The organism is Vibrio sp. 1159 (genome assembly GCF_033340395.1).
GTDB lineage: Bacteria > Pseudomonadota > Gammaproteobacteria > Enterobacterales > Vibrionaceae > Vibrio > Vibrio alginolyticus.
On record NZ_JAWOWL010000009.1, the window covers coordinates 1 to 57,671 of the forward strand.

The 57,671-nt window shown below is 42.1% G+C and carries 46 protein-coding genes, 6 tRNA genes and 1 pseudogene (1 of these 53 running past the window's edge); 36 read left to right on the top strand and 17 right to left on the bottom strand.

All coding sequences use genetic code 11. The annotated features are described in order from the left end of the window. Positions 1-76 precede the first annotated feature (76 nt). The 22 genes and pseudogenes from tagH to R7127_RS09255 all read left to right on the top strand — a co-directional run. A pseudogene (gene tagH / locus R7127_RS09150) lies at positions 77-490 on the top strand (type VI secretion system-associated FHA domain protein TagH); the annotation flags it as partial. Positions 491-501: 11 nt separating this feature from the next. Further along, positions 502-957 carry a type VI secretion system lipoprotein TssJ gene (gene tssJ, locus R7127_RS09155; protein ID WP_033907006.1) on the top strand — a complete coding sequence of 152 codons (456 nt, stop codon included), beginning with the start codon at positions 502-504 and terminating at the stop codon, positions 955-957. Positions 958-978: 21 nt separating this feature from the next. Then, positions 979-2,304: a type VI secretion system baseplate subunit TssK gene (gene tssK / locus R7127_RS09160; protein WP_081107487.1), complete on the top strand. Its 1,326-nt coding sequence runs from the start codon at positions 979-981 to the stop codon at positions 2,302-2,304. An 11-nt stretch (positions 2,305-2,315) separates the two neighbouring features. Beyond that, positions 2,316-3,608, top strand: a complete 1,293-nt coding sequence (gene tssL / locus R7127_RS09165) for a type VI secretion system protein TssL, long form (RefSeq protein WP_172563846.1) — start codon at positions 2,316-2,318, stop codon at positions 3,606-3,608. Positions 3,609-3,624: 16 nt separating this feature from the next. Then, positions 3,625-7,143 (top strand): type VI secretion system membrane subunit TssM, encoded by a 3,519-nt coding sequence (gene tssM / locus R7127_RS09170; RefSeq protein ID WP_033907012.1) that lies wholly within the window; start codon positions 3,625-3,627, stop codon positions 7,141-7,143. Then, the gene (gene tagF, locus R7127_RS09175) at positions 7,125-7,820 is read left to right on the top strand and encodes a type VI secretion system-associated protein TagF (protein ID WP_033907013.1); all 696 of its coding nucleotides are present in this window, start codon (positions 7,125-7,127) and stop codon (positions 7,818-7,820) included. The genes tssM and tagF overlap by 19 nt, the downstream gene beginning before the upstream one ends. Before the next feature lie 9 nt (positions 7,821-7,829). After that, positions 7,830-8,624: a PP2C family protein-serine/threonine phosphatase gene (locus R7127_RS09180; RefSeq protein ID WP_318148382.1), complete on the top strand. Its 795-nt coding sequence runs from the start codon at positions 7,830-7,832 to the stop codon at positions 8,622-8,624. Next, on the top strand, positions 8,617-9,732 hold the full coding sequence (tssA, locus tag R7127_RS09185) for a type VI secretion system protein TssA (RefSeq protein WP_005387526.1): 1,116 nt from the start codon (positions 8,617-8,619) through the stop codon (positions 9,730-9,732). Before R7127_RS09180 ends, tssA begins: the two co-directional genes overlap by 8 nt. Before the next feature lie 15 nt (positions 9,733-9,747). Beyond that, positions 9,748-10,278: a type VI secretion system contractile sheath small subunit gene (tssB, locus tag R7127_RS09190; protein ID WP_005387524.1), complete on the top strand. Its 531-nt coding sequence runs from the start codon at positions 9,748-9,750 to the stop codon at positions 10,276-10,278. Continuing rightward, the gene (tssC, locus tag R7127_RS09195; protein WP_005375950.1) at positions 10,278-11,771 is read left to right on the top strand and encodes a type VI secretion system contractile sheath large subunit; all 1,494 of its coding nucleotides are present in this window, start codon (positions 10,278-10,280) and stop codon (positions 11,769-11,771) included. Before tssB ends, tssC (R7127_RS09195) begins: the two co-directional genes overlap by 1 nt. Before the next feature lie 52 nt (positions 11,772-11,823). Beyond that, entirely contained in the window at positions 11,824-13,335 is a 1,512-nt protein-coding gene (gene tssC, locus R7127_RS09200; RefSeq protein WP_033907015.1) for a type VI secretion system contractile sheath large subunit, read from the top strand. 10 nt (positions 13,336-13,345) lie between these two features. Beyond that, the gene (locus tag R7127_RS09205) at positions 13,346-14,140 is read left to right on the top strand and encodes a type VI secretion system accessory protein TagJ (RefSeq protein ID WP_005375952.1); all 795 of its coding nucleotides are present in this window, start codon (positions 13,346-13,348) and stop codon (positions 14,138-14,140) included. A 7-nt stretch (positions 14,141-14,147) separates the two neighbouring features. Beyond that, positions 14,148-14,612 (top strand): type VI secretion system baseplate subunit TssE, encoded by a 465-nt coding sequence (gene tssE, locus R7127_RS09210; RefSeq protein ID WP_017635621.1) that lies wholly within the window; start codon positions 14,148-14,150, stop codon positions 14,610-14,612. Next, positions 14,609-16,432: a type VI secretion system baseplate subunit TssF gene (gene tssF, locus R7127_RS09215; RefSeq protein WP_318141796.1), complete on the top strand. Its 1,824-nt coding sequence runs from the start codon at positions 14,609-14,611 to the stop codon at positions 16,430-16,432. Before tssE ends, tssF begins: the two co-directional genes overlap by 4 nt. Then, positions 16,429-17,394 carry a type VI secretion system baseplate subunit TssG gene (gene tssG / locus R7127_RS09220; RefSeq protein WP_005375963.1) on the top strand — a complete coding sequence of 322 codons (966 nt, stop codon included), beginning with the start codon at positions 16,429-16,431 and terminating at the stop codon, positions 17,392-17,394. Before tssF ends, tssG begins: the two co-directional genes overlap by 4 nt. A gap of 10 nt (positions 17,395-17,404) precedes the next feature. Further along, complete coding sequence (gene tssH, locus R7127_RS09225; protein WP_017820212.1) at positions 17,405-19,972, top strand: type VI secretion system ATPase TssH; 2,568 nt, start codon at positions 17,405-17,407, stop codon at positions 19,970-19,972. 208 nt (positions 19,973-20,180) lie between these two features. Beyond that, positions 20,181-20,660, top strand: coding sequence for an Hcp family type VI secretion system effector (locus R7127_RS09230; RefSeq protein WP_005375967.1), 480 nt, complete (start codon positions 20,181-20,183; stop codon positions 20,658-20,660). 49 nt (positions 20,661-20,709) lie between these two features. Continuing rightward, positions 20,710-22,545, top strand: coding sequence for a type VI secretion system tip protein TssI/VgrG (gene tssI / locus R7127_RS09235; protein ID WP_318148383.1), 1,836 nt, complete (start codon positions 20,710-20,712; stop codon positions 22,543-22,545). Between the two features lie 11 nt (positions 22,546-22,556). Then, on the top strand, positions 22,557-22,847 hold the full coding sequence (locus R7127_RS09240) for a PAAR domain-containing protein (protein WP_318148384.1): 291 nt from the start codon (positions 22,557-22,559) through the stop codon (positions 22,845-22,847). After that, the gene (locus R7127_RS09245; protein ID WP_025767716.1) at positions 22,848-23,687 is read left to right on the top strand and encodes a hypothetical protein; all 840 of its coding nucleotides are present in this window, start codon (positions 22,848-22,850) and stop codon (positions 23,685-23,687) included. It abuts the gene before it with no gap. A 361-nt stretch (positions 23,688-24,048) separates the two neighbouring features. Further along, the gene (locus R7127_RS09250) at positions 24,049-25,182 is read left to right on the top strand and encodes an exonuclease SbcCD subunit D (RefSeq protein ID WP_033907016.1); all 1,134 of its coding nucleotides are present in this window, start codon (positions 24,049-24,051) and stop codon (positions 25,180-25,182) included. 9 nt (positions 25,183-25,191) lie between these two features. Continuing rightward, complete coding sequence (locus tag R7127_RS09255) at positions 25,192-28,248, top strand: AAA family ATPase (protein ID WP_172563845.1); 3,057 nt, start codon at positions 25,192-25,194, stop codon at positions 28,246-28,248. A 59-nt stretch (positions 28,249-28,307) separates the two neighbouring features. Here R7127_RS09255 and R7127_RS09260 read toward each other — a convergent pair whose 3' ends face one another. Beyond that, complete coding sequence (locus R7127_RS09260; protein ID WP_172563844.1) at positions 28,308-28,688, bottom strand: cystatin family protein; 381 nt, start codon at positions 28,686-28,688, stop codon at positions 28,308-28,310. Positions 28,689-28,995: 307 nt separating this feature from the next. On the opposite strand from R7127_RS09260, the gene R7127_RS09265 reads away from it, so the two are divergent. Beyond that, a complete protein-coding gene (locus R7127_RS09265; RefSeq protein WP_172563843.1) occupies positions 28,996-29,529 on the top strand; it encodes a lipocalin family protein in 534 nt (177 codons plus the stop codon). 207 nt (positions 29,530-29,736) lie between these two features. Here the strand turns inward: R7127_RS09265 and R7127_RS09270 are convergent, their stop codons facing one another. From R7127_RS09270 to R7127_RS09290, 5 genes are all read right to left on the bottom strand, one after another. Next, positions 29,737-30,732, bottom strand: a complete 996-nt coding sequence (locus R7127_RS09270; RefSeq protein ID WP_017633642.1) for a succinylglutamate desuccinylase/aspartoacylase family protein — start codon at positions 30,730-30,732, stop codon at positions 29,737-29,739. Positions 30,733-30,842: 110 nt separating this feature from the next. Further along, on the bottom strand, positions 30,843-32,375 hold the full coding sequence (gene yfcC / locus R7127_RS09275) for a putative basic amino acid antiporter YfcC (RefSeq protein ID WP_005387492.1): 1,533 nt from the start codon (positions 32,373-32,375) through the stop codon (positions 30,843-30,845). 212 nt (positions 32,376-32,587) lie between these two features. Then, on the bottom strand, positions 32,588-32,908 hold the full coding sequence (locus R7127_RS09280) for a c-type cytochrome (protein WP_054574302.1): 321 nt from the start codon (positions 32,906-32,908) through the stop codon (positions 32,588-32,590). 78 nt (positions 32,909-32,986) lie between these two features. Beyond that, entirely contained in the window at positions 32,987-33,991 is a 1,005-nt protein-coding gene (gene ltaE / locus R7127_RS09285) for a low-specificity L-threonine aldolase (protein ID WP_054574301.1), read from the bottom strand. Positions 33,992-34,013: 22 nt separating this feature from the next. After that, positions 34,014-34,529, bottom strand: a complete 516-nt coding sequence (locus tag R7127_RS09290; RefSeq protein WP_005375979.1) for an NUDIX hydrolase — start codon at positions 34,527-34,529, stop codon at positions 34,014-34,016. Positions 34,530-34,798: 269 nt separating this feature from the next. On the opposite strand from R7127_RS09290, the gene R7127_RS09295 reads away from it, so the two are divergent. From R7127_RS09295 to dld, 6 genes are all read left to right on the top strand, one after another. Next, the gene (locus R7127_RS09295; RefSeq protein WP_172563842.1) at positions 34,799-36,460 is read left to right on the top strand and encodes an ATPase RavA domain-containing protein; all 1,662 of its coding nucleotides are present in this window, start codon (positions 34,799-34,801) and stop codon (positions 36,458-36,460) included. 9 nt (positions 36,461-36,469) lie between these two features. Continuing rightward, entirely contained in the window at positions 36,470-37,924 is a 1,455-nt protein-coding gene (gene viaA / locus R7127_RS09300; protein ID WP_033907023.1) for an ATPase RavA stimulator ViaA, read from the top strand. Positions 37,925-38,128: 204 nt separating this feature from the next. Further along, a tRNA-Cys gene (locus R7127_RS09305) sits at positions 38,129-38,202 on the top strand. Positions 38,203-38,239: 37 nt separating this feature from the next. Further along, a tRNA-Gly gene (locus R7127_RS09310) sits at positions 38,240-38,315 on the top strand. 239 nt (positions 38,316-38,554) lie between these two features. Further along, positions 38,555-39,457 carry a LysR family transcriptional regulator gene (locus tag R7127_RS09315; RefSeq protein ID WP_017633645.1) on the top strand — a complete coding sequence of 301 codons (903 nt, stop codon included), beginning with the start codon at positions 38,555-38,557 and terminating at the stop codon, positions 39,455-39,457. Positions 39,458-39,839: 382 nt separating this feature from the next. Continuing rightward, the gene (gene dld, locus R7127_RS09320; RefSeq protein WP_172563841.1) at positions 39,840-41,546 is read left to right on the top strand and encodes a D-lactate dehydrogenase; all 1,707 of its coding nucleotides are present in this window, start codon (positions 39,840-39,842) and stop codon (positions 41,544-41,546) included. Positions 41,547-41,686: 140 nt separating this feature from the next. On the opposite strand, the gene R7127_RS09325 is transcribed toward dld, so the two are convergent. From R7127_RS09325 to R7127_RS09340, 4 genes are all read right to left on the bottom strand, one after another. Next, a complete protein-coding gene (locus tag R7127_RS09325; protein ID WP_017820198.1) occupies positions 41,687-41,995 on the bottom strand; it encodes an AzlD family protein in 309 nt (102 codons plus the stop codon). Further along, positions 41,992-42,723: an AzlC family ABC transporter permease gene (locus tag R7127_RS09330; RefSeq protein ID WP_054865294.1), complete on the bottom strand. Its 732-nt coding sequence runs from the start codon at positions 42,721-42,723 to the stop codon at positions 41,992-41,994. Before R7127_RS09330 ends, R7127_RS09325 begins: the two co-directional genes overlap by 4 nt. A gap of 311 nt (positions 42,724-43,034) precedes the next feature. Continuing rightward, a complete protein-coding gene (gene alr / locus R7127_RS09335) occupies positions 43,035-44,264 on the bottom strand; it encodes an alanine racemase (RefSeq protein ID WP_172563840.1) in 1,230 nt (409 codons plus the stop codon). Positions 44,265-44,465: 201 nt separating this feature from the next. Beyond that, positions 44,466-46,097: a methyl-accepting chemotaxis protein gene (locus R7127_RS09340; protein WP_005375988.1), complete on the bottom strand. Its 1,632-nt coding sequence runs from the start codon at positions 46,095-46,097 to the stop codon at positions 44,466-44,468. 551 nt (positions 46,098-46,648) lie between these two features. On the opposite strand from R7127_RS09340, the gene R7127_RS09345 reads away from it, so the two are divergent. The 4 genes from R7127_RS09345 (at position 46,649) to R7127_RS09360 (ending at position 49,060) form a co-directional block, all read left to right on the top strand. Further along, a tRNA-Leu gene (locus tag R7127_RS09345) sits at positions 46,649-46,735 on the top strand. Between the two features lie 36 nt (positions 46,736-46,771). Next, positions 46,772-46,845: transfer RNA gene (locus R7127_RS09350), tRNA-Cys, on the top strand. Positions 46,846-47,151: 306 nt separating this feature from the next. Beyond that, a complete protein-coding gene (gene amyS, locus R7127_RS09355) occupies positions 47,152-48,675 on the top strand; it encodes an alpha-amylase (RefSeq protein WP_115386660.1) in 1,524 nt (507 codons plus the stop codon). Positions 48,676-48,805: 130 nt separating this feature from the next. After that, positions 48,806-49,060, top strand: coding sequence for a hypothetical protein (locus tag R7127_RS09360; RefSeq protein ID WP_005375990.1), 255 nt, complete (start codon positions 48,806-48,808; stop codon positions 49,058-49,060). Positions 49,061-49,134: 74 nt separating this feature from the next. Here the strand turns inward: R7127_RS09360 and R7127_RS09365 are convergent, their stop codons facing one another. Both R7127_RS09365 and R7127_RS09370 read right to left on the bottom strand, forming a co-directional pair. Beyond that, positions 49,135-49,923: a lipase family protein gene (locus tag R7127_RS09365; protein WP_005375991.1), complete on the bottom strand. Its 789-nt coding sequence runs from the start codon at positions 49,921-49,923 to the stop codon at positions 49,135-49,137. 69 nt (positions 49,924-49,992) lie between these two features. Next, complete coding sequence (locus R7127_RS09370; protein ID WP_064376958.1) at positions 49,993-50,922, bottom strand: CHAD domain-containing protein; 930 nt, start codon at positions 50,920-50,922, stop codon at positions 49,993-49,995. A gap of 301 nt (positions 50,923-51,223) precedes the next feature. On the opposite strand from R7127_RS09370, the gene R7127_RS09375 reads away from it, so the two are divergent. After that, a tRNA-Leu gene (locus R7127_RS09375) sits at positions 51,224-51,310 on the top strand. Positions 51,311-51,346: 36 nt separating this feature from the next. After that, positions 51,347-51,420: transfer RNA gene (locus tag R7127_RS09380), tRNA-Cys, on the top strand. Positions 51,421-51,425: 5 nt separating this feature from the next. Here R7127_RS09380 and R7127_RS09385 read toward each other — a convergent pair. The 5 genes from R7127_RS09385 to rnk form a co-directional block, all read right to left on the bottom strand. Next, on the bottom strand, positions 51,426-52,418 hold the full coding sequence (locus R7127_RS09385) for an LLM class flavin-dependent oxidoreductase (protein WP_005376038.1): 993 nt from the start codon (positions 52,416-52,418) through the stop codon (positions 51,426-51,428). A gap of 235 nt (positions 52,419-52,653) precedes the next feature. Beyond that, a complete protein-coding gene (locus R7127_RS09390; RefSeq protein ID WP_262635857.1) occupies positions 52,654-53,694 on the bottom strand; it encodes a diguanylate cyclase domain-containing protein in 1,041 nt (346 codons plus the stop codon). Between the two features lie 298 nt (positions 53,695-53,992). Continuing rightward, positions 53,993-54,979: an ABC transporter substrate-binding protein gene (locus R7127_RS09395; RefSeq protein WP_005376042.1), complete on the bottom strand. Its 987-nt coding sequence runs from the start codon at positions 54,977-54,979 to the stop codon at positions 53,993-53,995. Between the two features lie 227 nt (positions 54,980-55,206). Then, entirely contained in the window at positions 55,207-56,166 is a 960-nt protein-coding gene (locus R7127_RS09400; protein ID WP_064376974.1) for a GGDEF domain-containing protein, read from the bottom strand. Positions 56,167-56,404: 238 nt separating this feature from the next. Beyond that, the gene (gene rnk, locus R7127_RS09405) at positions 56,405-56,812 is read right to left on the bottom strand and encodes a nucleoside diphosphate kinase regulator (protein ID WP_005390213.1); all 408 of its coding nucleotides are present in this window, start codon (positions 56,810-56,812) and stop codon (positions 56,405-56,407) included. Between the two features lie 527 nt (positions 56,813-57,339). Here rnk and nirB point away from each other — a divergent pair. Beyond that, positions 57,340-57,671: the 5' end (the start) of a nitrite reductase large subunit NirB gene (gene nirB, locus R7127_RS09410; protein ID WP_064376961.1), read on the top strand. It continues 2,233 nt past the right edge of the window; the window shows 332 of its 2,565 coding nt (coding positions 1-332); it begins with the start codon at positions 57,340-57,342; its stop codon lies off the right edge, out of view.

Sequence of the window (57,671 nt, forward strand, 5' to 3'; positions counted from 1 at the left end):
GAAACTCAGTATATTGTTTAAGAACTGAACAACATGGGGCTACCATGTCTTCTCATCGAATTAAGCAACAAAGCCTAGTCATACCGCATTTCGTAAGTCAGAAAATAACCCTTTAAAGTTTTCTGCAAACTTAGAAGATGCGATTCATAACTTATATAACCGTCAAACCGCTAGCTTCTTAAAGCCAAATGCAGCCATTAAAGAAGCATTTAATGACATCGAAAGTCATGAGCAAGCCTTAATGAAAGGTGTTGAAGGTACGGTTTCGAGTGTTATGTCACTTGTTGAACCTACTTCTATATACTCAGATGCTTTAGCGAAAGACACGGTTATTAATAAGGTTATTCCAGCTAGAAAATATGCTCAAAGTTGGAAGAGGTTTGAGGATATTCATGAAAAGTTATCCGATGATATTATCAATAAAGAGTCTCCGTTCTATTTAGAAGACTTCGCTAAGCACTATGAATTAGCATTAAAAAACAAAGGCTAGGAATTAGGGTGATGAAAAAGTTTTACCAATATATTTTGTTATTAATTTCAATGGCTTTATTTGGGTGCTCAGCAGCGAACCTAGTTGTTGATCCATACTCAGATTTAGAAATAGCAGCAAGTCATAACATTAATCCTGATTCAAACGGCAGGCCTTCTCCTGTAGTGGTGTATGTATTTGAATTAACGTCAAATACCATTTTCGAAAGCCAGGACTTTTTTTCTATTTATGAAGAAAGTGAAAAAGTCTTAGGACCTGATTTAGTGAATAAATATGAAATTTCATTAACTCCAGGTCAGAAAGAAACATATCAAGCAAGTATGTCTCCAAAGACAGAATATTTAGGCATTGTCGTAGCGTTTCGAGATATTGAAAACTCAAATTGGCGACAAGTCATTAAAGTGGATAAGACCGGTTACAACACATATCAAGTATTGTTAGAAGATCTGTCTTTGGTCGTTAAATAACGTTTAGTTGGCTAATTATAAATGACGCAATACTCCAAGACGGCTTGGTGCGAAGGAATGTTTTTACGTCCCCAGCACTTCCAACAACAAGAACGCGCAACCTCTCAAGAATTCAAGGGCTTACATCAGTTAGGTGGGGCTTACAATTGGGGAGTTTGGAAATGTCGAGTAAAAAAACACGCGCTAAAAGATGGTCTTATTGAACTTGAGCATCTTGAAGCTGTTTTGCCAGATATGACGTTGGTTAATACGTTAATATCCAACGATTCAGTTTCGCCTCTACTTATTGATAAAAACACTGAAAATACGTTAGTAAAAATAACTCTCCCTCTTTCAAGTGTTACAGGTAAAAACGTTTCGGATGTAAGCGAATCGATCGTCTCTCGTTATGTACTTCAAGATATCGCCGTGATAGATAACCTTACAGGACAAGATGAGGAAACCATCCAAGTTGCAGCCCTTAATCTAGAGTTGAAAGCGAGTAATGACAAATTAGCGGGTTATGTGGAGTTACCTATCTTAAGGATCAAAGAGGTAACTCCTGAAGGGGAAGTTATACTAGACGATGAGTACGTTCCTCCGCTTATCAATCTCCTTAGCGACAAAGTTATGTCAGCTTATCTACGTAACGTTATCGCGATGACAAAGATGCGTGCTGACGTTATTGCACAGCGCTTGATTAAGGGTAAATCTGCATCGGCTTCTGCTGTTGATTTCATCATGCTCCAAATGCTGAACCGATATGAGGCGAAGTTAAAGCATTTCAGTGAGTTAGATAGGTTACATCCACTGGAATTAGCGACGACACTTAAAGGTTACATTGGTGAGTTAGCCACTTTTTCTAATAAAACTAAAAGAGTCCCAAGTTTGCTTGCGTATGATCACTTAGATGTATCAAGTGTCTATAGCGAGTTGAATCAGATACTCAGTCAGTACCTCAGTGTTGTTCTTGACCAAACTGCGACCAAACTTCCGTTGGAGCCTCGCCAGTACGGTATTCAAGTGACGCCACTTCCAGATAAACGCTTGCTTGAGTCATGCCAATTTGTGCTAGCAATTAAAGCAGATACCACAACAGATGAAATAAGACGCCTGGTCCCAGCGCAACTCAAGTTTGGCCCCGCAGAACAGATTCGCGATCTAATTAATAATCAGATCAACGGTATAAACGTAGTGCCGCTGAGTGTCGTCCCGAGACAGATTCCTTACCAAACGGGTTATGTCTATTTCGAAGTTGTCAAGAAAGGGCCATTTTGGATGAGGCTAAAAGATAGTGGCGGTATTGCGCTTCACCTATCAGGGCATTTTCCGAATGCTGAACTTGAGCTTTGGAGTATTAATAAATAGGCGCGCTCTGTATGGAACAAACGATAGTAAAACCAACACCGGGTGGAAGAGCTCCCGCATCGAAACCACAATCAGAAAAGTCTGTGGATAATACCGTAGTTATCTCAAAAATCCCTGAATTGGTGAACAATGATTCAGTGGTCGCTTATGGGAATAACTCTCTACTAGCAGAGGCGAATGGCCTGTTATCTATTATCGGTCAAATTCGGTCGACAGCGACTCATTCCGATCCGTTGTTTCTAAAAGAGACATTGGCACAAAAGCTTAGAGATTATGAGAACCGATTACGTCAGCATGACGTTGATTTGGATACCATTGATACAGCTCGTTATTGTTTATGCTGTTCACTAGATGAAGTTGTCCTTAACACCAATTGGGGTGGGCATTCATTCTGGAGTCACGATTCATTACTTAGCTCCTTCTATGCTAGCAGTCAAGGTGGGGAAGCGTTTTTTAAGCATCTTGATAAGTGCATGGCGAAACCAGATGCGAACTTAGATTTGCTTGAACTAATGTATGTGTGCTTATCTCTCGGGTTTCTGGGTCAATACCGTTTAGAAAAAAATGGACTGGAATCGCACCGGAAATTGAGAAGACAGGTTATTGCTACTCTTAAGTCTTATGGGAGAGGAGTCCCTCAGGAGCTAAGTAATAGTATCGACCAACACATTTTGAATGGCTCAAAGGCTTCTGATAGAGCCCCTCTTTGGGTTGTATGTTCTGTAACGGCGGCATTATTGGTCTGCATATATATGTATTTTAGCTATGAGCTAAATAAGGCATCCAATCGCACCTTTTCTCAATTAGTCAATTTGATTCAACCGCAACAACTTAACCAAGATGCAACGTCAGAATCAAAATCAGCGCCAATTGCAGAAAAGATTTCAATGTATCTAGCAACTGAGATCGGTAAGGGGCTAATCAATGTTGAGCCGCTGCAAGACAGGGTAAGAATTTCGTTAAAGTCTCAAGATCTATTTGAATCAGGTAGTGCTGATGTTGTCGCTTACATCCAACCCGTTATTTCTAAGCTTGCGAGAACATTGGAGTCGACCCAAGGCAAGATCATTGTTACTGGTCACACCGACGATAGGCCTATTTTCACGAGTAAATATCCCTCGAACTGGCACCTATCATTAGCTCGAGCCACTGCTATGTCTGAACAACTGATCTCGAATAGTGCATTAGAAGGGCGAGTGATACCCGAGGGATTGGGGGATGCAAGACCATTAGTTGAAAACAGTAGTGATGAAAACCGAGCTATTAACCGCCGGATTGAAATCGACCTTCTTGTCGCGAATTAATAATAGGTAGATAGAGATGCGTATTAAAGAAATTGGCAGAATATTTACTCAAAGATGGTTTCTCGGTCTTATCGGTGTCGCTGCTTGTTCTATTTTCATTTGGGTTGTTGGTCCACTTATTGCGATAGCGGGATATGAGCCCCTAAAGAGTGACTTTCAACGGCTAGTCACTATTCTAGTGTTGGTGTTGCTTTGGGCGATATTTAACGTTACCAAGCAGCATAAGCAAAAGGTGAAAGAAGACGAAAGTATTCAAACGTTGCTTGAGGTTGATAGCCAATCAGATAAAGAAGCAGCAAGTGAAATTGACTTAATGCGCGAGCGTATTGAGCAAGCTGTCAAAGTAGTGACGAAAACACACAAAGGCAAGAGAAGCTTGTATGACTTACCGTGGTATGTGTTGATTGGCCCTCCTGGAACGGGGAAAACAACCGTATTAAAGCAGTCGGGGTTAGAGTTTCCATTAGGAGACAGCCTTGGCTCTGACTCTATTGCCGGTGTAGGTGGCACTCGCCACTGTGATTGGTGGTTTGCAAATAAAGCAGTTCTTATAGATACGGCTGGCCGGTATACGACACAAGACAGTCAAGAAAAGGTCGACTCTAAAGCGTGGCATGGTTTCTTAGGATTGTTGAAAAAGTATAGAACGCAAAGACCAATTAATGGTGCGATTGTTACGATAAGTTTAGCCAGCGTGATGTCTCAGACTCGAACCGAGCGAAGTCTTCATGCTCGAGCAATTAAGTCGAGACTTCAAGAACTGAAAAACCAGTTAGGCATGCAGTTTCCGATTTACGTATTGCTCACCAAAATGGATTTAGTTGCCGGTTTCAATGAATTCTTTGCCGATTTAAGTAAGGAAGAACGAGATGATTTATTTGGTTTCATGTTCCCTCGTGAAGTGGATGATGAAAGAGGCGTTATTTCTCTATTCAACAAAGAATTTCATGGCATGTTGGAGCGCCTTGATGCCCGTATGCTTAGAATACTTGAAACTGAGGACGATTTAGATAAACGCGCGCTTATCTTTGAATTTCCAAAGCAATTAAGAGTGCTACAAGCTAATCTTGACGAGTTTTTAGCTGAAATTTTTGCACAAAACAGTTTTGAAGAGCCTGCCTTGATTCGTGGTGTGTTTATGTTGAGTTCGGTTCAAGAAGGCTTACCAGTCGATAAGCTGATGAATGAATCAACCAATGGACTTGGGTTAAATCGTTTAGCTCTAGCAAAGAGTCAGACTGGTTCTCATAGTTATTTCGTAAAGAATCTTTTTGACAAGGTTATTTTCAAAGAGCAACTGTTAGGAACAGTTAATCGTCACTATCAAAAGCAGTCAGGTTGGATGCGTCGAGGTGTTTACATTGGATGTACAACGCTACTGCTAGGAGCTTCTGCGCTTTGGTTTATGAGTTATAAGTGGAACTCACAGTTAATTGTCGATACCAATGAACAAGCTAGCCATATTGATGCACTGATTGGCGCTCAAAGTTTAGATTTTGAAGCGGATATTGTTTCAGCTGTAGAAACATTAGATAGGTTGATGACGCTTCCTCTCGGAAAGCAAAGCAACTACGGTGATGCCGACTCTGTAAAGAGGTTTGGTCTCTATCAAGGAGACAAAGTATCTCAGGCGGCAAACAATGCATATTCTGATGCTTTGACCCAATATTTCGCCCCTTTGCTTCTTGATAGCCTGGTGTCAGAAATGGAGAGCAATCAACAGCATCGTGAGTATTTGTACGAAACGTTAAAAACGTATTTGATGTTATTCAATCCAGACAAATATCAACAAGATGAAGTGTTGGCTTGGTTTAACTTTTATTTCGAACGTCAATATCCGGGTGAGCTAAACGCAGACTTAAGAAGACGCTTGCTACAGCACACTCAATATTTATTAGGCAACGATGGACAAGGCTTTACTTACAACACTGCTGCCGTGACGAGTGCTCGAGAAGTGTTGACTCAAATGTCTCTACCTGAACGTGCTTATCAGCGAATGAAAATACAATTTTCTAAGAGTCATGTACCTTCATTTCGCTTGACTGATGTATTGGGACCTAAAGGGCTTGAGCAGTTCGAGCGAGCTAGTGGAAAACCGCTATCACAAGGCATTTCGGGTTTCTACACGTACAATGGTTTTCATAGCATTTTTCAGATTCAGATCAACCGTACAGTAAAAAGCCTAATGGAAGAGAACTGGGTTTATGGTGACGATCTTAAGGCTCATGAAATTGATCAAGATAGTGCCATCCAAGGCGTTCAGTCTCGATACTATCAAGATTATGTTAATGAATGGAAAACGTTGATCGAAGATATTCAATTGAAGCAGGCTCCGAGCCTAGAACTTGCGACAGAGCAAGCGAGGGTTTTATCTGGAGTTGAAAGACCAATCGAATCTTTGTTGAGAGCAATCCAAAAAGAGGTTGCTCTATCAAAAGTATCATTGTCAGAAAATCAAAAAGCCGCTTCTGAAGTTGCTGGTAAAGTTGCCAAAGTTAAGTTTTCAAATACGGCAGATAGACTAGACATGTATTTACCTGAAGAAAACGGTTTCAATGTTGCTCTGCCAGGTAAAGAAGTCGAATCACATTTCTCAGAGATTTTACGCCTTGGTGAGCAAGACTTTGATGATATTCAACAAGCAATGATTAACTTGCGTTCGTATTTAAGTGACTTATCAAGCTCTGGTAACAATCAGAAAATTGCCTACAAAAGTATTTTAGATGGAACCGTTACACAAGATGTCGCAGCTTCCTTTGCTCGTGCTAAAGAACTTTTGCCGAGACCATTTAATCAATGGCTAGGTGAGCTTTCTCAAGAGTCGGTCAAGTTTGCGGAGAGCGGTTCGAAGGATCATCTAAATCAACTTTGGGTAACACAAGTGGTGCGCCCTTATCAGCGGACTATTGCTGGCAGATATCCATTCGAGCCCAATGCGAGCAGAGAAGTCAGATTGAAAGACTTTAAGCGATTCTTTGGTTATGGGGGCACGCTTGACGCATTCTTCCAAGAATACCTCGAACCGTTTGTGGATACTTCGAAAAGTCGTTGGCGATTAGAAAAGGAAATTGGAGTTCGTCCAGAAACACTAATGGTCTTTCAAAGAGCGCAACGTATCAGGCAGTCTTTCTTTGAATCTGATAATTCATTACGCGTAGAGTTTGGTATGAAGCCTGTTTATCTAGACCAGCACATTACTCGATTTGTCTTAGAGTTGGGTGGACAAGATTTGGTTTATAAGCATGGACCAGCAAGAGCTAAATCGTTGAGTTGGCCTGCCGGTCAAGATCAGACTCGAATTGTGTTCACACCACCTGAATCTAAACGCGAAATTGCGCATACCTATGAAGGTGAGTGGGGCATATTCAAGCTTTTGGATCAATCACTTAAAGCAAGGCCAGAATCGCGTAAAGACAATATAGTTATGATTGATTTAAAGGGAAACAAGGTGCAACTAGAGCTTATTCCTTCTAGTGCCATTAATCCGTTTTGGTCAAATGAAATGGAGAGGTTCAGATGTCCACGAACCTTATAACATCAGGCTGGGGCTATATCGGTAAAATGCCTGCAAAAGGGGACTTTGTGAAAGATGGTTTATCACAAGATTTCTCGGAGCGTTGGCATGATTGGCAACAGGCGGTTATTGCAGTCAGCAGGGAACAACTGGGCGAAAGCTGGAATGAGCACTTTTTAACGGCTCCTGTGTGGCACTTTGCTTTGGATATTAGCTATTTAGAAGACTCAACCTACATTGGTAGCATGATTCCTAGTGTTGATGCATGCGGTAGATACTTTTTCTTTACTATAGCTCGTGCCGTAAAAGGTGAAGCTGCGCAATATTGGGGTGACAGAGCTTGGACCGAGGACAGTGCCGCTCTTGCTCTTTCAGTACTTGAGGACGACTTTGTCTTTGATGTTTGGCATAAGAGTACTCAAGAAAAAAATGACCTCGTTGCGAATGTGACAAGTGAAGTGAGGCCTCTGGAGTTTCTTTATCAAAGCCAAATATCTACAGTTTTTCATGATCACGGCAATACTGATCAAAACACGCTTTTGAATTTCCTCATTAAAGAGAAATTGAGTAAACCATGTTTTTGGTGGACTGAAGGTTCAACGAAGGTTGAACCATGCATGTTCATTACGAGTGGATTTCCTTCAATTGGTCAGTTTTCAGCCATGCTTGATGGCGGCTGGAAAAAGTGGAATTGGTAGGATAGAAGAATGAATTGGAACTATTTTACCTTTGCTAAATCGCACGCAGGAAAAGTACGCCCTTATAACGAGGATGCTCTGTTGGATATGACAGAGCAGCATATTTGGGTGGTTGCTGATGGAATGGGTGGACACAGTGCTGGCGATATAGCAAGCCAGATGCTAGTGGATAGAGTCGCGCGCCACATGCAGGATGTCTCCAATACTAATATCGATGATATCCGAAGAGTGGTTCAAGAAGCGAACTTAGAAATTTACCAATACGCACAAAATCACTTAGACGGTAAAACGATGGGAACAACACTTGTTTTGTTGTTTATTCAGGATGGGTATTACCACTGTCTTTGGGTGGGTGATAGCCGAATTTACCAGCTTAGAAGTGGTAATTTTGTCCAAAAAACACGTGATCATAGTCAAGTCATGGACTTAGTGGAGCAGGGCTTATTGGCATTTGAAGATGCCGAATCTCACCCTCTTGCAAATGTTATTACCAGAGCTGTTGGGGTCGACGAAAGTGTCACTATTGATCAAGTTTCAGGGCAGTTGGCTGACGGCGATCAGTTTCTACTCTGTAGCGATGGACTCTCTAAGGAACTTACGAGTGAGGAAATTCATCGGACATTGTATGCAGACTCAGTCAACCAAGCTGGATTAGCGCTCATGCATTCGGCTTTGGTTCGGGGCGCAAGTGATAACGTAACTTGTGCTTTGATCAAAGTTCGCCAAGCGCAAACGGAGTGCGAAACAGTAACTAGAGAAGACGCGACAATACCTGTCTTTCTAAGAGGGAGAGCTTATGAGTAATGAAATGTTTGATTGGTATGAACAAGCGTTGGCCCCTATATCTCAAGAAAATCCTACAGGTGTTGATCCTAGAGAGGATGTATCACCACAGTCTGCTTACTATCGGTTGAAAGATCAGCGTATGGCCGCCCGCAACGCTGAACGTAATGCTCTTATAGAAGAAGAAAGTATCTATACCCACAGTAATTTATGGCGAGTATTTATTGAAGATGTCCCAGAAATACTCACGAATCAGTCTAAAGATTTGGAATTTGTTGCCTGGCTTATAGAAGCCCTAACTCGATTGTATGGTTTTCGTGGTATGGGCGTTGGCTACAAACTCGCAACCAGTTTAATTGAGAACTTTTGGGATGATCTGTACCCAATGCCTGATGAAGATGGTATTGAGACAAGAATATCGGCGATTATTGGCCTCAATGGTATCGATAGTGAAGGAACACTTATTTTTCCAATTGCTTGTATACCATTGACTGACTTAGGCGTGGAGCAAGCTTATGCCTATTGGGAATATCAGCAAGCTATAGAGCTTGAGCGCTTAGACGAAGATAAGCGCCGAAATCGAGTCGAGCTTGGGGCTGTTGAGCTATCTGAAATTACAACTACGGTTAAGTCGACTTCTGATACGTTTTATCGAGAATTAATCACGGATTTGGAGTTCGCTAAGGAATCATTTAATGAATTCAGTCAGCGATTAGATGAAGCGGTCGGTGATGTGACTCCTAGTTCTTATATATCAAAAAGACTTGAATCAATACACTCGGCATTAAAGCACCTTCTTGGAGATCGTTTTAATCAACCACAAGCGGTGTTTGAAGAGCTAGAGGATCTTGATGAATCTTCTTCTGAACAACCGTTAAGTTCACAAAGTTGTGATGCATTATTAGCGACAAACATGAAATCACGAGAGCAGGCAATTAGACAATTGCAGCAAGTAGCTGATTTCTTCCGAGAGAGTGAACCTCACTCACCAGTTTCTTACTCCATCGAACAGATCATTCGTTGGTGTGGGATGCCTCTGCCGGAGTTACTGGCGGAACTTATCTCCGACGGGGATGCAAAGAAAAGCTACTTCCGTTTGGTTGGCATAGCAGAACAAAATGAAAATTAATAAAGGGAGAATGGTATGACGAGTATCCACTCGAAACTATCACGAGTACGGAAGCCTCGTGTCCACATTACCTATGATGTTGAAACTGAAGGTACAACTCTTAAGAAAGAACTGCCTTTTGTTGTAGGTGTAATGGGTGATTTCGCTGGTCAAAACACAGAAGCGTTGAAGCCATTAAAAGACCGCCGTTTTATTCAGATCGATCGAGATAACTTTGACGATGTACTCAAAAAAATGAATCCATCGGTGAAGTTTAAAGTTGCGAATAAGCTTGCGAATGACGATTCACAGTTTGAGGTCGATTTAAACTTTAAATCAATGCAAGACTTTGAGCCTGCTGCGATCGTAAATCAAGTTGATCCACTACGCCAATTGATGGAAACGCGTAATAAACTGCGTGATTTGATGACAAAAGTTGACCGCTCAGAAGAGCTTGAAAATATCCTAGAGGATGTTTTGAACAATACGGACAATCTGGCAAGACTTGCAGGCGAGTTAGATCTTGACAAGAAAGCGAAGTCAGACAGTACTGAAGGAGCGGAATAATGACGACTGAAGCTGAAAAACAGTTAGATCCAACAGTTAATGAACAGACAACTTCATTCTTAGATCAAGCTATTGGTGCGACTAAGCAGACCGAAGCTTCTCGTGCTGAGGAGCTGATTAAAACGCTCGCTGAAGAAGCAATGAAAGGGACAGTTACTTGGAACAAAAACCTAACAGTAACTTTTCGTGAAGCGATTAATTTGCTCGATAGGCAGATTTCTGATCAGTTGTCTGAAGTAATGCATCACCCAGAATTACAGAAACTCGAAGGTTCTTGGCGCGGCTTAAATTATCTAGTGATGAATTCAGAGACCAGCTCTACTTTGAAAGTTCGCATGATGAGCATGACCAAGAAAGAGCTACATAAAGACTTGAGCAAAGCTGTTGAGTTTGATCAAAGCCAGATCTTTAAAAAGGTTTACGAGTCTGAGTTTGGTAGTGCTGGTGGTGAACCGTATGGTGCATTGATTGGAGACTATGAGTTTACCAACCACCCAGAAGATATTGAGTCGTTACGCCTAATGTCAAATGTAGCGGCTTCTGGCTTCTCTCCATTCTTGTCCGCAGCTTCACCAGCACTATTCGGCTTTGATGAGTGGACTGAGTTGTCAAAACCACGCGACCTAGATAAGGTATTTGAATCACTAGAATACGCCCAATGGCGTTCGTTCCGCGAGAGTGCCGATTCGCGCTTCGTTAGTCTGACGATGCCAAAAGTCCTTGCTCGTTTGCCATACGGACAAGCTACCGCTCCAGTCGAAGAGTTTGGGTTTGAAGAGTTCGAAGTAGATCCTGTTTCAGGTATTGCTGTTAACGCTGAACATAACGACTACTGTTGGATGAACTCTTCGTATGTTCTTGGTGTTAAGTTAACCGACGCATTTTCAAAATATGGATTTTGTACTGCCATCCGTGGTGCAGAAGGCGGCGGTCGAGTGGATAACTTGCCAACGCATTTCTTCATGAGTGATGATGGCGACCCTGATATGAAGTGCCCAACAGAGATTGGTATTACCGACAGACGTGAGGCGGAGCTTGGTAAGCTTGGTTTCTTACCACTTTGTCACTACAAAAACACCAACTATGCAGTGTTCTTTGGTGCGCAAACCTGTCAAAAACCAGCGAACCATGAATCCCCTGAAGCAACGGCCAATGCGGCCATTTCTGCCCGCCTACCTTATATGATGGCAACATCTCGTTTTGCGCATTATTTGAAAGTAATGGCTCGAGATAAAATTGGTAGCTTTATGGAAGCAGAAGACGTTGAGTCTTGGCTGAACCGCTGGATCCTAGGTTACGTCAATGCTTCTGAAGGCGGTGGTCAAGAGATCAGAGCGAAATACCCTCTAGCAGACGCTCGTGTTCAGGTTAAGGAAATTCCTGGCGCACCTGGTTCTTACAATGCCGTAGCATGGCTGAAGCCTTGGTTACAAATGGAAGAACTGACCACATCTTTGCGACTTGTGGCAAAGATCCCTCAGTCAGGTGGATAAGAAATGAATTGGCTGGTCGAAAGGCCAGCCATGACCAATCTTTATGTTCTAGATGGAATTAGCAGTGTCACTTAACTTTCGCGACCCTAGCAAGCTAAAACATGAGTTCAGTACCGGAGGCTATGCTGAACTTGATAGCCCGTGGTTGACTCGATTCAATGAATCTTCTGATCTTGTAGCGTCAGCGCGAATTTGGATAGAAGGTACACGTTCAAGAGATTTGGACAGCTTTCGTCATAGTGTGATGAACACAATTAACCGCATTGATGAGCTATTAGAATCTCAACTAAATGAAATATTACATCATCCTGAGTTTCAACAGCTCGAAAGGGGGTGGGTTGGAGTTAGGTATTTATGTGAACAGGTTGATTCTCGTTCATCGGATTCTGTAAAAGTTAAGGTTTTAACGGCGACATGGAATGAAATCAGTAAAGATGCTTTAAAAGCCATCGAGTTTGACCAATCAGCACTATTTAAGTTGCTCTATCAAAATGAATATGGCATGGCAGGGGGAGAACCCTTTGGTGTGGTGGTTGGAGATTATCAGCTTCGCTGTGATCCTAGTAAAAATTATTTTGATAGAGATCTGTCTGTGTTGAGTAAGATCTCTCAGTCTGCAGCTGCAGCATTCAGCCCATTTATCATGTCTGCATCGCCAGAGATGTTTGGTGTTGATAGTTTCGCTCAACTCTCTGCGATAAGAGATATAGCGGCCCAATTTGAACAGGAAGATTATGCAAAGTGGCGTAGTTTGAGAGACAACGATGACGCTAAATTTATTGGTTTGACTGCACCTAACGTCTTGTTCCGTCAGCCATACAAAAGTGATGGCTCGCGGAATGATAAATTCAATTTTCAAGAACACATCTACGACTCCAACCGAGATTTGCTATGGGGGAGTAGTGCGTACTGTTTTGCTGCCGTATCAATTAGAGCATTTCAGGAACATGGTTGGTTCACGCATATGCGAGGGATTAAACAAGGCGATTACAGTCAGGGCATTATCGTCGCTCCTACAAGGAGCAAGATGCGTGTTAACGGCAAGAATGATCGTGAAAGATGTCCGTTAAACTTGAAAATCTCTGAGAGAAAAGAACAAGAATTGTCTGAGTGCGGTTTTATTTCTATTTCTCCAATACCTGAGACTGATATGGTAGGGATGACCTCGAATGTATCTCTCTACAAGCCCAAACAATACGCAGAAAAGCATATTTCAACGAATGCAAAACTGACATCGATGTTGCAATACACATTGTGTGTATCGCGAGTCGCACATTATCTCAAGGTTATGGGGCGTGACAAAATTGGTGGGTATCAAGACGCAGAAAGCCTAGAGCGTGACTTTCAACGCTGGTTACATCAGTACACTACCGCATCAGATGAAGCGTCTGATGAGCTTCGAGCTAAATACCCCCTAAATGAAGCAAAAATTACAGTTCGAGAGAAAAGAGAAACTCCTGGACATTATTACTCAGTTATCCATTTGCGACCGCATTTTCAACTCGATCAAATGGTATCTAGCATTAAATTAATTACCGAATTATCACCAGAGCACATGGTGTAAGGAAATAACAATGACTCAATGGAAAAATGCTTTGTCCCAAGGCCTATTGCAACACGCTCTAGAGCAGTTAACTGATGAAATTAAAGCAACACCTAAAGATGCGAGCTTGAGAAGTTCCTTCATTGAGCTTCTTTGCATTGATGGGGACTTCGAGCGTGCGGACGCTCAGCTCATGCAATCGATTAAATTGTTTCCTGAGTATCTGCCTGGTGCAAGTCAGCTACGACATTTAGTGAAAGCAGCTCAAGCTAGAAAGGATTTTATCAATGGTGCGGCTAGTGCCAAAGTAATAGGTGATGAGGAATTAACTAAAGAGCTTGTTCGATTTAATCTTGCTCTCGGAAATCAAGAGTACGAAGAAGCGTCACGTCTATCGCATCGCATTGAAGAGCATCGTACTATTAAAGGGTTTAACGTAAACGGCACAAACTACGAAGATGCTAGAGATATTGATGATCGTTTAGGTGGTTACATTGAACTGTTTTCTACAGCAGGTAACTATTTTCTTGTACCCATATCGAGCATCCATACGCTAGAAGTTAAAGCACCTACTTCTTTGTTAGAGAGTATTTGGCGACCTGTCGAGTTTGATATCGATGGACTTGGTGAAGGCGAAGGCCATATGCCGTTGACATATGTTGACTCAGAGACCGATGCGCAAAAGTTAGGTCGAGAAACGGATTGGAAGCAGATTGGTGAGCAAGAATCTTTTGTTGGCTTGGGTCAAAAATGTTGGTTAGTCGGTGACTCAGCGCTTCCAATCTGTGATTTGACTACATTATTAGAACAGAAACAAATAGCGTAGAAATATCATGTCGTTAACCGTTTCTCTGCTCGACAAATTGATAGATAGTGATCCTCTCACTCGAGATGAGAAAGACTTCCCTGCAAGCCAGCAACAGATGTTGAGCAGCTTACTTAGAGATCTAGAGTCGATGCTGAATAGTCGTATTGGATGGAAAAATATTCCTGATGATCTTCTAGAGGTTCGTTATTCAATATTGAACTATGGGCTGCCAGATTTTTCCTCAATGCCCTATAGCAGCCAAGAAGGGCAGAATCAGCTTTGCGACATCGTTCATGATGCAATTAAAGAGTTTGAGCCGAGGTTAAGGAACCCTCATGTCCAGATTTCGGACGAGAAAAACGCTATTGATAGGGTATTGAGGTTACAGATAAATGCCACTTGCTTAATTGATAACAGTATTCATGAAGTGCGATTCAATTCTGAAGTAGAGCCGGTAAATTTAGGTATGAAACTGAGTAGAGCAAAATGAGTGAAGAGTTTCTCAAGTACTATAATCGCGAGTTAGCTTATTTGCGTCACAAAGGGCAAGAGTTTGGTGAGCAGTATCCCAAGATTGCCGCGAGACTTCGTATTAGTGAGGAACAGGTTGACGATCCACACGTAGAAAGATTGTTAGAAGGCTGCGCATTTCTAACAACAAGGATTAGACAAAGCTTAGACAATAGTTACCCTCAGTTTACAGAGTCTTTGATGGGACAGTTATATCCGGATTTTCACGCCCCAATCCCGTCAATGTCAGTCATTAAAATGAGCTGTTCTAACTCCACTTCCTCTTATTTTGATGTAGAAGAAGGCGAGCGAGTTGTTATCGGTGCTACTGGATATCATGAATGCGAGTTTAGAACTTGTTATCCGGTCAGAATGTATCCTGTTGATGTGACCTCTGGCGTTTTTAAAAATGCGCCTTTCAAGCCAGTTGGCTCACGATGGGAAAGCAATGCTCATTCAGTTTTGAAAGTACAGCTCACGGCTCAAGATGAAGAGACTCCTCTTGGTGAAATGGGGATAGAACGGCTGCGCTTCTATTTAAACGGTCAATCTCAATTGACTTTTAAGCTCTACCAAATGCTGTTTCAAAACCTAATTGGTTTATCTGTTGTTGTGGATGGCAAAGAAGTTCGTCCTTTAACCAAAAGACATCTTTCTGAAGTAGGATTTTCAGAAGATGAGAAAGTTGTGCCATACAGTAAAAGAAGCTTTTCAGGAGCAAGATTACTTGTTGAGTATTTGCACTTTCCTGAGAAGTTTATGTTCTTTGATATCACCGAACTTGGATTATCTGAGCTAGATCTTGGAGAGCAAGTCGAACTGTATTTTTACTTTGATACCAACGATGACTGGCTTCCAAAGCAAGTGGACGAAGAAAGCTTAATGGTAGGTTGTGTGCCTGTAATCAACTTATTTAAAAGTATTATGGAGCCTAAGCGTATTCTACCAACTGAATACGATTACCACTTGTCTCCGCAATACCAAGAATCTGAAAGTAATGAGGTTGTCTCAATTTCTGACGTAACGTTGAGAAACTGGAACAAAACGTACCACAATTTGCCATGTTATCACGCTGGTGAGCACACGCATTATACAAACACTAGTGAGATTTATTGGTTGATGAGACGTGAGGATAAGAACTGGGCTGGTGGGTATGATGAGCCAGGTAGAGAAACTTACATTTCTTTTGTTGATAAAAAACATCAATTGTTCAGCCCGGATAGCCGGGAAAACTGGTTAATGTACGTGGAAGCTGAGTGCTGTAACCGCAACTTAGCGCAGAAACTTCCATTTGGAGGTGGGCTGCCGCAAGTATCTTTACCGGAGGTAAATGACAATTTCGAATCTGTTCGTTGTTTAGTTTCTTTATCAGAAACTATTCGGCCAGAAATGGATGAAAGCACACGATGGCAGTTAACTAAGCTTTTAACTTTAAACCATTTTACCGAGGAAGATGGTTTAGCAACTTTGAAGCAGACCCTTAATCTCTATGCATTTTCTGGGACAGCAGAAACGAAAGCGGTAATCGATGCTTTAACTAAGTTAGAGTTTGAGCCTACTACAGGAAGAATTAGTCAGAAAGGCAAAGTTGGATTTGCGCACGGTATAAAAATTATTTTGACGGTTTCTGATCAAATTTTACCTAAAGAGCAGATCTTTCTCTTAGGTAGTGTTTTATCTGTTTACTTCTCGCAATATGCTGAAATTAACATTTTTACGCAGTTAGAAATAAGAATTAAGTCCACGGGAAAGTCTTTCCACCTATGGCCCGCATTAACTGGCGATAAGGTGTTGCTATGAGCGCGGAACAATTTTATCGAGAATTAAAGCAACATCCATTGTTTGAAGCGATTCATCTTATTGAACACGAAGTTCTGCAAGCAGAGGCGCAAATAGGAACAGATGCGTTACCGAAGCATGAAAAGCTAAACTTAAAGGTTAATCCATCATTAGGTTTTGAAAATGCTCAGCTTTGTGAACTGAAAAATATAGATGACAGCAAGTTAGAGATTGAGACCAATTTAATAGGCCTAACGGGTGAGCAAGGTGTGCTTCCCCAGCACTATAGTGAATTAGCTTTACATCGCCAAAAAGAAGGCGATACGGCTATGGTGGACTTCTACGATATTTTCAATCATCGCTTATTATCTCTTTATTATCGATGTTGGCAACTGAGTCAGCTGACTGTTCAGTCTCGTGCGCATGCGCAGGGCGCGCGTTCGCCGTTAGAAAGCTGTAAATCGGCATTAACTGGGAAAGGGAGTTCACTGTCCCGGCACTATGGTGGTGTGTTTGCTTCACCAGTAAGAAGTAAAGGTGGACTGAAAAGTATTCTTGAATGTTTATCTGGATGCCAAGTAAAAGTTCATGAATTTCAAGGACAATGGTTACACCTTACGAAAGAAGAGCAAACACGCCTTGCATCCCGAACTATGCCTGAAGGGCAGTTTGCTCAACTTGGTTTAGGAGCGTCTTTGGGTTCGAAAGCATGGAACATCAACGCGGGGACAACAATAGAATTTCTGCCAAAAGATAAACAGCTAGTTAGTAAATTGCTTCCTAACCAACCCAATATAGCAATCATTAAGAACGCTGCTTATGAGTTGATTGGAAAACATAAACAACTGAAGTGGCAGCTCACCACCAAACATAGTTTGCTACCACAAGCTTGTTTATCGAAACAGCAGGGGCAGTTAGGTATTGGTTCTGTGCTTAAAAAACACGAACGTACAAAAGATCGAACTATAACAATTACTATTTAAAGGAAATGTAATGGCTTCACTCTCACTTTCAGCGTTGGTCGAAAGATTGTCTCCTCAGGCTAAGGAAACACTTGAACAGGCAGCTGCGATGGCAAGCTCCCGAACTCATCACAGTATTGAAATGTCTCACTGGTTAATGATGATTATCCGCCATCCTGACGATATTTACTCTGAAGTTTTTGACGAATTTGATGTCGATAAAATCAAGGTTGAAACCGATATTCAAAAGGCATTAGAAAAATACAAAACAGGATGCCAGTCGGTGCCTGGGCTATCAGCTCATACGGTGACTGTTATGCAAAATGCCTTGTTGTCTGCAACCATTGAATTCAATCAAGAACAGTTGGGGTGCATCCATCTTTTATTTGCCTACTTGTCTGATGATACGTTAGTCAACATGGCTGGTTCGATTAGTCCTGAACTAAACAAGATAGAACCATCTCGCTTATTGAACTTTAAAGAAAGTAATGCGCCTCAATCAAGATCGAATGACTTAGCGCAGTCAAACGCGAATTCCGCCTTGAATCAATTTACAACAGACCTTACTGAGCAAGCTAGGGAAGGTAAAATAGATCCGGTGATTGGTAGAGATAATGAAATTCGCCTAATGATCGATATTTTATTAAGACGCCGACAAAACAACCCGATTCTTACGGGAGAAGCCGGTGTTGGAAAAACAGCCGTTGTTGAAGGTTTGGCGCAAAAGATCATTGATGGCGATGTACCTCCCGCTCTGCAAAATGTGGCAATTAAGTCTCTGGATTTGGCGTTACTGCAAGCCGGCGCAGGCATGAAAGGTGAGTTTGAAAACAGGCTTAAGAACCTTGTTAAGGAAGTAAACGACGCTCCACAGCCTATTATATTGTTCATTGATGAAGCTCATGGCCTAATTGGCGGTGGTGGGCAAGCGGGCCAAGGTGATGCGGCGAATATTCTGAAGCCAGCATTAGCGAGAGGTGAACTCAGAACGATCGCAGCAACAACGTGGGCAGAGTATAAAAAGTATTTTGAAAAAGATGCAGCTTTAACTAGGCGTTTTCAAGTCGTAAAGGTTGATGAGCCAGCCCCTGAACTCGCGATCGAAATGTTACGAGGCTTACTTGATGTAATGGCACAACACCACGATGTTCATATCACTAACCAAGCTCTCAATGCAGCGGTCCAACTGTCAGCTCGATACATTAATGGTCGTCAACTGCCAGATAAAGCGGTTTCTGTTTTGGATACGGCCTGTTCTCGAGTTGCGTTAAGTCAGTCATCTACACCGGGAGGCCTAGATGCGAAAAGAAACAAACTTAAAGCAAAGCAAGCTGAGTATGAGCATCTTAGCCAAGAGAGTCGGCTAGGAGCATCTCTTGATGTGCAGCTGCAAGGTGTCCGAAAAGAGATTGATGCGCTATCTAATGACATTATTGAATTAGAAGTACTTTGGGAAAAAGAAAAAGAATGGGTAAATGAAGCTAAGTCACTTAGAACCCAAATAATCCAGGAGGGTTCTGAAACTGCTAGAGACAAGTTACAAGAGCTTGAAAATAACCTTTCCGCTAACTCACAGCCCTTAGTTTTTTCGCATGTAAATGAAGCGCTAATCGCAGAAGTTATTTCGGATTGGACCGGTATACCGCTAGGTAAACTTCAGGATGATGAAATCCAAGCAGTATTGGGTTTGAAAGAAAGTTTGTGTAAGCGAGTTGTCGGGCAGGATCACGCTTTAGAGCTCATGTCTGAAGTGATAAAAACCGCGAGTGCGCAGCTCACGGATGAGACACGACCAAATGGTGTATTTCTCCTAACCGGACCAAGCGGAGTGGGTAAAACCGAATCGGCTTTGGCGATTGCAGAGAAAGTCTATGGTAGTGAAGAAAATGTCACGACTATCAATATGTCGGAATTTAAGGAAGAGCATAAAGTCTCATTGCTATTAGGTTCTCCTCCTGGTTATGTCGGTTATGGAGAAGGAGGTGTACTGACTGAAGCTGTTAGACGTAAACCTTATAGTGTAATTCTCCTCGATGAAATGGAAAAAGCGCACCCTGGTGTTCAAGATATTTTTTATCAGGTGTTTGATAAAGGCTCAATTAAAGACGGTGAAGGTCGAGATATAGACTTTAAAAACACTATTATTATTATGACCGCGAACACAGGGACCGAAACGACGATGTCTTTGTATTCTGATCCTGATTTATCTCCTGAGCCGTCAGCACTAAAAGATGCTTTACGCGATGATTTGTTGGTCGACTTTAAACCTGCATTTTTAGGGCGTGTGAACGTATTACCTTATTTGCCTCTATCAAGAAAAGTATTGATAGAAATAACAAAATTAAAGTTGGATAAAATTACGACTCGTATTCGTAAGCACTATAACGCTGACCTGTTTTTTGATGAGGAACTAATTAATGATATTGTAGACAATAGCAATGAGTCTGGCAGTGGTGCGCGTGTGGTACAAACAACCATAGAAAATACATTGCTTCCGAAGATTTCTCATGAAATATTGCATGCAATTCTTAATGATAAGACGTTTGATGAAATTATTGTTAAAGGTACAACTAGTGGACTTGATGTCTCAATAGTTTAACATCCTTTACACTCTCAATAATAATTGGGAGTTGGTTCATATTAACTATTATTTTTTATAAAAAACGCTTAAATTAAATCTTATTTAAAGATATAACAGGGCGTATTTAAAATGAAGTTTTTGATACATTAATCACTAATTATCACCAAACGTCAGATAATTAAATTACTACGATATATGTCAATTAATAATGCTATAGGAGATTAGCATGCAGTCTAATACGTATCTTAAATACGCAGATATTAAGGGTGAGGCAACAGCCGAGCAATACAAAGATTTGATTACACTACTATCTGTAGATTGGAGTGTAGGTCGTGAGATCTCATCATACACTGGTACAGCGATGGACCGTGAAGCGAGCGCTACTCGTCTATATGATTTGACTATCACTAAACTTCAAGACCGTTCTTCTCCTGACTTATTTAAAGAAGCGACGATTGGTAAAGGTAAACCAGCGGTTTTCCATATTACTAAGCAGGGTGAGAAGGTTGAAGAGATCATGAAGATCGAACTGACTGATGCGATGATTTCTAACTACTCAGTTTCTATCCAAGACGATCGTCCAGTTGAAACTATCACAATTTCTTACACAGAAATGATGATGACAGTGACTCCTACTGACGATAAGAACAACACTTCTGCTCCATTGGTATACGGCTACAGCGGTGTTAAAGGTCAACAAATGTAATTTTCATGCGGGGGAGTATTCCTCCGCATTTTTTTGAAAGAAGTATTTAATGAAAAGAGCAACTCAAGATAACAATTTCATCCGAATTTCTTCCCCATTCGGTAAAGATGCCATCATACTAAACTCGTTTGAGTATAAAGAAGAGATCTCAGAACTTTTTTCATTGCGTGCTAAAGCTTACTTTAATGATCAACGAAGTGAGTTAAACGAAATTATTGGTAAGGAAGTTACCATTACCCTTGAAAATAATGAGGATGTTTCTTCAAATCCTCGTTATATGCATGGTTACGTTTCTGCTGCAAGATTAGAAGGGAAAAGGGTTTCTAATACACATAAAGGCGAAAATTATAAAAACATAGAATTATTAATAGAGCCTAAATTACGTTTCGCTGAATATCGAAAAAATTGCAGAATATTTCAGCATAAAGATATAAAGGAAATTATCTCTGAAGTACTATCGGAGCATAGTGTTGCCTTTAGTTTTGAGCTAACCAAGTCCTATCCTAAATACACGTACAAAGTACAATATGAAGAATCAGATCTTGAATTTGTTCGACGTCTGTTATCGGAAGAGGGGCTATCATTTTGTTTTACACATACTAAGTCTGCCCATACGCTCAATATTTTTGATGACATCAGTTTTTATAAGCCGGGTACTGAGTTTTTAGTCGATTTTGATACAGGTACGGCGAAATCTAGCCACATTTCTTCTTGGCATGAAACGCAAATTCTGACTACTAAAGCGAGTCAAAAGTCAGGCTATAACATGCTCAAGCCTTCTTCGAATCCTAAAAATACTGCAAAGGGTGAAAGTGATTTTTTTACAGTGCCTGAAAGCGAGTATTTTGAATACATGGGTGAAATGGAGAGCAATGATCAATACGCACTGAGAAACACGCATGCAATAGAAGCACTACAGCAAAATGCATATTTGTGTCGTGGCGAGGCTACGTGCAGAACATTCAGCGTAGGCAAGTGCTTCAAGTTTAAAAAACATGAAGATAAATCTCGAGTTGGCAAAGAATATGTACTGTCTTCTGTTTTTTTGTCTGCTGCTGTTTATAACCAGACTGGTCAAGGTGGCACCGGTGCGCAAGGTGTCAAAGTCTCGTTTAGTTGTGTTGACTCAAAGACAATCCTTCGTCCTTCAGTTAACTATCCGAAACCTCCGATGAAAGGTTTGCAAACTGCAATAGTTACGGGGAACAAAGATGGTGAAATTTACATAGACAAACATGGCCGTATCAAAGTTCAGTTTCACTGGGACCGTGTTGGTAAATACGATGTAAATAGTTCATGTTGGATTCGTGTTGCGCAAAATATCGCAGGTAACGGATGGGGGTCGGTGTTTCACCCTAGAGTCGGACAAGAGGTCATCGTCGAGTTTGTCAACGGAGACCCTGATCAACCAATCGTTACGGGATCACTATATAACGGTAGTCAACTCCCTCCTTACGCTTTACCAGAGCAAAGTTCTCAGAGTGGTTATAAATCACGCTCTGTACAAAAAGGTACATCCAATTTTAATGAGTTGCGCTTCGATGATAAGCCTGGTGAAGAGCACATTTATCTTCATGCTGAAAAACTGTTCCAAATGCTAGTTGAAGACTGTGTTGATATCGCCGTTGAAAACAGTAAAACCGAAAAAGTGACCAATGATGTTAATCAAGAGGTTGGTCAGAACGCGAGCTTGAAAGTAGGTAAAAACTTTTCGAATGAAACGGGTGAAGTGCTGTCTTTTAATGCAGGAAAGAGCGTCGAGATCAAAGTAGGTGGTGCTTCTATTCAGATGTCTAGCTCTGGAGAAATCAATATCAAAGGTAATAAAATATCCATTAACGGCTCAGCTATTGCTCTTAAAGCTGGGCAAATTTCATTGAACTAAGGTGATTTAAAGTGGGTAAACCAGCCGCAATTTTGGGCAGCTTTCATCTTTGCCCTAAAAAAACAGGAAAGATACCGCATGTCGGTGGTCCCGTCGTTGTTGGCTCACGAAACGTAACGATTGGCGGGATACCTGCGGCAAGACAAGGCGACAAGCTTATTTGTATCGGTCCTCCGGATAGTATCTCAGCAGGTTCTTCTAGCGTAACAATCAACGGTAAACCAGCCGCGAGAGTCGGCGATTCAACGTCTCATGGTGGCAAAATTCTATCTGGTATGCCTACGGTTTTAATCGGAGGCTAGATGCCACTCGCATTTCAAACGCATCTTCTATCTTTTAATGGCCGTTCACACACCGTTCGCGAGATAGCTGATGATTCTTTTAGATTGTCCGAGGAAATCCGACCCCCTGACTTTGCTCAATCAATAGATGAGCATATATTAAGCCTCGTGCGCTCTGAGCGCGAGAGTCTTGAGCAAGCTGATATCAAGGGGAATCTCTGTGTTCTTTTACCATCTTCGGTGGACAAAAGTTTGCTTAAAGCATTGATAAGCGAGCTTTCTATTTTCGTTGACCAAACTGTCAATACTGAAATTTACTTTTATCCTTATGGCCAAGCTGCATTTTTGATGGCACTAAATCGGATAAATCGTGAAGTTAATGAAACGCAAGCGACTTGGATACTGGCTATAGAGGTTACGAGTGATGTAGAAGGGCATGTCAAACCTCAAAGCTCTATCATTTTAACCAAGTGTTTTTTTCGACATTCAGGTCTTGTGCCTGATGTTGTTCGAATTGATTTAGATGCCAAACAACAACGCATCGCCGTGGACAAGGTGTTTAAGCAATTAGGAGTAAGTTGTGAACATCCACTCAGTCAATTGTATTTATCCGTTAATAAGGAAGAACCGCAATGGTTAAACTCAATGCAATTCTTGTCTCCGTGGGTGACCGATCAAACTCAGTATCAATTTGTTGATATCAAACTTGGCGGATTGGGTGCATGTGGCGGCGTTTTAAAAGCGTTAGTGATTGATGAGCTTCAAAGAAGCAGCCCCTGCCCAGACTTTCACGTGTTGCAAGCGGACATCGAGTCAGATGGCTATGCGGTAGGAGTAATATACAATTGGCGTAGTGAATAGGTCTGGCTATTGCTTTTCCTTCTAGTAGTAGCTGAGGTTTTAGTGATGCAAATGTTATGGGGGATTGACTCGAAACTGGCCCTTTAATGATGTTTGGACAATGACTAGGCGCAGCTTGCTTTTCAAAATAGCTTTGCTCACCGCGTTTTTACAGTGTTCTTCTCGCTTTCTGATTAAATAGCCAGCCATAGAACACAAACCACATGAAAAGCTGTTCGACTCAAGATATCCTTACCGAAATAAAATAACTTGAGTTTTGGCTTGTTCGAGATCCCACCCGTGACGCATTCCTTTTTATAAACGGTACATGGACTCTGACAGAAGCAAGCCTACTCATAGAATTGGCGGAAAGTGAATTCGAATGAAGTTTATCCACACCTCAGATTGGCATCTTGGTCGACAATTCCACAACGTATCACTACTCGAAGATCAACAAGCAGTACTCGAACAACTGATTAACTATATTGAACGCAACCCCGTCGATGCAGTTGTAGTGGCGGGAGATATCTATGACCGTTCGGTGCCACCAACGGTTGCAATAGAACTGTTAAATCGAGTCGTGAAACGCATTTGTACCGAGTTAGAAACACCAATGATATTGATATCTGGCAACCATGATGGTGCAGAAAGGTTAGGTTTCGGCTCAGAGCAAATGAAAAATGCAGGTCTCCATATTGTTAGCAACTTTGAAGAGATGCTCACTCCCATCATCATAAAAACGGACTCTGCGGACGAGGTCGCGTTTTATGGTATGCCTTATAACGACCCTGAACAGGTCAGGTTTGCCTACAAAGCCTCGGTATCCACTCATGATGAGGCTCATCAATTGCTTGTTGAGCAAATTAAAGAGCGCTTTATCTCTAAGCAAAAGCGCGTGCTCGTGAGTCACTGTTTTGTTGATGGGGCTATCGAGTCAGACTCTGAACGACCATTATCTATTGGTGGTTCTGATCGCGTGAGTCATGAACACTTCTTAGATTTTGACTACGTCGCACTTGGTCATTTGCATCAGCCTCAAAAGAAAGGCGCAGAGCATATCCGTTACTCTGGCTCTCTCATGAAGTATAGCTTTGGTGAACAGAACCAGAGAAAAGGTTTCACGTTAGTTGAACTGGACAAGAAAGGATTTGTTTCTGCAGAGCATATTGATCTTACGGCTCCTCATGAAATGCGCATTGTAGAGGGCGAGCTGGATAAAGTTATTGAGCAAGGCAAAACAGACCCTAAGAATGAAGATTATTTGTTAGTTCGCTTGATGGATAAACATGCGATTTTAAACCCAATGGAAAAACTTCGTTCAGTGTATCCAAACGTTTTACACCTTGAGAAACCTGGCATGTTAATTGGGGTAGAGCAGGAAATGGCGCAAGCAAAGTTGGCGCGAAGCGAAATTGATATGTTCCGAGATTTTTTTATTGAGGCGCAAGATAGCCAGTTGTCTAAAGAGCAAGAGCAAGCTGTTACTGACATTATTAAGCAATTATCACAGCAATAGGGACCAAAGATGAAACCAATTAAACTAACCATGCAAGCCTTTGGTCCGTTTGCAAAAACTGAAATCATTGATTTTGAGAAGCTTGGCAGTAACCCTCTATTTTTGATTAATGGTCCTACAGGTTCCGGTAAAACGTCGATCTTAGATGCCATTTGCTTCGCCCTTTATGGTGAAACCACAGGTAATGAGCGACAAGGTATTCAGATGCGGTGTGACTTATCCGCGCAAGATTTACCAACCGAAGTAGTTCTCGAATTTTCGTTACACGGCAAACAATACCGAGTTGTTCGATCCCCTGAGCAGGAAGCGCCCAAGGCCCGTGGTGAAGGGATGACGATTAAAAAGCACACTGCGGCTCTTTATGAACTCGGTGAGACTGAAACGCTTATCACCAGCAAGACGACTCAGGTTAAAACTGAAGTTAGCAATATTATTGGCTTGAATGAAACTCAATTTCGTCAAGTTATGGTGTTGCCTCAAGGAAAATTCCGAGAACTGTTGCTTGCTAGCTCTAAAGAGCGTGAAGAAATTTTTGGCCAGCTCTTTCAAACTGACATATATAAAAAAATTGAGTACGCGCTCAAAGATAAAGCGAGTGCAATTAGTAAAGCGAAAGGCGAATTTGATAATCAAATTCGAGGTGCTTTACAAGTTGCAGAAGCGAGTTCTGAACAAGAGCTATTACAACAACTGGAACAAGTAACTAAGCAATTAGAGTCTGATAAAAAGAATGAGCAAGCAGCGTTAGATAAGCTCAATACTGCTAAATCTGAATTGCAAAAAGCGGAAACCTTGAATGGAGAGTTTTCGAAACGAGAGCAAGCAGAAAGCGCACTCAAGCTGCATCTAGAACACTCAGATTCGATAAAAGCTCGTCAACAGCAATTAGAAAACGCTAAAAATGCCAATAAGATAGAGTTGCCCTACATCTCATTACAAAATGCAAAAGCTCAAACGCAAGAGCTTAGGCAAAAAATCGTAGCTTTGAAAGAGAGTCTCGAAAAAGCTAATGTCGTTGCGAGAGAACAAGAAAACTTGCAGCAAAGTGCAAAAAAGGCAGCGGCAAAGGTCCCGCAGTTAACGCAACTGCAGTATCAACTTGAAAGTATGAAAAACAAGTTGGTCGAGAAAGACAATTTGGAAAGTAAAATAACGGCGGGTTATCAACAAAAACAACAATTTGAAGCAACGTTAAAACAGTACATAGAACTAAAAGATAAGTTAACGTTACAGGCCCAGCAGGGACAGAAGGAGCTAGAGAAAGCACGAGTTGATGTTGCGCTTATTGGCAGCATCGATGCGGAAATAAAACAAAAACAACGGCTGTTACAGGATCTACAAAAGCTGCATGATCTTACTTTAGAGCTCTCTAAACTCAATGCGCTAACTGTAGGCAAGCAGCAGTCACTACACGAAGCCAGTCAGCGCTATATGCAGCGTCAACAAGCCGCTGATACGATAGAGCTTAAGTGGCACAACGCTCAAGCGGCAGTATTAGCGCAGCGACTAAAAGCAGGTGAAGCATGCCCGGTGTGTGGTAGCGAAACGCATCCTAACCCCGCAACGTTTGTTGAAGAAGCCGTTACAAAAGAGCAAGTTCAGGCGGCTAGAGCGAAAGAGCGAGAAGCTCAAACCTTGTTGAACCAACTAAGCAATCAGCTAGAACAACATAACGTTGTCATTAGTCAGTATCAGAATCAGTGTAACCAGTTGAAAGAGGAGTTGGGTGAGTATGCTACATCTGATATCTCGACGGTTCAAAATGATTTGCAAGCGATCAATGCTCAACTCCTACGTCTACAAGCTATTGATATTGAAAAGCTAGAAAAGAACGTTGAACAGCTTAATCAACGCTGCGTCGTGGGTGAAAATAAAATTCATGAGCTGCAGAATCAAATGGCGGCAAATGAATCAACCGTTAAAGCGAACCAAGAACAATTGGCTCAATTACAAGCTTCTATTGACCCAAAATACAGTTCCTCTGACTTGCTTGAACGTGAAATTTTGCTGACAAACGAGCAAATTCTGAGTTTGAACAAAGGCTTAGAAAAGGCGCAAAACGCTTTGCAGCAAGCGATATTGGAGAAATCAAATGCGGAAAGTCACTTAGCGACGAACAAGCAGTGGTTATCTGAGTCAGAGCAAAAACTTAGCCAAGCAGAATTAGCGTGGAATGAGGCGCTACAGGCGAGTAAATTTGAGGATGAAAGCCATTATCTAAGTAGTCGAGTGGGAGATGATGAACTTCAAGCCTGGCAGCAAGAAATAGACAGCTTCAAACAGGCACAAACCAAGCTTGAGCAAACACTACATGATTTAAATCATGCATTGAAAGATCTTGAAAGGCCTAATTTAGAGTCGTTTAACGATAGGTTAACCACTCTGCAGGCGCAATATATTGAAGTAAGGGATCAACTTGATACCACACGCTCAATATTTGAACGTCTTGAAAAGGTTCGTAAAGATATTGCCGTGTTGCATGAGAAAAATAGTAAGTTAGAAGAAGAATACAAAGTCTTTGGTACGTTGTACGACGTTGCTAGCGGTAAAACAGGCAGCAGGGTTAGCCTACATCGCTTTGTTCTTGGTGTACTGTTGGATGATGTGCTGATTCAGGCCTCTCAACGCTTAAGCCTTATGAGTAAAGGGCGCTATATTCTTGCTCGAAAAACAGAGGGCTTCAAAGGCGCTGCGGGTCGCGGCTTAGATTTAATGGTTGAAGATGGCTACACAGGAAAAACGCGTGATGTTGCGACACTTTCCGGCGGTGAATCATTTATGGCAGCGCTTGCTCTGGCACTTGGTTTGTCGGATGTTGTGCAATCCTATAGTGGCGGTATCCGTTTAGACACTTTATTTATTGATGAGGGCTTCGGTAGTTTAGACCCAGAGTCTTTAGATCTTGCTATTCAAACACTAGTGGACCTGCAACAGACTGGGCGCATGATCGGTGTTATTTCTCACGTTTCTGAGCTGAAAGAGCAAATGGCGCAGAGGATTGATGTTGAACCATCAAGACTTGGTTCAACGGTGTCGATTAAATCTCAATGTCGCTTCGCTGTCTAATTCAGTGACTACTGTTAGATCAAAAAGCCCCTATTGTTAGGGGCTTTCTGACTAAGTCGCTACTGTTCGCAAAAGTAGCCTTCTTTTGGCGATTGGGTAATCGCATATTCGCCATCGAGGTTGCGATAAACAATCGTGTTCCAAACAGAGCCATCATCCAATTCAAACTCAATAGCATAGTTGACGCCGCTAACGATTTGCGCGTGAACATTCAGTATTTGTTTAAACGACGCTATTGTGTCCATTTTCTCTAAAACAAAGGCCATTGCCTTTTGTGCATCAGGGGTCGCGTTAAACTCATTCCACCCACCTGGCATGTTTCCTTGTGCATTACATACATCTGCCGAGGTCGTTAATTGTGTCGTTTCGCTCGGCTTTTCCTGCTGACAACCTGCAAGTAACACCAAAAGTGCACAAACTGACACTGTTTTTAATTTCATAACAATAACCTCTGTCTATAACGCAACGTATTATAGGAGGGTGATATGCCTACGAATGTCTATGTTGTGCAAAGTTTCTATATGCATAGGGTTAAATGCTGACAAAATATACAAGCATGGTCAGCTTGTAAGTCAAAAATAGAGCAATCTTGTTAACGATTTGCTGAGATGACGAGGTTTCGGTGTTCAGCGCGCTATTGATGATGAAGAATTGTGATGTGTCCCTATTAGGGCGATGGTGCGGCTTAGTGATCGATTTGTTATCTTCTAGAGTAAAATCAATCACTAATTAAAATTTAGGTGTTGTATGAAATCGATAAAAATATTTTTACTTTTGTCACTTGCAACTTTATTTGGTTGTACCTCGAAGCCGGATGGGGTGGAACCCGTGAATAATTTCGATTTAGAGCCATATCTAGGTAAGTGGTACGAAATTGCACGCCTAGACCATTCATTTGAGCGAGGCTTATCCAACGTTACCGCTGAGTATCAGGTTCGCGAGGATGGTGGGGTTAAGGTGATAAACCGTGGATATTCCGAAGAAGAGCGACAGTGGTCAGAAGCTGAAGGCAAAGCTTATTTTGTTGAAGATAAAACGGTTGGACACTTAAAGGTTTCCTTTTTTGGGCCAATATACTCTTCTTACATTGTTTTTGAGCTAGGTGAAAACTATGACTATGCGTTTGTTTCCGGTTACAACCACGACTATTTGTGGCTACTGTCTAGAACGCCTAACGTTGATGAGAAATTAGTGGAGCGCTTTAAGTACGTAGCTAAAGAGAAAGGTTTCGCTATAGACGAGCTCATTTTTGTTGAACAAGAGAAACAAAGACAGCTTTAAGTTCATCAGCGTGGCTGAAAAAGCGGACAGAGGGGAAGCTTCCTAATTAAGAGCTCAGTTTGTCATTTCGCTTAACAGTAATTTGTTACCGCGTAACTTAATGTGGTCAAAATGGATATAGCCCCATCATTTGTGATTACTCGTGATGGGGCTTATATAAATTTGAGTGAGCGTCGAAAGGTTGATCTATCAACAAACGGTTATGGTTTACTTAATCAAACGAACGATCAGGGAACCTGGTGCTCGAATAGATTCAACATTGTGGCTAAGTACTGTGCCGCTTGTTGGGGCGGTGTAGCGTTTAATCTCAGCGCCAAAGCTGTCGTATTGAATCGCAAGAAGTTGGCCTTGCTCGACAAAATTCATCAAACTGACATGAGGCAGTACAAAGCCGCCGTGTGTCGCTTTCACACTGACGATTTCGTTTCCTTCCAAGCATGACGTAATAGGGTCCATATCACCTTCAACAATGTTATGCTTTTTCAGCACATTAAAAATGCCTGTTACAGTTCGACTGATAAGTTCTTGCTCGGTGTATCGCCCCATACCTACTTCAACAGTAATGCTTGGGACACCATGGTTATTCCAGACCGTTTCAAGGACGCCAGCATCTCCAGGATCATTTAAAATCGCATCAGGATTAATGAGGCGAGCCATTTCTAATGATTGCTCGATTCGGAAATCTGCAAACACGTAAAGTGGATAGGCAGCACCACTGGTTTGAGTGTGAACGTCAATGGCTAAATCAGCATTTGGCTTGAGCAAATCATTCCACAATGCATATAAGTAACGTTGGGCCTCATTGCCGTTTTGGTCACCAGGAAAAAAGCGGTTTAAGTTTGCAGGAGACGCATCAGGGTCTGCGGAATAGAAATCGCGGCTGTGGTTTAGCATACCAGGCATGTTAATGGTTGGAACAATAGTGACAGTACCAGCGACTTCAGTGCCGATGAGCTCTCGAGCAGTTTTCTGCGCTGCTAACACACCATTGTACTCATCACCATGAACCCCTGCGGTAATCATGATCTTCTTGCCAGGTTTTTCACCTTTGAACACTAGCACAGGTAGGTGTTGCCACTGAGAGAGAGCATTCGTTGCGATGCGAAACCAAAACTTATGCTCGCCCGAATTTAGGTCTGCTACATTGAGAGATTGAATCACTTGATGACCTTGAATCACGTCATCGAGAAATTGTGTTGCCATTAAAGTTACCACTCCAAAACCATAAGCTAATCTAAAACCTTAGCGTCGTCATACCATGAATATTAATAAGGCGAGAACATGTCTCGCCTTAATTACCAATTGGCTTCGTTTTACGCAAAACCCATAATATGAGCTGCGATAACGACGATACTTGATAGGGTAAAGAGTAATAGAATAAATCGCCAGCAGAATTTTGCCCAGTCACCCCAGTCGATACGGCAGACACCAAGCGTTGCCATGAGAGATGCCGAAGTAGGGACGATAACGTTAGTAAAGCCATCGCCAAGTTGGAATGACAAAACTGCCACTTGGCGCGTAACTCCTGCAATGTCTGCCAGAGGGGCCAGTAGAGGCATCGTTAGTGCCGCTTGTCCAGAGCCCGAAGTGACGAAGAAGTTGAAGATAGATTGGAATACATACATTAACCATGCCGCAGCCACGTCAGGAAGCCCGCTAATCACGCCGCCAGCACTGTTTAGAATTGAGTTCAGTACACTCGCTTCATCAGTTGTACCACCACCTAGGATCAACAATACACCTTTTGCACAACCCACTAACAGGGCAGGTGCAAGCATAATAGCTGCACCTTCTTTAAATGCATCAGCTGCGCAGTTTAGCGTCATACCGTTCAGGCGGAAAATCGTACCGATGATCGCGACAACAAAGCCCATAGTGAAAAATTGAGACGCGATTTCTGGGATGTACCATGCGTTAGCGACTACGCCCCAAACGACCCACACCGTGGTCGCAATAACCGTAAGGATAACGAGTGTGTCACCTAGGTTCCAACGAGAATCTTGATTGCCAAGCTCTTGCTGACGGAAATACTGGTCTGTGCGATGGCTGTAAGAAAGTTTAGGATTTGACTTCACACGAGCGGCGTAGATCATTGTGAAAGCGATACCGATTAACGTAAAGCCAGCCCATAACCCCATGCGTACTGTCATGCCGGATAAAACAGGTACACCCGCAATGCCTTGCGCAATAGCTACGGAAAAAGGGTTCATCCAAGAAGTAGCGAAGCCAATTTGAGTCGCAACATAGGTAACCATTACCGTAGTGATACCATCATAACCAAGGCGAACCATAAGCGGCGCGATAATAATCGCAAACGCTACGGCTTCTTCACCCATACCAAATACTGCACCGCCTAGCGAGAACAGCAAAAATAGCACTGGAATGAATAGCGCTTCGTTACCTTTGGTCTTATCGATAAGGCGCAGGATACCGTTATCGATTGTGCCTGTGCGCATTACAACGCCGAAAGCACCGCCGATAACCAACATGAACATAATCACGCCGATCGCGCTGCCCCATTTAGAGCCAGAAACTAGCCCTTCGAAAGGGAAGTTCATCAAACCAATGCCACCACCAGAAGCAAACAGGCCAACCTTGTTGTAAACCAATTCACCGTTTTCGTCGGTTGCATAAGAGAAAGAAGAAGGATCGATAACTGTGCGAGTTTTTTCTGCACCGTCGACCATGTAGGTCACCTGTTGGCTATCAAAATGACCAGCAGGAATTAAGTAGGTAAGAATCGCAGCAAGAATACCAACAATGAAGATCAAAATGAGGGTATCTGGCATCTGCCACGACTTAGGGGTAGCAACCGAGTCTGCTGGTTGCGCATGTGTGTGAGACATAACTTACTTCACGTCAAATTCAATAAAGCATGAAATATCGATAAAATAGAATAAAAAGTCAATATTAATGCTTATGTTGAACTATAAATTCATCAAATATTTGAAGTGAAGTTAATTTGATTGTTTTGTGGTTAAATGTTGGGTTAATGTTTCAATATGTGTTGAGTTTGGATGATTCACGAGCTTTCATAGTACATCTACAGGTGATCTAATCACTTGATTTCTGTCTGTTCTGCATAAAAAGCAGCGACATCACGAAGGTCTTCATCATTTAACATTTTTAACTGTGCTGCCATCATTTCTGCAAGTGGCCCTTTACGCTCACCGGCTTGATAAGATTTCATTGCATTGTAAAGGTACTGAGCATTTTGACCAGCAAGGCTTGGATAGGTGTTGTTCGTTGCGATGCCTGTAACACCGTGACAATAGACACAGCTAGGTGATTTGATTTTACCTTTATCAGCATTACCAAACGGCTCGGCATGGATAGCGGAAGAGAAAATAAAAGAGATTAGAAGTACAAATCTGAGCATGGAGGTTATCTATTCGCTAAAAATCATGCCGATACAATAAAGCTTCCCCTTAGGGGAAGCTCAATGATCAAAATCAAATTAAAGTAGAGATTTTATACTTGATAAGAAAGTGTCGATGTCTTTCGCTGAAATATCTTTATGAGTTACAAAACGAATTGGATTTCCAGGGGTTATCGTGATGTTTTGTTCCTTTAGTTTCGCAGCGATACTTACTATGTCCACTTGAGGAGCAAGCTTCGCGAACACGATGTTCGTTTGAACAAATTCAGGGTTGACTGAAAAACCAGGCAGTTCTGCTAAACCTTCCGCTAAGGTTTTTGCGTTGATGTGATCTTGTTTTAGCTGTTCCACTTGTTCGGTAAGGGCAAGTTTGCCTGCTGCGGCAAGAATACCCGCTTGACGCATACCACCGCCGACCATCTTTCTTAAGCGACGTGCTTTTGCGATGTAGTCTTTGCTACCAAGCAGTAGCGAGCCAACAGGGGCAGCCAGACCTTTCGACAGACAGATCGTCATTGAATCAAAGTACTGACCGATCTCTTTTACCGGAACATCAAGTGCAACGGCTGCATTAAAAACGCGAGCGCCATCTAGATGCATCTGCAAGTTATGTTTATTCACGAAGTCACGTGCTTCTGCTAAGTAAGACATAGGTAGTACTTTACCATTAATTGTGTTTTCTAAGCTGAGAAGCTTAGTGCGAGCAAAGTGACAATCATCTGGTTTAATCGCAGCAGCCAGTTTATCAAATGGTAGCGTGCCATCTGGGTTATTTTCGACTGGTTGAGGTTGAATTGATCCCAAAACCGCCGCGCCACCAGCTTCGTATTTGTAGTTATGTGCTTGTTGCCCACATAGATATTCATCTCCCCGCTCGCAATGCGCCATTAAACCGAGCAGATTGGCTTGAGTGCCTGAAGTGGTAAACAAAGCTGCTTCGAAACCAGCAAGCTGCGCAGCAAATTTTTCAAGCTCATTGACCGTAGGGTCATCACCATAAACATCATCCCCAACGGGGGCCTTAAACATGGCTTCTCGCATGGCTTGGGTGGGCTGTGTAACGGTATCTGATCGAAAATCCATGAATGTCTCCTTGGTCAAAGTCCTAAATATATCCGCAAAGGCGCGCTTTGCTTAAGCAAGCGATCGTTTTGGCATCGGTGATCGTGCCATCGACAATCTTTTCTTCGAGTTGCTTGATTGACAAGGTGACGACCTCAATCACTTCGTCTTCATCGCACTCGTAACGGTTTGTTTTATTGAGCTTTTCGGCAACAAATAGATACTGTATCTCATCACAAAATCCGGCAAGAGGGGTGACTTGGCCGAGAGACGTGAATTTCTCTGCACTAAACCCCGTTTCTTCCTCTAGCTCTCTTTTGGCGCAGCAGAGTGGCTCTTCGTTGCCTTCTCTGGTACCAGCAGGAAGTTCCAATAGCCATTTATTAAGTGAAGGCCGAAATTGGTGGACAAGGACAATGTGACCCTCCGCTGTAATAGGGAGAATCACCGCAGCACCCGGATGATGGATTGTGGTGTGCGTAATTGCCTGTCCTGTAGGAAGCACAACGTCTTCTTCAATCAGAGAAATTTGCTTCCATTTATGAATTATCTTGCTCATGCAGTTATGAACCCTAGCTGTTACCGCATTTTTGACGTTTTTCGACATTAACCACAAATGGTGGGAAACAAAAGCAAAAAATACTGCAACACGACGAAAGCGTTTGCACTTTAAGTGAGCAATGTCTCATAAATGGAAACTTTGATTGCTTCGTCAAGAAGGGGAAAAGCATCTGCTATAAGGGGAATTCGACAAAATACATTTGTAACAAAGTTATAACAAGTGTATAAAAATGTTAACGCAATACCACTTCAGTAGCCGGAGAACGTATGACACAAACCTTATTTGCCTCAAATGCCGAAAAAGCGCTTCTCTCAGAACGCATCAATAAATTGGCGAAAGCGTTAACGGATGGCGTTTATGAGCGTGAACATACGATCAAGCTCTGCCTTCTTGCTGCACTTGCTGGTGAAAGTGTTTTTCTTTTAGGTCCCCCTGGTATTGCAAAAAGCTTAATTGCCAAACGACTCATCCAAGCGTTCGATAACAGCAGTTACTTCGAATACCTGATGACGCGCTTCTCAACCCCTGAAGAGGTGTTTGGGCCACTGAGTATCCAAGAGCTAAAAGACAACGGCCGTTATGTTCGCTTAACTAAAGGGTATTTGCCAACTGCACAAGTCGTATTTTTGGATGAAATCTGGAAGGCGGGCCCTGCAATTCTTAATACATTGCTGACAGTGGTTAATGAGAAAACATTCAAAAATGGCAGCGATATCGAGCGTGTGCCAATGCGCTTGTTGGTATCGGCTTCCAATGAATTACCCGATGAAGATAGTGGATTGGATGCGCTCTACGACCGCATGTTGGTGCGTGTGTTTGTGAATCGAATTCAGAATAAACAAAACTTTAAGTCGATGTTGACTGTGGGCACATCGCAAGAGGCACAAGTACCAGAAGGCCTAGCGATAACTGATGAAGAATATCATCAATGGCAACAACAGCTCGACAAATTGACGTTAACCGACAATGCATTCGAAAAGCTTTTCCAGCTTAAAACGATGTTAGAAGCCAAAGTTGAAGCTCAGTTTGGTGATGTGGCCAAGACCGACATGTATGTCTCTGACCGCCGCTGGAAGAAAGCCGTGAAGTTGTTAAAAGCGAGCGCGTTTTTTAATGGTCGCGATGAAATCAATCCGCTTGACCTTCTACTGCTGCAAGATTGTTTATGGAACAGTCCTGAATCGCGAGATGTGGTACGTGAAGTGGTTCAAGAGTTCGCCTTAAAACATGCATTTGATCAACAAGACGCGGAGCAGGAAATTGAGTACTGCCGAGAGTCTTTGGTTGATGTTCAACATGAACTTGAAGATGCCTACCGCATGACGTTAACGTCTGAAGCGGCAACGGGTATTTTGCGTAAAGAAACCATGCGCTTTGATACCTCTAAAGCCAAGATGTACAAAGTTGGCGCAGCCGTTAACTTAGTTAAATTGGTTGTCTTGCAAAGCAACATGTCGGTTTCAGAATCAGAAAAAGGTGATAGCCGCTGGGTTTATGTACCCAAAGATGAGTTAGATCGAGTCATTAAAGAGGGAAGCGGTGATGTGTATGGTTACGTCAATCAAAACACCAACATGTGCCGTTTACGATTTGACGTTGACGCGGCGAATAACCTAGTTATCCGTGATATCGCGAACCGAGGCATTCTGGTTAGCCTAGTGACTCAAGAGGGCTTGGATGTAGAGCTTTACCAAAAGTGGTTAACGCAGAGCGAAAAAGCCGTAAATCAGCTTAGTGAGGCAGAACACCATATGCGTAAGGTGAAAGCGAACTTTCATGATGCGCTTCCGCATAGCTTTGTTGATCCTGAATTACCCCGCCTAATGGAGTCGAGTCTGCAACAGGTCAGTCAGAGACTTGAATCAATCCAAGCAGAAAGTGAAAAAGTTATCCAACGCTTTAAAAACTTAAATCAGTTTTTCTCATAAGGAGACGACATGCTAGGTGCAGACGGACTTAACCTCGCGCTGATGGTGGCCGACTCCGGCATCATCGATAGCGCAGTTAATGATTTGATGGCTCGTTCACAAGTCATGATGATGGCAGAAAACCGAGGTGTTAAATCTTCGGTCAAAGGTCACTTGTTAAAGTGGCGAGGCAGCGTCAAAAAACGGATCACCAAGGTATGTGAGACAGAGCGTTTCCAACAAGAGCTGTCTTTATATCAAGAGGTTATTCATTGGGATGAAGAGGCGTTTTTTGAAAACATCGAAGATGTGATTAAAAAGCTGGAATGGCACTCTGCGTTTTACATGCAAGCTCGCCGAATGATGGAAAAGAACAAAGGGATGAATAACCCTATGTTCCCACATTACTTTTGTGACCAATGGTACCAAAGCCTCACCGATGCAATAAAACAAGCGCAAGTAAGCGAGCTTGAAGCCAATAAAGAAAAGGTGCTGAATGACCTGTATCAACGTATGGAAACCATGCGTAATATGGATAAAGTCACGGAGTCGGGTGATGCTGAAAGTGTAGGGCGCCTGTGGGATATGGCATCTGCCAAGTTGAGTAAAACAGACTTAACGGTGATGAAGCGCCATGCTGAGTTTCTGAAGAAGCACCAAGGCTTGCAAGAAATTGCGGAGCAACTCGGTCGTATGGCGGGGCAAGTAAATGATCCTGAACTAAATCGTGCGCCCACTGAAGAACTTCAATTGGTCGAAGAGAAAAGTGATGAGGCGACGGATGATATTGTCGGTATTCACGAAAGCGATGATCTAAATAAGCTACTTCCCAACGAAACGATGTTTTTGGCGTATCCTGAACTTGAAGTTGTGTTCTATAAACACTTAGTTGATAAACGGCTCATGAACTATCGTACACAAGGCAAATCGCGCACGTTACGTAAAGTTAAAGCTCACCGACCTGACCATAAAGCGGTAGATATCGAAAAAGGCCCCTTCATTGTTTGTGTGGACGCGTCCGGTTCCATGAGTGGCTTTCCTGAGCAATGCGCCAAAGCCATGGCTTATGCTCTGATGCAAATCGCACTAGCGGAGCAACGTGATTGCTATGTCATTATTTTTTCTACGGAACACATTACCTACGAACTAACCAAACAAGATGGTCTGCGCGAGGCGGCGGACTTTCTAACTTATAGCTTCCATGGTGGTACAGACTTAGAGCCAACTTTGATTAAATCTATCGACTTGATGAGCGGTGATAAATATAAAAACGCAGACATGGTAGTCATTTCCGACTTTATCGCGCCAAAACAACAAGACGAGTTACTGGCCAAAGTGGATGCGCTCAAAGCGAAGAAAAACCGTTTTCACGCGATTAGCTTATCGAAATACGGAAATCCTGCATTAATGTCGATGTTTGATCACACTTGGTCTTATCACCCTAATGTTGTGGGAAGATTGCTAAAAAGGGTCAGCAACTATTAAACGCCTTAATGTTTCATGGGACAAAACGAACTGAAAGCGAGATTTATATTGCTTCGTTTTAAGCCAATAAGATCGAACTTTGGTCGAATTGACTTAAAAGAAATCAAACGAACAGAAAATGAAATGTTTTTGTTTGACTATCTTCCCTCAATCCGTAAAGTAGCCACCAACGCAACGGGGTAGAGCCCTGAAGCGTAATAAAAAGGCGCCTTGGCAGAGTGGCTATGCAGCGGATTGCAAATCCGTGGACCTCGGTTCGACTCCGGGAGGCGCCTCCATTATTCTTTTGAGAGCGAATGGCTTTCGAGAATAAATGCGACACTAGCTCAGTTGGTAGAGCGCAACCTTGCCAAGGTTGAGGTCACGAGTTCGAACCTCGTGTGTCGCTCCAAATTATTCAGATATGGCCATGGCGGTATCTCGATGCCAAGTGCATCAACTTAAAACCAGCGAAAGCTGGTTTTTTTGTATCTGAAGACTGATAAATTCACACCATCTCTTTTTCATTACCTGTGAGCTTAGCAACCCCATCTCTGTCACGAGTTTCTGATATTAAGTGTGACCTGATGTTTCGCACCTCAGCCAATTTCAGTTTACAATACGGGCTTCCAAAGGATTTGACGAAGACGCATGAGAAATACCGACGATTACATCATTTTTTATCACTTGATCGAGCAAGGTTCATTCAGTGCAGCCGCGAGACATATGTCACTGACTAAATCGGTCGTCAGTAAACGCATTGCCAAGCTTGAACAAGAGCTTGGTGTACAGCTTCTCTACCGAACAACGCGAACGCTAACGTTGACTGAAGCAGGACGAGCGTTTTTTACTCATGCAAAAGCGGTTTATCAAGCGGTGGCAACGGCGGAAGAATCCATTGTGGGTTTAGGTAAAAACTTATCTGGAAACATTAAAATTTCGGTGCCTACTATCTCTGGTGAATTAATTCTTCCTCAAGTGATTAATGAATTTAATCAGAAATACCCAGACATCAATATCGATATGGATCTAGATAATCGTTTCGTCGATATCGTGAATGAACGTTTTGATTTGGCAATTAGAACGGGTGTGTTGCCAGATTCTAGTCTGATTGCAAGAAAGCTGGTGGATGCAAATTGGATCATTTGCGCGTCACCCCAATACCTAGCTAAACATGGCATACCTAAACAACCTCAAGCCTTGGCTAAACACAATTGTTTAGTCTATTCCTACCAAGAAACCGGAGCGCATGAGTGGGCGTTTAAAGATGGAGACGAGGTATATCAAATCACCGTCGACGGTAACCTCTGTACTAACAATTCTTCTGTATTGAGAAATGTGGCGCTGTTAGGGCAGGGAATCATCTATGTACCGCGTGTATTGGTTTATGAAGACTTAAAGCAAGGCAGTCTGATTCAGTTATTTAAAGACGAAACCGCCAAATGTTTGGGTATTTATGCGGTGTATCCTTACACTCGTCAGCAACCAGAAAAAATTAAGATCTTTATCGATCATCTATACACAAGCTTTCAAAGTCAAAACCATCGATTTTAAGCCAATAACTCAACACCGATCGTTATGTTGGTGTTGAGCTTATGTTTCCATCTTCATTTCTAAGAGTCCTCTTAAATTTAGGAGCTTACGCTTCTCCTCGTTTTCTTCACTAATATTGATAACAAGATACCCCGCACAACTGTTAACAAATGGTTTTGCTATTGTTTCTTTTAAGAAACGGTCTGTTTCTTACGTTAAATTTCTCAAATGTGAAAGATAAGTGACAGAAAAATAAAGAATTATTTTGTTTGTTGTTTATTGATTACGTATTGCTCGCCCGTCTGACATAGACGCAGAGAAATGGACTGCTTATAGTGGCTCAAACGCTATGCCTGCCGCTAAGCGGTGTTGTGAGCGAAGTACAATAACTAGAGATACGGATATGAAACAAAAGCAGCTGATTGAAGAATTTAAAACCATCGTTGGGGAAGAAAATGTTCTAACCGACGAGGTTAAAACGAAATATTACCGCTCGGGGTTTCGTTCGGGTAGTGGTAATGCGCTTGCTATCGTGTTTCCTAACACTCTTCTAGAACAATGGAAGATTATTAAACAGTGTGTTGAAGCAAACTGCATCATTATCATGCAGGCGGCTAAAACAGGTTTAACAGAGGGCTCGGCTCCGAGTGGTAATGATTATGATCGCGATGTGGTTGTGGTCAATATTACCAAAATCAAGAAGATTCACTTATTAGATGGTGGTAAGCAGGCGGTTTGCTTGCCTGGTGCGAGCTTACACTCTTTGGAGAAAGAGTTGAAGGCAGTGAACCGAGCACCGCATTCTATCATCGGCTCTTCATCCCTAGGTGCCACTGTGGTTGGTGGTATCGCTAATAACTCAGGCGGTGCGCTAGTTAAGCGTGGTCCTGCTTATACGGAACTGGCGATCTACGCGCAGGTCGATAAGCAAGGCCAGTTACATTTGGTGAACCACCTTGGTATTGAAGGATTAGGTGAAACGCCAGAAGAAATTCTAACAAACCTGCAAGAAGGGAACTTTGACCCAGCGAAGATCATTCATGATGAGCGAATGGCGTCAGACAAAGAATACGATGAACGTGTTCGAGACGTGACTTCTGACATTCCTTCTCGCTTTAATGCCGATGAACGCCGATTATTTGAAGCCAGTGGCTGCGCTGGTAAGTTGGGAGTTTTTGCCGTTCGGGTTGACAGCTACCCAGTACCAGAAAAAGAGCAGGTTTTTTACCTCGGCACCAATGACCCTGCGAAACTAACCAAGCTGCGAAAAGACTTCTTATCTACGTTTGATAACTTGCCTGAGATGGGAGAATACTTGCATCGAGATATCTTCAACATGGCAGAGAAGTACGGCAAGGATGTGTTCTTATCCATCGATTTGTTAGGCACAGATAAGCTGCCAAAAATGTTCGCACTTAAAGCTAAGGTAGAAAACTTCTTAGAGCGCATCCCGTTTGTCAGTAAATATCTGCCAGACACCATTCTGTACTACGCGAGCAAGTTGTTCCCACAACATTTACCAGAGCGAATGCTGGATTTCCGTGACAAGTATGAGCATCACCTGGTAGTGAAAATGAGTGATGGTGGTATTGCTGAAGCACAAAAATACCTCAAAGAAGTTTGGGCTGTTGAAGACGACTGTGATTTCTTCGAGTGTACGCCGGAAGAAGGTAAAAAAGCTTATTTACATCGCTTTGCAGCAGCAGGTGCAGCAATTCGTTACGAGACGATTCACCGAAAAGACGTAGAAGACATCGTTGCACTTGATATTGCATTGCGACGTAATGATGAAGAGTGGCTAGAAACTTTGCCTGAAGAGGTGAGTAAGAACCTTGTTCAAGCGCTCTATTATGGTCACTTTATGTGTTACGTCTTCCATCAAGATTACATTTTCAAAAAAGGGACTGACACGAAGTTGATGAAAAAGCTGATGCTAGAGCACCTCAATAGCCGTGGTGCCAAATACCCAGCAGAACATAATGTGGGTCACTTGTACGAAGCTGAAAACTCGCTGCAGAAGTTTTACTACGAGTTAGATCCAACGAACACCTTTAACCCTGGTATTGGCAAAATGGACAAATATAAGCGCAATTGTAACTGCTGTGCATAATGTGCTGCATCACCATGATTAATAATCGTTGTTCATCGTTAAAATGATGAGCATAAGATAAGCCCTGATGACACTTGTGACATCAGGGCTTTGTGTTTTGGGTCTTTTATTGATGATTGGTATCGGCTTTGAAACAACGACTAAAGAGCACGTACTGCAGCGGCAGCGATGATGCCTGCTGCGATTGCGGGTAGAGGCTTTTTCACGATGAACATGACAACGGCAGTAGAAAACAGTGCTGCTCTAGCACCATTATCACCCTCTACTGCTAGCGGAGCTAAAAGCGCAACCAGTACGGAACCTGACATCGCAGTAATGAAACGTTGAACCCGTTCGCTAATTGGAATGAATGACATAACATACACACCGCCCCAGCGGGTTATGAGCGTGACTAACGCCATAGCGATAATGATAAGCAGTGTGCCACCTAAGGTTGTTTCGATGTTCATGCTTTCTTCTCCTTCCAACAAGCACCCAATACTCCGCCAGTAATGGCGCCAACCACTACGTGGCTATTCTCTGGCAAATACCAATATGCCAACATAGAAGAGGCTGCTGCTATGGCCCAAATTGCAAAGATTCTTAAGTCTTTCGGCCCAGCCACCACCATAGACAGCAGGAAGCATCCCATAACCATATCGAGCCCGAGGCCCACCGGATCTTTGATTGCGCTACCAAAATAAATGCCGATCCAGGTGCCCACAATCCAAAAAGACCACATCGCTAAGCCGCCACCAACAAGCAAGCCAAAGCCGGGTTCTTTTCTACCAAATGCATTGAGTGCCATTGCCCAGTTAGCGTCTGATGCAACCAGCATTACACCGTAACGTTTTGTTGGTGGGAGTTGTCGTAACCATGGATAAAGTGTGGCTCCCATCAAGAGGTGACGAGCATTAATAGCAAATACAGTAATAAGAACTGGAATGAGAGGGACTTCTGCTCCCCACATTTCTAACGTGGCAAATTGTGAAGCACCGGCGAAGACCAGTGTGCTCATCAACATAGTGGGAAATACATCTAGTCCAGTCTGTACCGCAGCAACACCGAAAGCGAGGCCAAATATGACCACGAACATAGAGAGGGGTAAAAGTTGGGTGAATCCGTTCCAGACGTCAAGCCGATTAAATTCGTGCAACTCAGCGGAGGAGCGTTGAAGGTGTTGAGTATTTTCTGTCATAGAGATACCTAGCTAGCAGGCAAAGGGGCAGTGCCATACGAGTGTGTTTGTTATTCTTTTGTAAACTTCATGTTTAACATCAATTAGAGGGGCTTTCAAACACTAAGTGCTATATAAAATTGAGCCATCCAAGCGGCTTTAAGAAACAGAGTGTAGAGAGTCGCACTTGGTAGTGCTAAAGGAGATTAAAACAACAGAAATGGTAAGCTCTGTTTAATTGATAGAATCACGAGCTAGTACAGATTAGTAAATAAGAAAGAAAGCGAGCACGAGGCTCGCTTTTTCGCTCTGTTACGAATAACTGAATAGGTTTATTTTACGTAGACACGAGGGTTCGCGCTTCCCCAAACCGTGTATAGTTCAGGGAAGATGACTTCTGCGTGTTTTTCCATCTCAGCAGCTGAAATCGTTTTGCCTTGTTGGGAGCCAAACAAAACAACTTCAGAACCAGGCTCAACATCTTTGATACCTGTAACATCTACCATTGTGGTGTTCATTGAAGCAACGCCCGCAACTTTTGCACGTTGGCCATTGATCAGAACTTCTGCCGCATTCCCCATTTTTCGTGGGTAACCATCAGAGTAACCAACAGGAATGTTCGCCATTAAGCTTTCTTTGCTTGTTGTGTAGCTACTGTCGTAACCGACTGTGCTATTTTTTGGCAGGTGGTGAACGGATGCCACGCGTGTTTTGAAAGACACGATAGAAGGGTACTCAGGGTTAGTCGGTAGGTCTCCGTATAAAACGCCACCAGGGCGAACCATATCAAGCTGCGCCTCTGGAACATTAAGCGCGGTGTAAGAGTTAGCTACGTGCAGTAAAATGTTGTCGCGTTTTAGATTCGCTTCTTTAATCAGCCATGCAGAACTGTCTTTGAATGAAGCTAACTTTTGGCGCACGTCGTCTGCATTGTAGTTAGGGAAATGAGTCATGATACCAACAATACTAACGCCAGCTTGTTGAGCGATTTCTAGCGCTTCTTTCTTGCCCGCTTCTGTCGTCATATCAACACCATTACGTCCCATACCACCGTCGTTCAGAGCAAGGTGAACTTTGATTTCTTTACCAGCTTTCTCGGCTAGTTTAGACAGTGCTTTAGCTTGCTCTGCTGTGCCTATCAACTCTTCGACATTTAGGTCGATTGCGGCTTCAATCTCGCCAATATCCGCTGAGCGTACACGAATAAGTTGGCCTTTAAAGCCACTGTCGCGAACAGTTTGTGCTTCGGCGTTACTTGCAACGGCAACACAAGGAATTTGTTGCTCGATAATAGTCGGCATCAGGCCTGCGATACCATTGCCGTATGCGTCGGCTTTCATCACGGCGCAGATTTTCGTTTTGCCATCCATGTGCGATTTAAACTGCTCAATATTATCGCGGAACTGACCTAAGTTTATTTCTAGCCAAGCGTTAGCACCTTGAACTTGCTCTGCTTTTGCTGCTGTATTGCTAATTTGAAGAGGAGCAGCAGTAGCTTGCATTACAGGAATCGCGATTGCAGCAGCGATAGTCAGTGATAGTAAGGTTTTATTTAAGCGCATAAAGTCTCCGTACGCGTTTTTTGTATTGGTTATGTTATTGAGTACTTGGGGAAAGTACCTGACGAAGTAAAACGCTCCAAGTGGTGCTTTGGAGCGTTTATTAAGATAGTGATTTAATATATACCTAAATATACCTCAGTGATGACATTCAATTTAAGCAAATCGGGATTGATTTGGTATCTACTAAGGTATCCACTGAGTTTAACTCAGTTTAAAGCGGCTCATTACATCTTTAAGAGAAATGGATAGCTGGCTTAGTTCGCGGCACGCCTGTGCGGTTTGCTCCGAACCTTGCGAGACCTCTTGAGATGCCAAATGTATGTTTTCAATGCTGCGGTTAAGCTCTTCCGCAACAGAGTCTTGCTGGTTACAAGCCGTGGCGATTTGGGTACCCATGTCTGAGATGTCCGAAATCGAATGCTCAATGTCGCTCATCAGCTGTTTTGATTGAATACCTTGCTCTGCACATTCTGAAATACTGGTTCTAGAAAGTTCAGTGGCTGATTTTGCGTCTTTTGCAAGTGATTGTAGCTGCTCAATGATCGAAGTGATTTCACTCGTTGAATCTTGCGTACGGCCGGCAAGAGTTCGAACTTCGTCTGCAACGACGGCAAAGCCACGACCAGACTCACCAGCACGCGCCGCTTCAATGGCTGCATTAAGTGCAAGTAGGTTGGTTTGATCGGCGATGTCGCGGATAACATCCACGATCACGTTAATTTTATTCGATTGCTGTTCAAGCTCTGCTACGGTATCGCCTGCAGCGCCAATTACGTTTGAAACTTCTTGAATCGCGTCAACCATACCTTGGGTTTCACGAACACCGTGTTGTGTGCGGCGGTTTGCTTCGTTAGCTTGGTTCGCTGAGTCTTCAGTGTTACGAGCAACATCGGCTACGGCCGCTTTCATTTCTGTCATTGCTGTTGCGATGTGCGTAATTTGCAGCTGTTGATCTTTCATACCAGACGCAGAAATATCGGAGATTTGGTTCATCTCTTCGACAGCGCTGCTTAACTGAGTAACTGCAGCAATCACGTTATCGATAACTTGGCGTAAGTCATCTTGCATCTTAGTGGTCGCGTCTGCCAGTTCACCAAGCTCGTCATTGCCGATTGCTTTACGGTCAATGTCACTTGATAGATCACCTGTCGCGATGGCATTTGCTTGCTCAACAACAAGTTTAAGTGGGCCACAAATTAGGCGAGTCAGCACGTATGTCATGCCTACCATGATCAGTAGAATAATCACGTTACTTGCAATTGAAGAATTACTCAATCCATTTACAGAGGACAGGATATGAGTTTTGTTGCTATCCATAGCTTCTTTAAGGAGACGGATTAGTTCGCCTAACTCTGAGTCAACCGCTTCGAAAGCAGACAAAGAGTTCGCCAAAATAGGGTGGGCCTTGCTTTTGTCGTTAGCTAGCATCGCTTCATTGTACTGGTCCATAGTAACCAAGTACTTTTTCCACTGACGCATAAGACGCTGGTAAGTTTGCTGCTCTTCGCCAGGCCAGATAGTTTCACCGTAAGCGTTGAGCTCTCTAGTGATCTTTTCGCGTTCTCTAATATTGTTAGAAATTTTAGTTTTGACTTGGTCTGCGTCTTCATAAGTGTACGCAGCAAATTGAGCTCGGCGCCAGCGAGACAAGTGGTCTCGAATCGAATCGACCCTTTCCATTGCAGGAAGCGTATCATCGGTATAGTTTAAAAGCTCAGATTTGATGCTTTTGAGCTCTGTAGATAAAAACACGCCAAATGCAATGTTGACGATGGCAATGAGTAAAAACGATAGCGATATCTTTTTCGCTATAGAAAGATTCTTGATAGACATTAGTGATATACCTTGTTTTTCTTATGTTGTGTCGCCAAAGTAAACCACATCCTTATATGTGATATATGTCCATTAAATTACTGCAACTCGTGTAACGTACCATTATTTATTGATATTTTCGATAATGAATTGAGCTTTGTTTGAAAATAAAAAAAAGTCAATGATTTTATAAAGGTACGACCACATTCGATATAAAGTTATCGGTAACAAAATATGATGTTCTGTACGCAGTCGTGCCAAGAGTAGGGAATCAAATTGTTACAGATGTTACAGCGGTGAAAAGATCAGCGTTCATAACGTGATAGTCGCGTGTTTACCTCGAAGCAGTTACGGGCACTAGTATGCGTATGACTTAATAGACAATGAAAGGGAACGGGTGCTTATTGGTCTAATTGAATGCCAAATGTACTAGTCAGATCGCTTTTTAAGCACTTAAATCAAAAAGATAAAATTTATTGTTGACCAGATAAATTAATCCGTTAAAGTACGCCTCGTTCTCACGGCAAAGGTCGCTGAGACAGATGGTGTCTAACCCATCGCATGATTGCGTTGCCCTGGTGGTGGAATTGGTAGACACAAGGGATTTAAAATCCCTCGGCGTTCGCGCTGTGCCGGTTCAAGTCCGGCCCGGGGCACCATCAAAATCTTTGGTGACAGAGATAAAAAATCAGAAAGGCGCCTTGGCAGAGTGGTTATGCAGCGGATTGCAAATCCGTGGACCTCGGTTCGACTCCGGGAGGCGCCTCCACTATTTCGAAAGCCAGTCTTAAATGACTGGCTTTTTTCGTTTTTAGTCCGCCTTTTCGTAACCCTCGCGCTTTCCTAAAGCCTCCCATGTTTTGATCACCATTCAATATTTTTAATGCGCTAATCATTGACTTTATAAATGTTAGACAACTCAATAATTGTATAGTGTGATTGGTGATAGTTTCTCTTCGATTGTAATCCGAACTTTTTGTATTACAGGCAGCAACCTAGCTAGCGTCATAGTTAGTATCGCTTGGTGCGTATATGCAGAAAGGAGGATTCTAGTCCTTAACGTGAGAGAAAAATAATGAAAACATTCAACCTTAAACCTACACTTTTACCCTTAACTTTGCTGCTCAGTTCGCCTGTAATGGCGGCACAAAATGGCACCATGATGCAGTATTTCCATTGGTATGTGCCAAATGACGGTGCGCTCTGGACACAAGTTGAAAACAACGCTTCGGCACTATCTGGCAACGGCTTTACTGCGTTATGGTTACCGCCCGCCTATAAAGGTGCTGGTGGTAGCAACGACGTCGGTTATGGCGTTTATGATATGTATGATTTGGGAGAGTTTGATCAAAAAGGTTCGGTGCGCACCAAGTATGGCACCAAAGATCAGTACCTAAGCGCCATCAATACTGCCCATAAAAACAATATCCAGATTTATGGCGATGTGGTGTTCAACCATCGCGGCGGTGCGGATGGTAAATCCTGGGTCGACACCAAGCGAGTCGATTGGAACAACCGAAATATTGAACTTGGTGATAAATGGATTGAAGCGTGGGTAGAGTTTGATTTCCCTGGGCGCAACGATAAGTACTCAAACTTTCATTGGACGTGGTACCACTTTGATGGCGTGGACTGGGACGATGCTGGCGAAGAAAAAGCTATCTTCAAATTCAAAGGTGAGGGTAAGGCATGGGATTGGGAAGTGAGCTCGGAAAAAGGCAACTACGATTACCTTATGTACGCTGATCTAGACATGGATCACCCTGAAGTTAAGAAAGAACTTAAAGACTGGGGTGAGTGGTATATCAACATGACTGGTGTTGATGGGTTTAGAATGGACGCGGTGAAGCACATCAAATATCAATACCTGCAAGAATGGATTGATCACCTACGTTGGAAAACAGGGAAAGAACTATTCACGGTCGGAGAGTACTGGAACTACGATGTGAATCAGCTGCATAACTTTATCACCAAAACCTCTGGCAGCATGTCTTTGTTTGATGCACCGTTACATATGAACTTTTATAATGCGTCTAAATCGGGTGGTAGCTACGATATGCGTCAAATCATGGATGGTACGCTGATGAAGGACAATCCAGTCAAAGCGGTTACCTTAGTAGAAAACCATGACACTCAGCCTTTGCAGGCGTTGGAATCAACCGTTGATTGGTGGTTCAAGCCGCTCGCTTACGCGTTTATCTTATTGCGTGAAGAAGGTTATCCATCCGTGTTTTATGCAGATTACTACGGCGCGCAGTACAGTGATAAAGGGCATGACATCAATATGGTCAAAGTGCCTTACATTAAAGAGCTAGTAACACTGCGTAAAGATTATGCCTATGGCAAACAACATTCTTATCTCGACCACTGGGACGTAATTGGTTGGACTCGAGAAGGTGATGCAAATCATCCACATTCAATGGCCGTGATCATGAGTGATGGACCTGGTGGCTCGAAGTGGATGTATACGGGTAAACCAAGTGCTCGCTACGTAGACAAGTTGGGTATCCGAACTGAAGAAGTTTGGACTGATGCGAATGGTTGGGCTGAGTTCCCAGTAAACGGCGGATCTGTCTCGGTTTGGGTTGGCGTTGAATAATCCATTCCTGTGATTTTGATACAGAGTAGGCAATTCTTGATAAAACTTTTCAATGAATCAATGTGTTATTTGATATTCATTCAACAAATGAGTAACTTATATTTGAGCATAATCTAGAGGAAGATAAAGAATGGAATCTATTGCTGATGTATTGGTTGTGGCTATTGTGTTCGGTGCCATATTTGGGGGCGGGATAATAAAGTTAATCTTGAACCATCGTAAAGAAGTAAGAGCGTTGGAGATATCTGAACGTAATACGATGAGCCGAGAAGAACAAGATAACCTTAACAAGCAAATTGGTGACTTGAAGCGACGTGTTGAAGTGTTAGAGCGAATTGTCACAGATAACAAATATCAACTTGAAAAAGAAATTGCCTCTCTGTAGATCACCACTTAATCGTAAAGCCGGCGAAGTCCGGCTTTTTCGTGTCTGTACGTCATACCTTTCGGATGTTTAACTCAGCGTTCATCAAAAAAGTCTTTGTCGCGAATGTATTTACTCATAAAGTGATAAGAGAACGGTCGCATTAGCCAACTAAATAAGGAGCGCCCAAGCCGTATGAGCGTTGGGGTGTTCTCGTATATTCTCCCGTTATATAACCATAGCATTTTGCCTACATGCCAATACAAAAAAGGTACGGGCGGCATAAAGGTCACGATGTCGATGTCGCAACAAATCCTGTATGTTTTGTGCCCCAAACGGTAGCGTTTCTTAAACGTCCAATCCCCGACAGCGGGCTGTCCGAAAGTGACCACGCGTTTAATGCTTTTTGGGTATTTTTTCTCAATATAGTCAGCAAAAACACTGCCAATCGCGCCACCTGAAGAGTGGCCAGTAATAGTGATTCTTTTCCCCCTGAGAATAAGTGGTACAACGATACCTTCGAGGCGTTCGATCACGGTCAACCCTAACCGATCTTCATTTCGGCTCGGTAAACTTTCTTGGAACAACAGATGATAGAAACCCGCGTGAATGCGATAGTTTAGTCCCAACCTTCGACAGCTTCTCGTCCACATCGCGAAGTTCAACAACCAATCACTGATACTGTGTGAGCCTTTAATCACTACGACCACTTCACTCTGTTTTTTACTCCAGAGCACGCGAATCATAATCTTACCGTGTTCATTTCTAATGACTCGTTGCCCATTAGGATCGAACCCGTATTGAGTTTGCCTGAAGACGCGAGGGTAGGCGAGATTACAAAGCACCGCATAGCGCTCGTATTGGTATCGTTTTAATGGTTTCACGTTAACTTTCTTAGTGGAGCCTAACGTTTGACTGTAATTAATGAATATTAAAAATACGTGAACCTTGATTTAGGGTCGGTAGAGATTCTGTGTATTGGTATCGCGAATGAAAGACTCAAACTGGCTTAAATGCGTCAAGATGGTTTGGCGAGAGAGTGCATGATGTTCGCTAAGCACGTTAATTAGCTTTTTCAAAGCCTTACGATCTTGTTTATCAAGATTTGCTGTTTCTTTGAGTTGTGCGAAAAATTCAATTTGACTTGAAGTGTCGTTAAAGTCACCGAGCTTGTCTTGCAATAGTTTTAGTTGTTTCACGTTGTTTTTGTGCTGTTGGGAAGGATAGAGCGTGGAAAATCCTTCTAACAGATAACGCAGCGCTTTGCACTTTATCCGCATCGAATGAATCACGCTGTCACGACTTTTGTCCGAGATCTTGCGTCGTGCTTTATCAACTTTTTTAAATTGATCGGAGATTTTTTGGCTTGCGAAGAGTAACGCAGGTACGTTGCTATCCACTCGTTCGTGTTGCGTACTTCGCAGCAGACTATTCCTGACCAAAGTGCAGTGCGTTGTGTATTCTTTTGTAGCTAGCCAACGCGTAACTCTTGCCTGTTCGTAAGCACGTTCGGCTTCGATAAAGCCAAAAAGCTGCTCAAGAGACGATTTGTGATTTGGGAGCATTTCAATGTATTGGTTTTTGTCCAAGATAAATACGTCCAAATCACGCAGCTTATTTGTTTTCTTCATCATTATTCTTAAATGAGGTTTCAAAATACGCTGTTCAAAAGGAGGGATCAGTTCGCGAAGTAGTGAGCATAGTGAGCGTATGCGCCTTAGTGTGACGCGATACTGGTGTGTATATTCAGGGTCCAAGTCATGGACGATCCCCTGTTCCAGAGAGCGTGCATAATCAAATTCAGTAAGTAAGAAGTGGGACACTACGAAGTCGAGTTCGGAATCAGTATGTAGCGGTAATTGAAATGATGACTTTCGAAACATGATGAGCGCTTATTTGTCCCCTGCAGTACGAGTTAAGTTTATACCCATACTGCCAATTTGTGTGACTTGTCGATTCCTCATTGACATGAAGTGATGAAGCAAAGTAAACGAGAGCAAAGCATGCTGATGTTCTTGTGAGCAAAATGATCGCCCTTTGTTCGTTTGAGTTGGCTTTTTAACCATTTGAATAAAAGAGACTAATTTTTTGTTGACCAGATAAATTAATCCGTTAAAGTACGCCTCGTTCTCACGGCAAAGGCCGCAGAGACAGATGGTGTCTAACCCATCGCATGATTGCGTTGCCCTGGTGGTGGAATTGGTAGACACAAGGGATTTAAAATCCCTCGGCGTTCGCGCTGTGCCGGTTCAAGTCCGGCCCGGGGCACCATCAAAATCTTTGGTGACAGAGATACAAAATCAGAAAGGCGCCTTGGCAGAGTGGCTATGCAGCGGATTGCAAATCCGTGGACCTCGGTTCGACTCCGGGAGGCGCCTCCATTCTTTTACTTGTCCATGAGTTCCGATAGTAACCTGTAGGATCTCAACTTCTCAGATTGTTCAAACACCATCGTGTTTACCATAATTTCATCTGCCCCAGTGCGTTCCAAAAGTTTCTCAATTTTCTGTCTTACATATGTTTGATCACCATGGATAGATTCACGTAATTGAGTTTCAACGTGAAGCTTTTCCTGTGCTGACCATAGTGGTGCCATACTTTTCACTGGTGCGCGAAGTTTTTCGCGATTGCCGCGAATCATTTTTAAGAATTTTTGCTTCTCTGTTGTCGCGAGAAAATCTGCATGTGACTGAGTATCCGCTACGATAACGTTGGCACAAATCATCACATAGGGTTGAGCTAAATGCTCGGATGGGACAAACTCATCTCGATAAAAGTTTAGAGCACGAGACATTGCATCTGGAGCAAAGTGTGCAGCAAATGCGAAAGGTAAGCCTCTCTTAGCTGCTAAACGTGCGCTGTATGTACTCGACCCCAGAAGCCAAATCGGCAGAGATGTGTTGTTACCTGGATAAGCCGCGACTGGTTGATTTCGAGATACGGGACCAAGAAAGAAATTAAGTTCCTCCAACAGCTCTTCAAAGTCAGGATCCATATGCTCTGGTTCCCGCCTTAATGCATGCATTGTTTGGTAGTCGGTGCCTGGTGCGCGTCCTAATCCGAGGTCAATACGACCAGGGTATAATGCCTCTAACGTTCCGAATTGCTCTGCAATAACTAGTGGTGCATGGTTAGGTAACATGATTCCACCAGATCCTAAACGGATCGAGTTCGTGTGCGCTCCAATATGACTGAGTAATACACTGGTTGCGGCACTGGCGATGTCGGGCATGTTATGGTGTTCAGCCATCCAAAACCGATGATAGCCCCAGGACTCGATTGATTGAGCTAATTCAACGGAGCGCTCGAACGTTTCGGTGAAGTTTGTTCCGTCGGACACGGGTGCCAAATCCAGAACAGATAAACGAGGAAAAGACATAGGATAGTTATAGCCTGTTAATGAATCTTAACTATCATATGGTGGTGAAAGTTGACGTTTAAAAGGGGAGGATTAACCATTCACAATGGATTATTTTTCTTCAATGCCTGGAGAGCGTTTAGCTTACGAGTTTAGCTTTTGCTATGTGATAAAAGCGGCTTTATTACTGTAAGTGGCCACAGTGGTCGATGTCGTTGAATATTCGCATGTAGAACGTTTCCACAGCTACTTTAGATTAAAACATAGGCCTCTTTAACAGCGAACTGCTGTTGTCGACAATAGTGAACGAGCTAGCTTTAGAACGTTTTGACTGATACATAGACTTGTCTGCCGCTGTTAATAATTCATGTACATTCGACCCATGCTCAGGATAGAGTGCAATACCAATGCTAGCTCCGACGCATAACTCTTTACCTTTAAAATGAATTACTTTTTCTATTTCTTGGATATAGCGTAGTGCACATGCAGACAGAGACGTACCTGTTGTGTGTGAACGATGAATAATAATAAATTCATCTCCACCAAAGCGGCCTACCATGTCTGATTCGTCGATAATACTTGATAATCTACTAGCTACAGATTTTAACACTGCATCACCTGCCTCATGGCCATGGCTATCGTTAATATCCTTAAATAAATTTAAATCTATAAAAAACAAACTAAAACTATTCTCACTGCCTCTGAAATTACGCGTAAGCTGGATCAAATGTTTTTCTATTGCTCGACGATTGTAGATATTAGTTAAGGAGTCGTGCTCAGACAAAAATACCAAACTTTCTTTTTGACGATTTAGAACTGAAGTTTGATTCTCTACTTCTTCTTTAAGTTTTGATTTTGATATTGTTGTGTGGTTTAACAATGCCGCCATTTTATTGAAGTAACAAGACAGATTTTCAAATTCCGTGAATTGATTTTCTGAAGGGATTTTATAGTCAAAATTTGACCTGCTTAATTGTTTTATTCCATTTATAAACCTTTGAAAGCTTCTCTTGAACTTTATTTTTATATAAAAGCATAATAGCATAACAACCAGAGAGATAAAAATAATACCTGCTTGAGTGTAATAATTTAAATTTTGTAGTTTTGTAGACTTATTATTAAGTATTTTTTTATAAATATATATTATTTCATTATTCATATCCTGGGATACAATGTTTATTCTGGATTGTATGACAGGATTTGATTTATTATAATTTACGACTGACTCATAATGGCGATCTTTGTCTAGTAAATGATTATTTTCGTATTGAACTAAAAAATACAGTTCGAGATTCATTTTTTTTAGGTCTTTAGTAAGGTATAAAACATCTTAATTTTGAGATAATAATTCGTTTAATTTGTTATGAGAAATCATGAATTGTGTGAAATTGTTTTTTCCCCTATTTTGAGTGTAAGCCCAAAGATAACTACTTAATGACTCTAATGATATTTGTATGTCCATTATTTGGTTTAATTGTTTCTTGGCTTTATAATCTTCTATTTTTATGAAGCTTATGTATACTATAACGCTGATACATAGTATTACGCTTAGACTGAATAGTGATGCTAAATAGTGGTTTAACGAACGATGCATTTTAATCTAGACCATCAAAATATGAATTGATATAGTTTTCTTTAAATATTTTTCTGTAATTTGGAATCTGTCCTTCTACATAGTTTTGTTTTAATGCCCAATTAGCTTCTGATTGTAATGTAAATAATAAAGAATTCGTTAAATTTAATCGAAAGTTATAATCATCCCAACTCCAAGATATTTCTTCAACTGTTGTGTTAAGTTTTTGTGATAGTATTTTCATTGTTAAATGAGGGTTTTTATCCATCCAGTTAATTGAGTGATGAAGTGACTTTATTATTTTCATTACTTCTTGATCTGATTTTTCAATGTGTATTTCTTTTGATACAAGCAAAAAGTAAAGTTTATACACGCCAATAATTCCTATGTTCTTTACTTCTTCATTTATTCTATTCTTGGCCATAAATCCGTATGGCTCCCAAGTAGATATTGCATCGACGTTTCCTTGCATTAAATGATTTATAATAACCTGCGTTGTTGATGATATTTTTTCTACTTTTTCTAAATCAATGTCATTTACCTGTAGCAACAAGTCTAAGTAATATTCGCTAGCGCTCTTTTTTATTACACCAACCTTTTTTCCTGGTAATTTATCTATACTTTCTATGCCAGACCGCTTTTTAGTTAGCAGCTTAATATCATTCGTAGAAGATGCAAAAGAAGTGATTAATGCTAAATCTTTGTATTCAAAGCTTTTAAACATCAGTACGCTTTCAGAAAAAGTGGCGTAATTAACATGGTTTTCTAGAAGTAGGTTTGAACATTCGACCCCTCCAAAGCACATGATAAGTTCGACGTTTAAATCGTTTTCTTCAAACGCACCTATGTGCTCTGCAATGATAAAAGGGGCTGACAGAGGCGTCTTAGATATACCGATTGTTGTAGGTTTGTGGATAGCATTTGATACCGTTGTTAACTTTAAATAAGCAACTACTAATGCAGAAAGAACTAAAATTATGATAACTGTAGAAATCTGTTTTGTATCCATCAAAAACAACTCCCTTCATAATAGTAGTAATTAATCTATCAGTTAAATGAGTGTAGTTGCTTATTGGGTTGATGCTAGGAGAGGAGGGGATTTATTTGTATCGTGCCAAATTTATGAGTACCTAGGGGTAATTTCGGTAACTGGCTTAGATATAAAGAATTTATCTTTAGTTAGTTCAAGTTGTAGCAAATGACTGATTTCATAACATGATGATTTATGGAGAGATATCAACTTTTTAAGTTGAAAAATTGTACTCCATTTTTGCCATTTTTCTTTATCTCATACATTGCGTGATCGGCTTTTTGATACACTTCATTAAACGGTTGCTTTCCTTTGTTAAAGAGACAAACACCGATACTCATTCCTATAGTTACTTTATGTAAGTCTTGATTTATCGCTGGAATGATTGAGTCTAAGAGTTGATTGCAAAGTTGGGATATTTCCTCTCGACTTGAATGCCAGTTTAAGATAACAAATTCATCGCCTCCTATGCGTCCAACTTGAGACTTGCTTGACGCAAGCTCTGTTAAGCTATTGGCTATATTAATGAGGAGAGTATCACCAGTATGATGACCTAGCTGGTCGTTAACTGCTTTAAAATTATCTATATCAACAAACACTAAGGCAGACTGCTGAGACGGCTTGGTTTGAGGTTGATGATTAAAGTTTTCCTCAATTGCTTTTCTATTTAACAGTCCGGTCAATGGATCACTCGAAGCTAACTTAGCCAGTTGCTGCTCATATCGCTTTTCTTTTGTAATATCGATATGAGTGCCCATCATGCGCAGTGGTTCGCCATCAGAACCATACTCGACGATGCGCCCTCGATCGTAGACCCAACTATCACTGCCGTCTTTATGAATCATGCGATGCACTACCTCATAAAGGTCGGTTTTGCCAGCTAGGTGATCTTCAAATGCACCCACCGCAAGATCATAATCTTCAGGGTGGAGATTGTTTTTCCACGTTTCAACCGTCGCGGTTAACTCATGGGGCTGATAACCTAGCATTTTGCCCCACTGCATATTGAATATCGTCAAAGTACCTGAAGGAATATGCTGCTCCCACAAACACAGTCCATTACTGTCGAGTGCAGCATTCAACTTTTCTTGTAGTCGCGCATTCTTCCGCTTCAGCTCTTCATTTTCTTTTTCTAAGCAGGCAATTCGAGTTAGATATTCTTCCATTTTGCGCATAATTTACGTCGTTTTCGGAGCGACAATATACGAAAAATACTTTGCAATTTCTATGATTGAGCTTGGAGATATAAGTATTGAATATGCGGTAAATAATAAAGAATCGGTGATGTTACTTAAGAGCAGCAAAGTAAATGCTTGGAAAACAAAGAAGGAAATAGGGGGTAAGCGAGGGGCTCTCCTGGTGCAAAGTCTTAAATGGAGGCCTTTGCACCGGGACTACTGAGGGTTAGCGGTTTAGTGCACCACAACGCTCAGGTTGGTATGTGATATCGACAATTTCAATTGTCTTCACTTGATTATTTGGCATTGGCCAGTCAAGTTTTTGGCCGACAGACAAACCGATCAGTGCGCTGCCTACGGGCGCAAAAATAGAGATATCATCACTGCTTTTCAGTTCAGAAGGGTAAACCAGTGTCTTTGTCATGGTTCTATCTTCACCTGAAAATTTAAACTCTACAGTCGAGTTCATCGTGACCACGTTATCTGGCATTTGTTCTGGCTCAAGAACTGTTGCTCGGTCGAGCTCTGCTTCTAATTCCACAAGCTCCGCTGCGATGTTTGGCATTTTATCCAACAAGGCCGTGATTCGGTTCATATCTAAGCTTGAGATGTAGATAGAATTGTTTTCTGACATTTTATGACTCCCAAATAAAAGGCCGCCTCACAAAAATGGGACGGCACTCTATATGTCAATTACGGTATCAATCATATGGACGCTATTCCATATGAACTAAACCTGATTTTAGTCTTTATAGTGCGACTTAGCTAGTAAAAAATTTTTGTTGTGAAGCTTGATTTTTCTAAATCTTTCAATCACTTCAGATATTGTTCTCTGTTCACCTTGAAACGGTGAAGTCAAGTGAGTGCGTCGTTTAGAAGCAAAGCAGGATTTATCGTAGGTGTGCTCGGTTTCGATGGTCAGCCTAACTTCATAAAAGCAAAACGGTATAGTCCGTTGCTAGCATGGCTTCGGTTATCTCAGTTTGTTAAAACTACCAATATCCGTTAATAAATTACTTTTTATTTCGCAATAGTCAGATAAATACGTTCATCTACCCCTTTAGGGTAGTTTGAGATTGTAATTGATTTACATCATGTATTAATTTTCTTTCACAATTAACAATGAGCTCAGTGATAAGAACCTAACCCTTAGGAATTATAATGAGCAAGTTGAAGCTAGTAGTCATCGGTAACGGTATGGTAGGGCACCGTTATATTGAAGACTTAGTCGAGAAAGCTGATATGTCTAATATAGACATTACGGTTTTCTGTGAAGAACCTCGTGTCGCATACGACCGTGTGCATCTTTCCTCTTACTTTTCTCACCATACTGCAGATGAACTTTCTTTAGTAAAAGAAGGCTTCTGCGAGAAACACGGTATTAACATGCTGATCGGCGAACGCGCGATTAACATCAACCGTGAAAACCGCATTGTTTACTCAAGCACTGGCCGTGAAGTTCAATACGACAAGCTGATTCTTGCTACTGGCTC

What these genes read in the sequence shown, in the direction of transcription:
- tssJ (WP_033907006.1), top strand. Translation starts at nt 502, where the DNA reads ATGAAAAAGTTTTACCAATATATTTTGTTATTAATTTCAATGGCTTTA.
- tssK (WP_081107487.1), top strand. Translation starts at nt 979, where the DNA reads ATGACGCAATACTCCAAGACGGCTTGGTGCGAAGGAATGTTTTTACGT.
- tssL (WP_172563846.1), top strand. Translation starts at nt 2,316, where the DNA reads ATGGAACAAACGATAGTAAAACCAACACCGGGTGGAAGAGCTCCCGCA.
- tssM (WP_033907012.1), top strand. Translation starts at nt 3,625, where the DNA reads ATGCGTATTAAAGAAATTGGCAGAATATTTACTCAAAGATGGTTTCTC.
- tagF (WP_033907013.1), top strand. Translation starts at nt 7,125, where the DNA reads ATGTCCACGAACCTTATAACATCAGGCTGGGGCTATATCGGTAAAATG.
- R7127_RS09180 (WP_318148382.1), top strand. Translation starts at nt 7,830, where the DNA reads ATGAATTGGAACTATTTTACCTTTGCTAAATCGCACGCAGGAAAAGTA.
- tssA (WP_005387526.1), top strand. Translation starts at nt 8,617, where the DNA reads ATGAGTAATGAAATGTTTGATTGGTATGAACAAGCGTTGGCCCCTATA.
- tssB (WP_005387524.1), top strand. Translation starts at nt 9,748, where the DNA reads ATGACGAGTATCCACTCGAAACTATCACGAGTACGGAAGCCTCGTGTC.
- tssC (WP_005375950.1), top strand. Translation starts at nt 10,278, where the DNA reads ATGACGACTGAAGCTGAAAAACAGTTAGATCCAACAGTTAATGAACAG.
- tssC (WP_033907015.1), top strand. Translation starts at nt 11,824, where the DNA reads ATGGAATTAGCAGTGTCACTTAACTTTCGCGACCCTAGCAAGCTAAAA.
- R7127_RS09205 (WP_005375952.1), top strand. Translation starts at nt 13,346, where the DNA reads ATGACTCAATGGAAAAATGCTTTGTCCCAAGGCCTATTGCAACACGCT.
- tssE (WP_017635621.1), top strand. Translation starts at nt 14,148, where the DNA reads ATGTCGTTAACCGTTTCTCTGCTCGACAAATTGATAGATAGTGATCCT.
- tssF (WP_318141796.1), top strand. Translation starts at nt 14,609, where the DNA reads ATGAGTGAAGAGTTTCTCAAGTACTATAATCGCGAGTTAGCTTATTTG.
- tssG (WP_005375963.1), top strand. Translation starts at nt 16,429, where the DNA reads ATGAGCGCGGAACAATTTTATCGAGAATTAAAGCAACATCCATTGTTT.
- tssH (WP_017820212.1), top strand. Translation starts at nt 17,405, where the DNA reads ATGGCTTCACTCTCACTTTCAGCGTTGGTCGAAAGATTGTCTCCTCAG.
- R7127_RS09230 (WP_005375967.1), top strand. Translation starts at nt 20,181, where the DNA reads ATGCAGTCTAATACGTATCTTAAATACGCAGATATTAAGGGTGAGGCA.
- tssI (WP_318148383.1), top strand. Translation starts at nt 20,710, where the DNA reads ATGAAAAGAGCAACTCAAGATAACAATTTCATCCGAATTTCTTCCCCA.
- R7127_RS09245 (WP_025767716.1), top strand. Translation starts at nt 22,848, where the DNA reads ATGCCACTCGCATTTCAAACGCATCTTCTATCTTTTAATGGCCGTTCA.
- R7127_RS09250 (WP_033907016.1), top strand. Translation starts at nt 24,049, where the DNA reads ATGAAGTTTATCCACACCTCAGATTGGCATCTTGGTCGACAATTCCAC.
- R7127_RS09255 (WP_172563845.1), top strand. Translation starts at nt 25,192, where the DNA reads ATGAAACCAATTAAACTAACCATGCAAGCCTTTGGTCCGTTTGCAAAA.
- R7127_RS09260 (WP_172563844.1), bottom strand. Translation starts at nt 28,688, where the DNA reads ATGAAATTAAAAACAGTGTCAGTTTGTGCACTTTTGGTGTTACTTGCA.
- R7127_RS09265 (WP_172563843.1), top strand. Translation starts at nt 28,996, where the DNA reads ATGAAATCGATAAAAATATTTTTACTTTTGTCACTTGCAACTTTATTT.
- R7127_RS09270 (WP_017633642.1), bottom strand. Translation starts at nt 30,732, where the DNA reads ATGGCAACACAATTTCTCGATGACGTGATTCAAGGTCATCAAGTGATT.
- yfcC (WP_005387492.1), bottom strand. Translation starts at nt 32,375, where the DNA reads ATGTCTCACACACATGCGCAACCAGCAGACTCGGTTGCTACCCCTAAG.
- R7127_RS09280 (WP_054574302.1), bottom strand. Translation starts at nt 32,908, where the DNA reads ATGCTCAGATTTGTACTTCTAATCTCTTTTATTTTCTCTTCCGCTATC.
- ltaE (WP_054574301.1), bottom strand. Translation starts at nt 33,991, where the DNA reads ATGGATTTTCGATCAGATACCGTTACACAGCCCACCCAAGCCATGCGA.
- R7127_RS09290 (WP_005375979.1), bottom strand. Translation starts at nt 34,529, where the DNA reads ATGAGCAAGATAATTCATAAATGGAAGCAAATTTCTCTGATTGAAGAA.
- R7127_RS09295 (WP_172563842.1), top strand. Translation starts at nt 34,799, where the DNA reads ATGACACAAACCTTATTTGCCTCAAATGCCGAAAAAGCGCTTCTCTCA.
- viaA (WP_033907023.1), top strand. Translation starts at nt 36,470, where the DNA reads ATGCTAGGTGCAGACGGACTTAACCTCGCGCTGATGGTGGCCGACTCC.
- R7127_RS09315 (WP_017633645.1), top strand. Translation starts at nt 38,555, where the DNA reads ATGAGAAATACCGACGATTACATCATTTTTTATCACTTGATCGAGCAA.
- dld (WP_172563841.1), top strand. Translation starts at nt 39,840, where the DNA reads ATGAAACAAAAGCAGCTGATTGAAGAATTTAAAACCATCGTTGGGGAA.
- R7127_RS09325 (WP_017820198.1), bottom strand. Translation starts at nt 41,995, where the DNA reads ATGAACATCGAAACAACCTTAGGTGGCACACTGCTTATCATTATCGCT.
- R7127_RS09330 (WP_054865294.1), bottom strand. Translation starts at nt 42,723, where the DNA reads ATGACAGAAAATACTCAACACCTTCAACGCTCCTCCGCTGAGTTGCAC.
- alr (WP_172563840.1), bottom strand. Translation starts at nt 44,264, where the DNA reads ATGCGCTTAAATAAAACCTTACTATCACTGACTATCGCTGCTGCAATC.
- R7127_RS09340 (WP_005375988.1), bottom strand. Translation starts at nt 46,097, where the DNA reads ATGTCTATCAAGAATCTTTCTATAGCGAAAAAGATATCGCTATCGTTT.
- amyS (WP_115386660.1), top strand. Translation starts at nt 47,152, where the DNA reads ATGAAAACATTCAACCTTAAACCTACACTTTTACCCTTAACTTTGCTG.
- R7127_RS09360 (WP_005375990.1), top strand. Translation starts at nt 48,806, where the DNA reads ATGGAATCTATTGCTGATGTATTGGTTGTGGCTATTGTGTTCGGTGCC.
- R7127_RS09370 (WP_064376958.1), bottom strand. Translation starts at nt 50,922, where the DNA reads ATGTTTCGAAAGTCATCATTTCAATTACCGCTACATACTGATTCCGAA.
- R7127_RS09385 (WP_005376038.1), bottom strand. Translation starts at nt 52,418, where the DNA reads ATGTCTTTTCCTCGTTTATCTGTTCTGGATTTGGCACCCGTGTCCGAC.
- R7127_RS09390 (WP_262635857.1), bottom strand. Translation starts at nt 53,694, where the DNA reads ATGAATCTCGAACTGTATTTTTTAGTTCAATACGAAAATAATCATTTA.
- R7127_RS09395 (WP_005376042.1), bottom strand. Translation starts at nt 54,979, where the DNA reads ATGGATACAAAACAGATTTCTACAGTTATCATAATTTTAGTTCTTTCT.
- R7127_RS09400 (WP_064376974.1), bottom strand. Translation starts at nt 56,166, where the DNA reads ATGGAAGAATATCTAACTCGAATTGCCTGCTTAGAAAAAGAAAATGAA.
- rnk (WP_005390213.1), bottom strand. Translation starts at nt 56,812, where the DNA reads ATGTCAGAAAACAATTCTATCTACATCTCAAGCTTAGATATGAACCGA.